The sequence below is a fragment of the Chelativorans multitrophicus genome (assembly GCF_011317445.1).
GTDB classification, from domain to species: domain Bacteria; phylum Pseudomonadota; class Alphaproteobacteria; order Rhizobiales; family Rhizobiaceae; genus Chelativorans; species Chelativorans multitrophicus.
In genome coordinates this window covers 1,928,015-1,985,017 of the sequence record NZ_JAAAPL010000001.1, presented here as the reverse complement: position 1 = coordinate 1,985,017, position 57,003 = coordinate 1,928,015, and the positions used below count along the sequence as shown (strand labels likewise).

Annotated in this window: 52 protein-coding genes, 1 pseudogene and 2 riboswitches (2 of these 55 only partly in view); of the genes and pseudogenes, 35 read left to right on the top strand and 18 right to left on the bottom strand. The window is 61.7% G+C overall.

Annotated elements, in window-relative coordinates:
- Positions 1–985: the 5' portion of a sigma-54-dependent transcriptional regulator gene (locus GNP00_RS09360; protein WP_011582049.1), read on the bottom strand. It extends 533 nt beyond the left edge of the window; only the first 985 of its 1,518 coding nucleotides appear in the window; the start codon lies at positions 983–985; its stop codon lies off the left edge, out of view.
- 144 nt (positions 986–1,129) lie between these two features.
- Between GNP00_RS09360 and GNP00_RS09355 the strand changes: the two genes are divergently transcribed.
- The 11 genes from GNP00_RS09355 to modC all read left to right on the top strand — a co-directional run bounded on the left by GNP00_RS09355 (position 1,130) and on the right by modC (position 13,684).
- Entirely contained in the window at positions 1,130–2,980 is a 1,851-nt protein-coding gene (locus tag GNP00_RS09355) for a M3 family oligoendopeptidase (RefSeq protein ID WP_011582048.1), read from the top strand.
- 15 nt (positions 2,981–2,995) lie between these two features.
- A complete protein-coding gene (locus GNP00_RS09350) occupies positions 2,996–4,153 on the top strand; it encodes an aminodeoxychorismate synthase component I (RefSeq protein ID WP_011582047.1) in 1,158 nt (385 codons plus the stop codon).
- A gap of 27 nt (positions 4,154–4,180) precedes the next feature.
- The gene (locus GNP00_RS09345) at positions 4,181–4,465 is read left to right on the top strand and encodes a YciI family protein (RefSeq protein WP_011582046.1); all 285 of its coding nucleotides are present in this window, start codon (positions 4,181–4,183) and stop codon (positions 4,463–4,465) included.
- A 110-nt stretch (positions 4,466–4,575) separates the two neighbouring features.
- Complete coding sequence (locus GNP00_RS09340; protein ID WP_011582045.1) at positions 4,576–6,021, top strand: homospermidine synthase; 1,446 nt, start codon at positions 4,576–4,578, stop codon at positions 6,019–6,021.
- Positions 6,022–6,100: 79 nt separating this feature from the next.
- Positions 6,101–6,457, top strand: coding sequence for an outer membrane lipoprotein Omp10 (gene omp10, locus GNP00_RS09335; RefSeq protein ID WP_011582044.1), 357 nt, complete (start codon positions 6,101–6,103; stop codon positions 6,455–6,457).
- Positions 6,458–6,696: 239 nt separating this feature from the next.
- Entirely contained in the window at positions 6,697–8,688 is a 1,992-nt protein-coding gene (locus tag GNP00_RS09330) for a 5'-nucleotidase C-terminal domain-containing protein (protein WP_011582043.1), read from the top strand.
- Between the two features lie 137 nt (positions 8,689–8,825).
- Positions 8,826–9,887: a ferrochelatase gene (hemH, locus tag GNP00_RS09325; protein ID WP_011582042.1), complete on the top strand. Its 1,062-nt coding sequence runs from the start codon at positions 8,826–8,828 to the stop codon at positions 9,885–9,887.
- A gap of 144 nt (positions 9,888–10,031) precedes the next feature.
- A complete protein-coding gene (locus GNP00_RS09320; protein WP_011582041.1) occupies positions 10,032–10,724 on the top strand; it encodes a tellurite resistance TerB family protein in 693 nt (230 codons plus the stop codon).
- A gap of 200 nt (positions 10,725–10,924) precedes the next feature.
- Positions 10,925–11,671: a molybdate ABC transporter substrate-binding protein gene (gene modA / locus GNP00_RS09315; protein ID WP_011582040.1), complete on the top strand. Its 747-nt coding sequence runs from the start codon at positions 10,925–10,927 to the stop codon at positions 11,669–11,671.
- Between the two features lie 208 nt (positions 11,672–11,879).
- Positions 11,880–12,611, top strand: a complete 732-nt coding sequence (gene modB / locus GNP00_RS09310) for a molybdate ABC transporter permease subunit (RefSeq protein WP_011582039.1) — start codon at positions 11,880–11,882, stop codon at positions 12,609–12,611.
- Positions 12,611–13,684 (top strand): molybdenum ABC transporter ATP-binding protein, encoded by a 1,074-nt coding sequence (gene modC, locus GNP00_RS09305; protein ID WP_166015948.1) that lies wholly within the window; start codon positions 12,611–12,613, stop codon positions 13,682–13,684. The genes modB and modC overlap by 1 nt, the downstream gene beginning before the upstream one ends.
- Positions 13,685–13,966: 282 nt before the next feature.
- Here the strand turns inward: modC and GNP00_RS09300 are convergent, their stop codons facing one another.
- Positions 13,967–15,145 carry a pyridoxal phosphate-dependent aminotransferase gene (locus tag GNP00_RS09300; RefSeq protein ID WP_011582037.1) on the bottom strand — a complete coding sequence of 393 codons (1,179 nt, stop codon included), beginning with the start codon at positions 15,143–15,145 and terminating at the stop codon, positions 13,967–13,969.
- Between the two features lie 81 nt (positions 15,146–15,226).
- On the opposite strand from GNP00_RS09300, the gene GNP00_RS09295 reads away from it, so the two are divergent.
- Both GNP00_RS09295 and GNP00_RS09290 read left to right on the top strand, forming a co-directional pair.
- Positions 15,227–15,919, top strand: a complete 693-nt coding sequence (locus tag GNP00_RS09295) for a GNAT family N-acetyltransferase (RefSeq protein ID WP_041544782.1) — start codon at positions 15,227–15,229, stop codon at positions 15,917–15,919.
- Between the two features lie 51 nt (positions 15,920–15,970).
- On the top strand, positions 15,971–16,174 hold the full coding sequence (locus GNP00_RS09290) for a hypothetical protein (protein ID WP_011582035.1): 204 nt from the start codon (positions 15,971–15,973) through the stop codon (positions 16,172–16,174).
- A 1-nt stretch (position 16,175) separates the two neighbouring features.
- Here the strand turns inward: GNP00_RS09290 and GNP00_RS09285 are convergent, their stop codons facing one another.
- A complete protein-coding gene (locus GNP00_RS09285) occupies positions 16,176–16,757 on the bottom strand; it encodes a GNAT family N-acetyltransferase (RefSeq protein ID WP_011582034.1) in 582 nt (193 codons plus the stop codon).
- 139 nt (positions 16,758–16,896) lie between these two features.
- Positions 16,897–18,030 carry an ornithine/lysine decarboxylase gene (gene odc2 / locus GNP00_RS09280; RefSeq protein WP_011582033.1) on the bottom strand — a complete coding sequence of 378 codons (1,134 nt, stop codon included), beginning with the start codon at positions 18,028–18,030 and terminating at the stop codon, positions 16,897–16,899.
- 533 nt (positions 18,031–18,563) lie between these two features.
- Here odc2 and GNP00_RS09275 point away from each other — a divergent pair.
- The 4 genes from GNP00_RS09275 to GNP00_RS09260 are packed head-to-tail and all read left to right on the top strand — an operon-like array spanning position 18,564 to position 22,464.
- Positions 18,564–19,751 carry an amidase gene (locus GNP00_RS09275; RefSeq protein WP_011582032.1) on the top strand — a complete coding sequence of 396 codons (1,188 nt, stop codon included), beginning with the start codon at positions 18,564–18,566 and terminating at the stop codon, positions 19,749–19,751.
- Positions 19,752–19,755: 4 nt separating this feature from the next.
- A complete protein-coding gene (locus GNP00_RS09270; protein WP_011582031.1) occupies positions 19,756–20,664 on the top strand; it encodes a LysR family transcriptional regulator in 909 nt (302 codons plus the stop codon).
- A 60-nt stretch (positions 20,665–20,724) separates the two neighbouring features.
- A complete protein-coding gene (locus tag GNP00_RS09265; RefSeq protein ID WP_011582030.1) occupies positions 20,725–21,384 on the top strand; it encodes a DUF1007 family protein in 660 nt (219 codons plus the stop codon).
- Complete coding sequence (locus GNP00_RS09260; protein ID WP_011582029.1) at positions 21,385–22,464, top strand: nickel/cobalt transporter; 1,080 nt, start codon at positions 21,385–21,387, stop codon at positions 22,462–22,464.
- A gap of 46 nt (positions 22,465–22,510) precedes the next feature.
- Here GNP00_RS09260 and GNP00_RS09255 read toward each other — a convergent pair whose 3' ends face one another.
- The 5 genes from GNP00_RS09255 to GNP00_RS09235 form a co-directional block, all read right to left on the bottom strand.
- Positions 22,511–23,512, bottom strand: a complete 1,002-nt coding sequence (locus GNP00_RS09255; RefSeq protein WP_011582028.1) for an ABC transporter ATP-binding protein — start codon at positions 23,510–23,512, stop codon at positions 22,511–22,513.
- A 7-nt stretch (positions 23,513–23,519) separates the two neighbouring features.
- Positions 23,520–24,578 (bottom strand): Gfo/Idh/MocA family protein, encoded by a 1,059-nt coding sequence (locus GNP00_RS09250; RefSeq protein ID WP_011582027.1) that lies wholly within the window; start codon positions 24,576–24,578, stop codon positions 23,520–23,522.
- Entirely contained in the window at positions 24,575–25,414 is an 840-nt protein-coding gene (locus tag GNP00_RS09245; protein ID WP_011582026.1) for a carbohydrate ABC transporter permease, read from the bottom strand. Before GNP00_RS09245 ends, GNP00_RS09250 begins: the two co-directional genes overlap by 4 nt.
- A 235-nt stretch (positions 25,415–25,649) precedes the next feature.
- The gene (locus tag GNP00_RS09240; protein ID WP_041545539.1) at positions 25,650–26,579 is read right to left on the bottom strand and encodes a carbohydrate ABC transporter permease; all 930 of its coding nucleotides are present in this window, start codon (positions 26,577–26,579) and stop codon (positions 25,650–25,652) included.
- Between the two features lie 100 nt (positions 26,580–26,679).
- Positions 26,680–27,948: an ABC transporter substrate-binding protein gene (locus tag GNP00_RS09235; RefSeq protein ID WP_011582024.1), complete on the bottom strand. Its 1,269-nt coding sequence runs from the start codon at positions 27,946–27,948 to the stop codon at positions 26,680–26,682.
- A gap of 252 nt (positions 27,949–28,200) precedes the next feature.
- Between GNP00_RS09235 and GNP00_RS09230 the strand changes: the two genes are divergently transcribed.
- The 6 genes from GNP00_RS09230 (at position 28,201) to GNP00_RS09205 (ending at position 39,154) form a co-directional block, all read left to right on the top strand.
- The gene (locus GNP00_RS09230) at positions 28,201–29,061 is read left to right on the top strand and encodes a glucosamine kinase nucleotide-binding domain-containing protein (RefSeq protein ID WP_011582023.1); all 861 of its coding nucleotides are present in this window, start codon (positions 28,201–28,203) and stop codon (positions 29,059–29,061) included.
- 97 nt (positions 29,062–29,158) lie between these two features.
- Positions 29,159–29,361: riboswitch (cobalamin riboswitch) on the top strand.
- Positions 29,362–29,465: 104 nt separating this feature from the next.
- Positions 29,466–32,330, top strand: a complete 2,865-nt coding sequence (locus tag GNP00_RS09225; protein ID WP_011582021.1) for a ribonucleoside-diphosphate reductase subunit alpha — start codon at positions 29,466–29,468, stop codon at positions 32,328–32,330.
- Positions 32,331–32,477: 147 nt separating this feature from the next.
- Entirely contained in the window at positions 32,478–33,587 is a 1,110-nt protein-coding gene (locus GNP00_RS09220; protein WP_011582020.1) for a ribonucleotide-diphosphate reductase subunit beta, read from the top strand.
- Between the two features lie 79 nt (positions 33,588–33,666).
- A riboswitch (cobalamin riboswitch) is annotated at positions 33,667–33,921 on the top strand.
- 92 nt (positions 33,922–34,013) lie between these two features.
- A complete protein-coding gene (metE, locus tag GNP00_RS09215) occupies positions 34,014–36,323 on the top strand; it encodes a 5-methyltetrahydropteroyltriglutamate--homocysteine S-methyltransferase (protein WP_011582019.1) in 2,310 nt (769 codons plus the stop codon).
- An 86-nt stretch (positions 36,324–36,409) separates the two neighbouring features.
- Positions 36,410–37,507 (top strand): ATP-dependent DNA ligase, encoded by a 1,098-nt coding sequence (locus GNP00_RS09210; RefSeq protein ID WP_011582018.1) that lies wholly within the window; start codon positions 36,410–36,412, stop codon positions 37,505–37,507.
- Positions 37,508–37,729: 222 nt separating this feature from the next.
- On the top strand, positions 37,730–39,154 hold the full coding sequence (locus GNP00_RS09205) for an alanine/glycine:cation symporter family protein (protein ID WP_011582017.1): 1,425 nt from the start codon (positions 37,730–37,732) through the stop codon (positions 39,152–39,154).
- Between the two features lie 162 nt (positions 39,155–39,316).
- On the opposite strand, the gene GNP00_RS09200 is transcribed toward GNP00_RS09205, so the two are convergent.
- Positions 39,317–40,438: a 5-methyltetrahydropteroyltriglutamate--homocysteine S-methyltransferase gene (locus GNP00_RS09200; protein ID WP_011582016.1), complete on the bottom strand. Its 1,122-nt coding sequence runs from the start codon at positions 40,436–40,438 to the stop codon at positions 39,317–39,319.
- Between the two features lie 232 nt (positions 40,439–40,670).
- On the opposite strand from GNP00_RS09200, the gene GNP00_RS09195 reads away from it, so the two are divergent.
- From GNP00_RS09195 to GNP00_RS09150, 11 genes and pseudogenes are all read left to right on the top strand, one after another.
- Positions 40,671–41,417, top strand: a complete 747-nt coding sequence (locus GNP00_RS09195) for a TIGR04290 family methyltransferase (RefSeq protein ID WP_011582015.1) — start codon at positions 40,671–40,673, stop codon at positions 41,415–41,417.
- 86 nt (positions 41,418–41,503) lie between these two features.
- Positions 41,504–42,439, top strand: a complete 936-nt coding sequence (locus GNP00_RS09190) for a GNAT family N-acetyltransferase (RefSeq protein WP_011582014.1) — start codon at positions 41,504–41,506, stop codon at positions 42,437–42,439.
- Positions 42,436–43,248, top strand: a complete 813-nt coding sequence (locus GNP00_RS09185; RefSeq protein ID WP_011582013.1) for a hypothetical protein — start codon at positions 42,436–42,438, stop codon at positions 43,246–43,248. The genes GNP00_RS09190 and GNP00_RS09185 overlap by 4 nt, the downstream gene beginning before the upstream one ends.
- Positions 43,248–43,646 (top strand): annotated as a pseudogene (locus GNP00_RS23575) (GNAT family N-acetyltransferase); the annotation flags it as partial. The gene GNP00_RS09185 and the pseudogene GNP00_RS23575, both read left to right, overlap by 1 nt.
- Before the next feature lie 216 nt (positions 43,647–43,862).
- On the top strand, positions 43,863–44,963 hold the full coding sequence (locus GNP00_RS23340; RefSeq protein WP_041545538.1) for an inositol-3-phosphate synthase: 1,101 nt from the start codon (positions 43,863–43,865) through the stop codon (positions 44,961–44,963).
- Positions 44,964–44,968: 5 nt separating this feature from the next.
- On the top strand, positions 44,969–45,580 hold the full coding sequence (locus GNP00_RS09175; RefSeq protein WP_049764795.1) for a histidine phosphatase family protein: 612 nt from the start codon (positions 44,969–44,971) through the stop codon (positions 45,578–45,580).
- Positions 45,577–46,665: a CgeB family protein gene (locus tag GNP00_RS09170; RefSeq protein WP_011582010.1), complete on the top strand. Its 1,089-nt coding sequence runs from the start codon at positions 45,577–45,579 to the stop codon at positions 46,663–46,665. The genes GNP00_RS09175 and GNP00_RS09170 overlap by 4 nt, the downstream gene beginning before the upstream one ends.
- 21 nt (positions 46,666–46,686) lie before the next feature.
- Complete coding sequence (locus GNP00_RS09165) at positions 46,687–47,526, top strand: nucleotidyltransferase family protein (RefSeq protein ID WP_011582009.1); 840 nt, start codon at positions 46,687–46,689, stop codon at positions 47,524–47,526.
- A gap of 3 nt (positions 47,527–47,529) precedes the next feature.
- The gene (locus GNP00_RS09160; protein ID WP_011582008.1) at positions 47,530–48,447 is read left to right on the top strand and encodes a glycoside hydrolase 5 family protein; all 918 of its coding nucleotides are present in this window, start codon (positions 47,530–47,532) and stop codon (positions 48,445–48,447) included.
- Entirely contained in the window at positions 48,444–49,301 is an 858-nt protein-coding gene (locus tag GNP00_RS09155; RefSeq protein ID WP_011582007.1) for a PIG-L deacetylase family protein, read from the top strand. Before GNP00_RS09160 ends, GNP00_RS09155 begins: the two co-directional genes overlap by 4 nt.
- Entirely contained in the window at positions 49,292–50,398 is a 1,107-nt protein-coding gene (locus tag GNP00_RS09150) for a glycosyltransferase family 4 protein (protein ID WP_011582006.1), read from the top strand. The genes GNP00_RS09155 and GNP00_RS09150 overlap by 10 nt, the downstream gene beginning before the upstream one ends.
- Here the strand turns inward: GNP00_RS09150 and ureG are convergent.
- Genes ureG through GNP00_RS09110 form a run of 8 tightly spaced genes read right to left on the bottom strand, consistent with a single transcriptional unit; the run spans position 50,361 to position 55,947 of the window.
- Entirely contained in the window at positions 50,361–50,984 is a 624-nt protein-coding gene (gene ureG / locus GNP00_RS09145) for an urease accessory protein UreG (RefSeq protein ID WP_011582005.1), read from the bottom strand. The genes GNP00_RS09150 and ureG overlap by 38 nt on opposite strands.
- Before the next feature lie 20 nt (positions 50,985–51,004).
- Positions 51,005–51,709, bottom strand: a complete 705-nt coding sequence (locus GNP00_RS09140) for an urease accessory protein UreF (protein ID WP_246263710.1) — start codon at positions 51,707–51,709, stop codon at positions 51,005–51,007.
- Positions 51,660–52,136 carry an urease accessory protein UreE gene (locus GNP00_RS09135; protein WP_011582003.1) on the bottom strand — a complete coding sequence of 159 codons (477 nt, stop codon included), beginning with the start codon at positions 52,134–52,136 and terminating at the stop codon, positions 51,660–51,662. Before GNP00_RS09135 ends, GNP00_RS09140 begins: the two co-directional genes overlap by 50 nt.
- An 11-nt stretch (positions 52,137–52,147) precedes the next feature.
- Positions 52,148–53,860 (bottom strand): urease subunit alpha, encoded by a 1,713-nt coding sequence (gene ureC, locus GNP00_RS09130; RefSeq protein ID WP_011582002.1) that lies wholly within the window; start codon positions 53,858–53,860, stop codon positions 52,148–52,150.
- A complete protein-coding gene (locus GNP00_RS09125) occupies positions 53,860–54,165 on the bottom strand; it encodes an urease subunit beta (protein ID WP_011582001.1) in 306 nt (101 codons plus the stop codon). The genes ureC and GNP00_RS09125 overlap by 1 nt, the downstream gene beginning before the upstream one ends.
- 20 nt (positions 54,166–54,185) lie before the next feature.
- Complete coding sequence (locus tag GNP00_RS09120; protein ID WP_011582000.1) at positions 54,186–54,770, bottom strand: HupE/UreJ family protein; 585 nt, start codon at positions 54,768–54,770, stop codon at positions 54,186–54,188.
- A 24-nt stretch (positions 54,771–54,794) separates the two neighbouring features.
- Positions 54,795–55,097, bottom strand: a complete 303-nt coding sequence (locus GNP00_RS09115; RefSeq protein WP_011581999.1) for an urease subunit gamma — start codon at positions 55,095–55,097, stop codon at positions 54,795–54,797.
- Positions 55,098–55,113: 16 nt separating this feature from the next.
- Positions 55,114–55,947 carry an urease accessory protein UreD gene (locus GNP00_RS09110; protein WP_049764943.1) on the bottom strand — a complete coding sequence of 278 codons (834 nt, stop codon included), beginning with the start codon at positions 55,945–55,947 and terminating at the stop codon, positions 55,114–55,116.
- A gap of 152 nt (positions 55,948–56,099) precedes the next feature.
- Between GNP00_RS09110 and GNP00_RS09105 the strand changes: the two genes are divergently transcribed.
- A protein-coding gene (locus tag GNP00_RS09105) for an alpha-1,4-glucan--maltose-1-phosphate maltosyltransferase (RefSeq protein WP_041544779.1) crosses the window boundary here: on the top strand, positions 56,100–57,003 show its start. Its footprint extends 1,091 nt past the window's final position; 904 of the gene's 1,995 nt are visible here — the first part of the coding sequence; it begins with the start codon at positions 56,100–56,102; its stop codon lies off the right edge, out of view.

Sequence of the window (57,003 nt, the reverse complement as noted above, 5' to 3'; positions counted from 1 at the left end):
GCACCAGGAGGGGAATATCGTCCCTGCGCTCACGCAGCGGCGGGACCGTTATCGGAAAAACGCCCAAGCGATAATAAAGGTCTTCGCGGAAGCGGCCTTCCCGCACGCGCTGCAGCAAATCGCGGTTCGTGGCCGAGATCAGGCGGATATCGACCTTCACCGTTCCCCGCCTGCCCACCGGGTCGACCTCGCCCTCCTGCACGGCGCGCAGCAGCTTCACCTGCACGTCCAACGGCAGTTCCCCGATCTCGTCGAGAAAGAGCGTTCCGCCGTTCGCCTCGACGAATTTGCCCGAGTGCTTCTCGGTGGCGCCGGTGAAGGCACCCTTCTCATGCCCGAAAAGGATGCTTTCCACGAGATTATCGGGAATCGCTCCGCAATTGACGGTGACGAAGGGCTTTCCTCGGCGGGCGCTTTCATTGCGGACGGCTCGGGCGATCAGTTCCTTGCCGACACCCGATTCACCCTCGATGAGAATCGGAATGTCGGAGGCAGCGGCTCTTTGTGCAAGACGCAGAACCTTTTCCATGGCAGGGCTGCGGGTGACGATATGGCGGAAGGAGAATTTGTCGGGCGCTTTCTCCCGCTTGCGCCGTTGCTGGCCTTCCAGCGCCTCCACCTTCAATGCGTTCTTCAGCGCGGCGGCAAGCCGCTCGGGCGAGACCGGCTTTACGACAAAATCGAAAGCGCCGGCGCGCATTGCCGCTACAGCGGTCTCCACGCCACCTGTCGCCGTCTGCACAATGACCGGCATGTCGATGCCGCGCTTGCGCATCGTCTCCATCACCTCGATGCCGTTCATGCCGGGCATCATCAGGTCGAGAATGACAGCGCGCAACTCTTCCGGTCGCACTTCCGCCAGGATACGCAACGCTGCTTCGCCGCCATCGGCCAGAACCGGCGCATAGCCGAGCCTGCGCACAGCCGCGTCGAGAAGGCGGAGCTGCACCGGGTCGTCGTCTACAATCAGCACCGTATCAGGCATGGATGCAACAACCGGAACACATTTTCGCACGCGTGACTGATGTCAGGCTAGAACTATATGACATTGGCTTCTAAACAGGCGCTCAAGAAACCCGGTGAACGAATCCTTGATCCGGCACACGCGTCATCCGAGAGGAACCATCCCATGGCTCACTATCCGAAAACGCCCGCGGGCCTGGCCCAAGCGACCGAAGCCGGAGCAAGGAAAGCCGATCTCGGCGCCTTACCCGAATGGAATCTGGCCGACCTCTACCCCTCTATGGACAGCACTGAGTTTTCTGAAGATCTAGCGCGCGCGGCGCGGGAGGCGACGGCCTTTGAGCAGAATTGGAAAGGCCGCCTCGCCGAGGAGGCTGGCAAGGGCACGAGCGGACGCCTGGGCGAGGCCGTGCGCGAATACGAAGCGCTGGATGAGCTCTTCGGGCGCATTGGTTCCTATGCCGGGCTTCTTTACACGGGTGACACTTCCGATCCGAAGCGCGCGAAATTCTATGGCGACGTGCAGGAGAAGCTGACGGATGCAAGCACGCATCTGCTTTTCTTCACGCTGGAGCTCAACAAGATCGACGACGCGTTGATCGAAGCCGCGATGAAGGACGACCCGATTTTCGGCCACTACAGGCCCTGGGTGCTCGACATCCGCAAATACCGGCCGCACCAGCTCGAGGATAGTATAGAGCGGCTTTTTCATGAAAGCGACGTGACAGGACGCGGCGCCTGGAACCGCCTCTTCGACGAGACTATGACCGGTCTGCGCTTCGATGTGGACGGCGAGGAGCTGACGCTGGAGCCGACGCTGAACCTGATGCAGGATCCCGACGGCGAGAAACGCCGCAAGGCTGCGGCGGCGCTGGCGGTCACGCTCAAGGACAATATGCGCCTTTTCACGCTGATCACCAACACGCTCGCCAAGGACAAGGAGATTTCCGACCGCTGGCGCAATTTCGCCGATGTGGCGGATTCCCGCCACCTTTCGAACCGCGTGGAACGCGAAGTGGTGGAAGCGTTGGCTGCCTCTGTTTGCGCAGCCTTCCCGCGCATTTCCCACCGCTACTATGCGATGAAGGCGAAGTGGCTGGGCATGGAAAAGCTCAACCATTGGGACCGCAACGCACCCCTTCCCGAAACGCCGCAATCCGTCATTGGTTGGGACGAGGCGAAGGAAACGGTGCTTTCCGCCTATGCCAGTTTCGCGCCCGAAATGGCGGACATCGCCAAACACTTTTTCGACCGCAACTGGATCGATGCGCCGGTGCGCCCGGGAAAATCGCCGGGCGCCTTCGCGCATCCGACTGTCCCTTCGGTGCACCCCTATGTGATGCTCAATTATATGGGCAAGCCCCGCGATGTGATGACGCTCGCCCATGAGCTCGGCCACGGCGTACACCAGGTGCTGGCGGCCGGTCAGGGCTCGCTCATGGCGGCGACCCCGCTCACTTTGGCCGAAACGGCCTCTGTCTTCGGCGAAATGCTTACCTTCCGCTCGCTGCTCGCCCGCACGACAGACAAGCGCGAGCGCAAGGCGATGCTCGCACAGAAGGCGGAGGACATGATCAACACGGTCGTGCGCCAGATCGCTTTCTACGAATTCGAACGCAAGGTGCATACGGAGCGCCGGCAGGGCGAGCTCACCGCCGACCGTATCGGCGAAATCTGGCTGGAGGTTCAGGCGGAGAGCCTCGGCCCGGCAATCGCCCTGCGCGAGGGATACGAAACCTTCTGGGCCTATATCCCGCACTTCATCCATTCGCCGTTCTATGTTTACGCCTACGCTTTCGGCGACTGTCTCGTGAATTCGCTCTTTGCCGTCTACCAGCAGGCGGAGAAGGGTTTTCAGGAAAAATATTTCGAGATGCTGAAAGCGGGCGGCACGAAACATCATTCCGAGCTTCTGGCGCCCTTCGGCCTGGATGCATCCGACCCCGCCTTCTGGACCAAGGGCCTCTCGGTCATCGAAAGCTTGATCGACGAACTGGAAGCGCTGGAGGAAGGCTGATCGCCTTTGAAGGAGATGTGCCAGCCCTCGCGCGCTACTACCCTAGCGCTCTTCCGCAACGACCTTACGGATGAGACCCTGTGCTTCTCCGTGCCGGAGGAAATTCTTCAGGCGGACGATCCGGAAGACCTTTTTCCCATGCTGGAAAAGGCAGAAGCACTCCGCCGCGCGGGCAAGTGGCTTGCAGGCTACATCTCCTATGAAGCTGGCTATCTGTTGGAACCCTCCCTCGTCCGGCACCTGCCGGAAGGTCGTCGCGCGCCTCTTTTATGCCTCGGCGTCTTCGGCGAGCCGTCAGGCGTTTTGCAAGACACTTCTTCTTCAGGCCAGCCGCCGCGCCTCTTCGACTTCAAGCTAGCCTGGACTTTTGAGGATTACCGGACCCGCTTCGAGCAGCTTCACCGCCATCTGCGGCTGGGCGATTGCTACCAGGGCAATCTCACCTTCCCCGTGCATGCTCGCTGGGAGGGCGATCCGCTCACGCTTTTCCAGGCGCTGACGGCGCGCCAGCCGGTGCGCTATGCGGCTTTCATTAATCTGGGCGGCCCGGTGGTGCTCTCACGCTCGCCCGAACTCTTTTTCGAGATCTCCGCCGATGGCTGGATCGAAACGCTTCCCATGAAGGGCACGATGCCGCGGGGCAAGACGCCTCGCGAAGACGAAGCGCTGAAGGAAGCCCTGCGCAACGACCCGAAGAACCAGGCGGAAAACCGCATGATCGTCGACCTCCTGCGCAACGACATCTCGCGCATTTCGCAGGTCGGCACGCTCGACGTGCCGGAGCTTTTTCACGTGGAGAGCTACCCCACTGTCCACCAGATGATCAGCCGCGTTCGGGCAAAGCTGTGCGACGGGCTGGCGCTGGCCGATATTCTCGCCGCACTCTTTCCCTGCGGCTCGGTCACCGGTGCTCCGAAGATTTCCGCCATGAAGATCCTGCGGGAACTTGAGGCAACCCCGCGGGATGTTTACTGCGGCGCCATCGGCTGGGCGGCACCCGACGGGCGCATGCGCTTCAGTGTGGCGATCCGCACCATTTCTCTCTATCCGGGCGGTGATGCAGTCTTTAATGTCGGCGGCGGTGTGGTCTTTGATTCCACCGCCCGCGATGAATATGACGAATGCCTGCTGAAGGCCCGATTCGCCACCAGCGAAATTTGCGCTGCGCCCTGAAAACCGACCACCGGAGCCTTACCTTTCATGTTCATCGTTTCGCTTGAATATGTCGTGCCCATCGAAGAGATCGAGCCACACGTTTCCGGCCACATGCAGTGGCTGCAGAAATGTTACGAGGAGGGCATCTTTCTCGCCTCGGGGCGCAAGGTGCCGCGCACCGGCGGCGTAATATTGGCGCGCGGCAGCCGCGCCGCCCTGCAGGAGTGCCTGATGCAGGACCCTTTCGCTATCCACGAGCTCGCCCGGTACGAAATCACCGAGTTCGTCGCATCCCAGACCGTGCCTGGCCTCGAAGGGCTTAAGGAATGACCTTTGTGCCGAGGCATGAAGGGCTCTTTGGTCATTCCCGCTTTATTGTGACGCCGTTCTGTGTTTTGAGCTGGCAGTCCTAAATCGACCAATGAGGAGAAACCACTGAAATGGCTGAGAAGAACTGGCCCATTCATGGAACGATCACCGGCCCTGTCGTGATGATCGGCTTCGGCTCGATCGGCCGCGGAATGCTGCCCCTCATTGAGCGCCATTTCCGTTTCGACAAATCCCGCATGGTGGTGATCGATCCCGTCGACACCGACCGCAAGCTTTTGGACGAGCGCAGCATCCGCTTCATCCAGACCCATGTCACGAGGGAGAATTACCGCGAACTCCTCACGCCCCTTTTGACCGAGGGCACCGGCCAGGGCTTTTGCGTCAACCTCTCGGTTGACACCTCCTCTCTCGACCTGATGAAGCTCTGCCGCGAGCTCGGCGTGCTCTACATCGATACCGTTGTAGAGCCGTGGCTCGGTTTTTATTTCGATACTTCCGTGAGCAACGAATCGCGCACGAACTATGCGCTGCGCGAGACGGTCCGCGAAGAAAAGCGAAGGAGCCCCGGCGGCACGACGGCGGTCTCCACCTGCGGGGCAAATCCAGGCATGGTCTCCTGGTTCGTCAAGCAGGCGCTCGTCCATCTCGCGCAGGATATGATGCTCGAATTTGAAGAGCCTGGCCCTTACGATCGCGAAGGCTGGGCGGCTCTCATGCGGAAGGTGGGCGTGAAAGGCATCCACATAGCCGAGCGCGACACCCAGCGCACCCGCAAGCCCAAGCCTATGAACGTCTTTTGGAACACCTGGTCGGTGGAGGGTTTCATTTCCGAGGGCCTGCAGCCGGCCGAGCTTGGCTGGGGCACGCACGAGAAATGGATGCCGTCGAACGCGCGTGGGCACGACAAGGGCTGCATGGCGGGGATCTACCTGGAGCAGCCGGGGGCCAACACCCGCGTACGCACCTGGTGCCCCACGCCCGGCGCGCAATACGGGTTCCTCGTCACGCACAACGAAGCGATCTCGATAGCCGACTTCTTCACCGTTCGGGACGAGAGCGGCGATGTAATCTATCGCCCGACTTGCAATTACGCTTATCACCCCTGCAACGACGCGGTGCTCTCGCTGCACGAGATGTTCGGGGCTGGCGGCAAGGCGCAGCCCGTCCAACATGTTCTGGACGAAAAGGAGCTCGTGGACGGGGTCGATGAGCTTGGTGTGCTCCTCTACGGCCATGACAAGAACGCCTACTGGTATGGCTCGCAGCTCTCCCTGGAAGAGGCGCGGGAGCTTGCGCCTTACCAGAATGCCACGGGCCTGCAGGTGACCTCCGCAGTGCTTGCCGGCATGGTCTGGGCGCTCGAAAACCCCGAGGCCGGCATTGTCGAGGCCGATGAGGTTGACTATCGCCGCTGCCTGGAAGTTCAGCTTCCCTATCTCGGCCCGGTTAAGGGCTATTATACCGACTGGACACCGCTTGAGGGGCGTCCTGGCCTTTTCTCCGAGGAGATCGACCAGTCCGACCCATGGCAATTTCGCAACATCCTCGTGCGGTAATGCTCCTCTGACCGCATGACGGGTTGCATTCGCGGCAAAAGTGCGGCGAATGGAAATGTCACTTACAGAGGAGGCGGGTATGATTTCCTTTCGCTCAGCGGCAAGCTTCGCGGGTCTGGCTGCCGCACTCATCATTTCCGGCTGCGTCGGCATGCCCCGCTCGGCGGAGTCCGCCCTTGAGGGTCAGTGGGTCGACGCACAGGGCGTCGGCGTTTCTACGTTCTCGGGCGGCCAGTTCGCCACGGTCGCCAGCGACACCGGCAATCGGCTGTCCCAGGGCACTTACCGGTTCCGCGATGGGCAAACGGTCGAAATCTCGATGACCTCGCTGATTCGCCAGACGCAGACGAACTTGACCTGCTCGCTCACAACGCCGAACCAGCTTAGCTGCACCAGCGCGCAAGGCCAGCGCTTCGTCCTGACCCGCCGCGCCTGACGAGCACCAATACGGCATGGGATCGCCCGGTTACGGCCGGGCACCCGGTATTGCCAATCTTCAATCGGAACAGCGTTGCGCCGGCTAATTGCAGGGGGCGCAGAGCGTTTTCCCATGCAAGTTTTACTTGCACCCTCCCCGAAGCCGGTGCCAACATGCCGGCAGGATATGCAGCTCGTTGCGAAACCGACACGATAGCGCGCTAGAGCGGGAACACGGCAGTCTCGGGGAGATCAGACATGAAAAACTTGGCAGTCCTTGCCCTCGGTGCTTCGGCTTTGGCGCTTTCTTCGGCACCTTCCTTCGCCGACTACACGCTTAACATCCTGCACATCAACGACTGGCACAGCCGCATCCAATCCATCAACGCGTTCGAGTCCACCTGTTCGGATGAGGACGAATCGGCGGGCAAATGCTTCGGCGGCGCAGGCCGGCTTGTGACTGCCGTGGAGGATGCGCGCAACGCGCTCCAGGGACAGAACGTGCTTTTCCTGAACGCCGGCGACAATTTCCAGGGTTCGCTTTTCTACATCACCTATAAGGGAACCGCTGAGGCCGAATTTCTGAACGTCATGAAGACCGACGCCATGGTGGTCGGCAATCACGAGTTCGATGACGGCGAGGATGGCCTTGCCGCCTTCCTCGAGAAGGTGGAGTTCCCCGTGCTCGGCTCCAATGTGAAGGCGCAGCAGGCGTCCAAGCTGGGCGACCGAGTGAAGGAATATGTGATCCTCGATGTGGGCGGCGAGAAGATCGGCATTGTCGGGGCCGTGGCCAACGACACGGCCGAGCTCTCCTCGCCCGGGGAAAACGTCTCCATCATCACTGATGTCGATGGCATCACCGCCGCGGTGAAGGCGGTGCAGGACGAGGGCGTGAACAAGATCATAGCGCTCACCCATGTGGGCTACCCGCGTGATCTTGAAGCCATAGCAAAAATTCCCGGCGTGGATGTGGTGGTGGGCGGCCACAGCCACACGTTGCTTTCCAACACCGCGGAGGGCGCCGAGGGCCCATATCCGACCATGGTGGAGAACCCCGAGGGCTATCAGGTGCCTGTCGTTCAGGCGGCTTCCTATTCGAAATATCTGGGCGACCTGAAAGTGGTGTTCGACGATTCAGGCGTGGTCAAGGAAGCTTCCGGCGAGCCGAAGCTGCTCGATGCCCAGGTCCAGCCGGACGAGGCGGTGCTGGCGCGCGTGAAAGAGCTCGCCGGTCCAATCGAGGAGCTGAAGGCCCAGGTGGTCTCCGAAACCTCCGCGTCAATTGACGGCAGCCGCGAAACCTGCCGCGCCCGCGAATGTCAGATGGGCAATCTGGTGACGGATGCCATGCTGGCCCGCACCAAGGACCAGGGTGTGCAATTCGCCATCACCAATGGCGGCGGCCTGCGCGCCTCGATCGATGCGGGCGAAGTCACGATGGGCGAGGTGCTGGAGGTGCTGCCCTTCCAGAACACGCTCGCGACCTTCCAACTCACCGGTTCGGATGTGATCGCTTCGCTCGAAAGCGGCGTCAGCCAGATCGAGGAAGGGGCCGGCCGTTTTCCCCAGGTGTCCGGCCTGCGCTACAGCTTCGACAAATCGGCGCCTGCCGGCCAGGGCCGTATCAGCAATGTAGAGGTGCAGACGGCAGATGGCGGCTGGGCGCCCATCGACCCGAACGCTACCTACACCATCGCCACCAACAATTTCATGCGCAATGGCGGCGATGGCTACAGCCTTTTTGGGGAAAAGGGCCAGAACGCTTATGATTACGGCCCCGGCCTTGAGCAGGTGCTGGCCGATTATCTCGCGGCCAACAATCCCTACAAGCCCTATACCGATGGCCGCATAACGGAGGTGGCCGCCGCCGCGCCTTCGGATTCTGCGGAGCCTCCATCTGCCGAAGCTCCCGCCACGCAGCCGTCGGGCGAGGCCTCGACCACAACCCAGCCTGTTCAGCCGGCGCCTGCGCCGGGCGAAACAGCCGAAGCCACGCCGCCGGCCGGTGAGGCCGAACCGGCGGAGTCCGGCACGGAGACGGCCGCGGCGGCCCCGGATGCTGGCGCGGCCGAAGCCAGGGAGGCTGTCACCACGCATGTTATCGTCAGCGGCGACACGTTGTGGAACCTTGCGGAGGAATTCTACGGCGATCCAATGCAGTGGCGAAAGCTTGCGGACGCAAATCCGCAATTGCGGCCCAACCGGCTAGTCGTGGGCGCAACCCTCAACATTCCGCCGGCGGAATAGCCGAGCTTCAGGGGATTGCCTGAACGCCGAAGCGTAAATGCCGCGCGCCGCAGCGGCATTTTCCCTCCTGCGGCTAGAAGTGGCATTGCTTTCGCGCCGAAATCATCTACCTGTCATGGTTATCCAAGGAGCGTAAGATGACACTCGAAAGGACCGGCCGGGACGAAGAGAAGGCTTTGACGCAGCCGCCCTCGGGGCATTCCTCCGTTCAGGCCGGCAAGGTCGGCGTTCTTCTTGTCAATCTTGGCACTCCCGACGGCACGGATTACTGGCCCATGCGGCGCTATCTTGGCGAGTTCCTGTCCGACCGCCGGGTGATCGAGTGGCCGCGGGCGGTCTGGTATCCGATCCTTTACGGAATCATCCTTGCCCGGAGGCCAAAGAAATCCGGCGCGCTCTACGCGAAGATCTGGAACAGGGAGCAAAATGAATCGCCTCTGCGCACTTTCACCCGCGCGCAGGGGCAGAAGCTCGCCACCGCTCTCGCAGACAAGGAGAACGTCATCGTCGATTGGGCGATGCGCTATGGCAGCCCTTCGATCGAAACGGTGACGAAGAGCCTCATCGAGCGCGGTTGCGACCGTATCGTGATGTTTCCGCTTTATCCGCAATATTCGGCAACGACCACGGCGACGGTGAACGACAAGTTCTTCGAAGCGCTGATTGAGATGCGTCACCAGCCGGCGGTCCGCACCGTGCCCGCCTATCCGGAAGAGCCGGTCTATATCGATGCGCTTGTCCGTTCCATCGAGCGGCATTTGGCGACCCTTGACTTCGAGCCGGAGGTGGTGGTCGCGTCCTATCATGGCATCCCGCAGAGCTACGCGCGGCGCGGCGATCCATATTATGAGCAGTGCCTGGCGACCACGGCGCGCGTGCGCGAGCGGCTCGGCTGGGACGAGAAGAAGCTCATCACCACCTTCCAATCCCGCTTCGGCCCGGAAGAATGGCTACAGCCCTACACGGACAAGACCGTGGAGCAGTTGGCGCGCGACGGTGTGAGGTCCATCGCCGTGATCAACCCTGGCTTTGTCTCCGACTGCCTGGAGACGCTGGAAGAAATCGCCGTCGAGGCCGACAGAACTTTCCGCGAGGCCGGTGGCAAAAACTTCACCCACATCCCCTGTCTGAACGACAGCGATGAAGGCATGGCTGTCATCGAGTCGCTTATCCGCCGCGAGATGTCAGGCTGGGCCTAATAGCCCGGCGCCTTCGCCTTCGCGCCGAGAATTTTAACCTGCCCCCCCAACGGGCGCCTTCCATCTTCACAGTATTCCAAACAGCCCCTTTCCATCGGGCGCGGCGCTGCCTAACTGTGGAGAGGATTTTTGCAGGAGAGCGCCATGATCGATCCGAAAAAGCTGCTTGAAGGATTTTTGGGTTCTCGCACATCGGGGTCTCCGCTCGGAGGCCAGGCCGACAAGCTGACCCGGTTTGCGAAGGACAACCCGATCGCCACCGGAGCGATCGTGGCTGCTTTGCTCGGGACGGGCACGGGGCGAAAACTTGCCAAAAACGCTCTGAAGGTCGGCGGCATGGCCGCGATCGCTGGGCTCGCCTACAAGGCCTATCAGGATTATCAGGCAGGCAAGAGGCCGGGCGAGGGGGTGAAGGAAGGCACTCTCCTGCCGCCGCCCCAGGACACCGGTTTCAATCCGGCGCTCGCGCCGCAGGGGGAGGATCAATTCGCCCTGACGCTGGTGCGCGCCATGATCGCGGCGGCGCGCGCCGACGGGCATATCGACGAGACGGAGCGGCGGAAAATCTCGGAGCGGCTCAAATCGAGCGGCATCGACGAGGAAGTTGAAAGCTTCCTCATAGAGGAACTGGGCCGGCCGGTGGATGTCGACGCGCTCATAGGGGCCGCCCAGACGGAGGAGCAGAGAGTTGAGCTCTACACGGCGTCCCGGCTTGCCATCGAGCCCAGGACGCGCGCGGAGCGCGGCTATCTCGACATGCTCGCCGGCCGTCTCAACCTGCCGGATGCACTCGTGGACCATATCGAGGCCACGGTGGCGGAAACGGTCTCGGTCTGACCCGGTTCTTGCCAAAATCCGTGCGCCGGGCATAAGGTGCACCCGTATCGCCTTTGGATGGCGGTGCGGGCGGCGGTGATCGGCCGCCTCTGTGCTAAGGATTGGGCCGCATCCGGGGCGCGGAATGCCGGCAGCCAGCCACCATCACGTCCTGTTTGGAAAGCCCGCGTCTTCTTGCGCGGCCGCTATTGGAGGATGTGTTGTCCAGAATCCTGGTTGGGCTTTTTCTCGTCCTTGTCGCCTTGCTGCCTGAAAAGGCGCTCGCGCAGGAGCGCATCACCGTCTTTGCCGCGGCAAGCCTGAAGGAGGTAATGGATCGCGCCAGCGCTGCCTTCAAGGAGGAGAGCGGCACAGAGGTTGTCGTTTCACTCGCGTCGAGTTCGGTGCTTGCCCGGCAAATCGAGGCCGGCGCACCGGCCGATATCTTTATCTCTGCCGACCAGCAGTGGATGGACTGGGCCGCACAGCGCAATCTGATCCGCAATGAGAGCCGCAGGGTTGTCGCGGGAAACGAGCTTGTCATCGTCGGCGCCGAGCCGGCGCCCGCTGACACCGGGCCGGACATAATCCTCTCCACGGGGCGCTTTGCCATGGGAGACCCGACGCATGTGCCGGCCGGGATATATGCAAAGGCGGCGCTGACAAACCTTGGCCTGTGGGACAAGGTGAGAGAGCGGGCCGTCTTTGGGGAAAATGTGCGCGTGGCGCTGGAGTTGGCCGAACGGGCCGAGGTGAGGGCGGCAATTGTCTACGGATCGGATCAGCTTGCCGCAAAGGAGCTTGCGCGTATCTACACTTTTCCGGCCGAGAGCCATCCGCCGATCATCTATCCGGCAGCAGCGACGGCAAAGGCCAAACCCGAGGCCGATGCCTTTCTGGACTTCCTTGCCGGAGAGAGTGGGCGGAAGATCTTTCGGGATCTGGGTTTCGCACCGCCGGCTTCATGATTTATTGGCTGTATCCACTAATGTTAAGCCTCTTCACACCCCCCTCTGGCCTGCCGGCCATCTCCCCCTCAAGGGGGGAGATCAGGTCTCACGAACGAGTATGCCAATCATCTGCGTCGCAGAATGAGCGCCGAGGCAAGCGGCCAGCGCAATCTCCTCCTTTGAGTGGCAGATGGCCGGCAGGCCAGAGGGGGGTGCAAGGAAGCGAATGCAAAACTTCCCTTTGCCATATGCTTCTGGTCCCTCTGGCGGAGGGGACGAAGTGAGCGAAGCGGAAATCGAAATCCTCTTGCTTTCGGCCAAAGTGGCGCTTGCCGCGATGCTGTTCTCCATCGTGCCAGCTTTTGCGGTGGCCTGGCTTCTCGCGCGGGGGCGTTTTGCCGGAAAGGCCCTGCTCCAGGCAGTGGTTACGCTGCCGCTCGTGTTGCCGCCGGTCGTGACCGGCTATGGGCTGCTCGTTCTCTTTGGTTCGCGCGGACCGCTCGGCCGCGTGTTTGAAAGCTTTTTTGACATCAGCTTCGCTTTCCGCTGGACGGGGGCGGCGCTCGCCGCCGGCGTGATGGCCTTTCCGTTGTTGGTGCGCCCGATCCGGCTATCGCTGGAAGCAGTCGACCGGGGGCTTGAAGAAGCCGCCTCCACGCTGGGCGCGTGGTCGCCTATTGTCTTTCTGACCGTCACATTGCCGCTTGCCCTTCCGGGGTTGTTGGCGGGCATTGTGCTCGGCTTTGCAAAGGCGCTGGGTGAATTCGGCGCCACGATCACCTTTGTTTCCAACGTTCCCGGAGAGACGCAGACGCTGTCCCTTGCAATTTACGCACTCATGCAGAGCCCCGAAGGAGATGCGGCGGCGCTGCGCCTGATCGGGCTTTCCATCATACTCGCCCTCGGCGCAGTCGTTGTTTCGGAATGGGTGGCAAGACGGCTGGAGAGGAGAGCCTAGTGGAAGTGCTCGCGGTCGATATTACAGGGAAAGCGGGCACCTTCGCCGTTTCAGCGCGGTTTACCGCCGAGCAGGGCGTGACTGCCCTTTTCGGCCGTTCCGGCGCGGGAAAGAGCACAATCCTCAAAATGATTGCCGGCACGGCACGGCCGGAAAGGGGGCGGATCACCGCTGGCCCTCGCGTGTTCTTCGACAGCGATGCGGGCATCAACCTGGCGCCGCGAAGGCGGGGCGTCGGCTTCGTTTTCCAGGATGGACGGTTGTTTCCGCACCTCTCCGTGCGCTGGAATCTCACCTATGCGCGCTGGGCCGGGCGGCGCGCGGGAACCCGCGCGCTGGACGAGGTGGTGGCACTCCTGGGGCTTGAAGCCCATCTGGAGCGCTATCCCGAGACGCTTTCAGGCGGGGAGTGCCAGCGGGTCGCCATCGGTCGCGCCCTATTGGCCGATCCGCAGATTTTGCTAATGGACGAGCCGCTCTCATCGCTCGACCAAGAACGGCGTGCCGAGATCCTTCCGTATCTTGAGGCCGTCGCCAACGAAACGCGCATACCCGTGCTCTATGTGAGCCATGACACGGACGAGGTTGCCCGGCTCGCCGACCGGGTGGTGGCGATCGAAGCGGGGCGTGTGCGCGCCATCGGTACCGCGGCTGAAGTCCTGGGGCATGGATCGGGGAAAGGGGGGGGCGCCGTTTCGATCCTGGAAGGACGGGTGATTGAAGTGGACGCCGACTATGGCACGGCGACAATTGCGGCGAGCGGTGGCTTCATCGAGCTTTCTGCGGAGAAACTGGTTGCGGGAAACAGTGTGCGCTTGAGGCTGAATGCGGCAGATATCGCGATTGCCACGGCACCACATGACGGCCTTTCGATCCGCAATCAGCTCCGCTGCGAGGTCAAAAAAATCGAGAGACAAGGCAACGCGGTGGAAGTGAGGCTCGCATTCGGCAGCGAATTTCTTTTGGCGCGAATCACTGCCAAATCCGCCGATATGCTAAGGCTCATTGAAGGGATGCAGGTGGTTGCCTTGGTCAAGGCAGTGTCCATTGAACGAGCGAGAAACCTACCTTAGGTTGTGTTAGCGGGAAACTCCGATGCCGTGCACTATCAGGGGTTGTTTCCGTTAACCTTTTGTTAAGAAAGTCGCGGCATTCTGTCCCATGTCGAATCGGCTTTCCTCCTCCCAAGCAGGTTCGAATCCGGGGCGGCCTAAGTGCCGCCCCGACCGCTTTTTCACTTCATAATTCCAGCTGCCTATAGTCGGCATTCCGCTTTGATGCCGAGGCGCGACATCAGGGCTTGTGCAGCCTCAACCAAAGTTCAGGTCAAGCATTTTTGCCAGCGTTGGCAGGTGCTATTGCCCGGTCCTAGCCAGGAAGTCGCCCATGCGACCGATCGCGCGCAGGATGTTTTCTTCCGAATTGGCATAGGACAGGCGGATATAGCCTTCTCCCAGAACGCCGAAATCCGGGCCGCCGACAAGCGCCACGCCGGCCTCATCCAGAAGGGCGGCGGCAAGCTTCTTGGCTTTCCAACCCGTCCCGCGGATGTTCGGGAAAGCATAGAAAGCGCCTTTGGGCGTGAGGCAGGTGACGCCGGGGAGCCCGTTCAGACCTTCAACCACCAGCTTCCGGCGCGAAGCGAAGGCGCGCATCATCTTCTCGACATCGTCCTGCGGGCCGTCGATGGCGGCGATGCCGGCATATTGCGCCGGCGCGTTGACGCAGGACCAGCAGTTGACCGCAAGCTTGCGCACGAGGCCGTATAGCCGGTCGGGCCAGATTGACCACCCGAGGCGCCAGCCGGTCATCGCCCAGGTCTTGGACCAGCCGTTGAGCACGATCAGGCGGTCGCGGATCTCGGGGAAGGTGAGGAGGGAGGTGGCCTTCTCGCCGTCATAGGTCATCACATCGTAGATTTCGTCGGAGAGGATCGCGACCTGAGGATGCGCCTCAAGCCCCTTCACCAATCTGGCAATTTCCTCGCGCGGGGCGACGCCGCCCGTGGGGTTTGCGGGCGAGTTGAGGATCAGGAGGCGCGTCTTCGGCGTGATCAGCGAAAGCGTTTCCTCGGCGGAGAAGGCAAAGCCGTTCTCCTCGCGAATCGGCACGGGCACCGGCTTTGCCCCGGTGAACTCGATCATCGAGCGATAAATCGGGAAGCCGGGATCGGGATAAAGGATCTCCGCACCCGGCTCGCCGAACATGAGGATGGCCGCGAACATGGTGGGCTTGCCGCCGGGGAGGATCATGATGTTCTCGGGCGACACTTCCACACCCGTGGTCGCGAGGGTGCGCCGCGCCACCGCCTCCCGCGCGGCGAGGATGCCGTTTGCAGGAGTGTATCCATGATGACCGTCGCGCAGCGCCTTTACCGCCGCTTCCACGATATGCTCGGGCGTGTGGAAATCAGGCTGGCCGATGCCGAGATTGATGATATCGCGGCCCTGATGGGCAAGTTCCGTGGCCCGCGCCAATACGGCAAAGGCATTTTCCTCGCCTATTCGATCGAAGGCGGCTACGGTCTGGAGCATCGGGCGTTTCCGTCTGGTTCTGTTGTTTTATGCGCGCTTTTGTGAAGCTTTGCGCCGAAAACGTCAATCGAGAGTCCGACCTTGAAGGAACTGATGAACTGGACCGCCCGGCCCGGGCCCGCCCGCGAGCCACTGACGGGCCGTTATGTCCGGCTGGAACCGCTCGATCCAGGCGCGCATGGCGATGGGCTTTTCGCCGTCTCATGCGTTGCGGATGCGGCGGAGCGCTTCCGCTGGCTCGGCGACTATCCGCCAAAGAGCCGCGAGGAATTCCAGCCCTGGCTCGATAAGGCTTCCGCGAGCGATGATCCCCTGTTCTTCGCTGTCGTCGATGCTGTGACAGGCAAGGTCGGCGGCCGGCAGGCGCTGATGCGCATCGACAGGGCAAACGGCGTGGCTGAGATCGGCAACATCTATTGGGGGCCGGGCATTGCGAGGACGAGGCTCGCGACCGAGGCGCTGTTTCTTTTCGCAGGGCATGTCTTCGACGATCTCGGCTATCGCCGCTTCGAATGGAAGTGCAATAACCTCAACGAGCCCTCAAAACGCGCAGCGCTTCGCTTCGGTTTCCGCTTTGAGGGGATTTTCCGCCAGCATATGGTTGTGAAGGGCGTGAACCGCGACACCGCATGGTTCGCGATGCTCGATCATGAATGGCCGGCGATACGCCGCACCATGGAATTGTGGCTTGCGCCGGAAAATTTCGATAGCAAGGGGCGGCAAGTGGAACGGCTCGAAACCTTCAGGGAAAAAGCGCGTGGAGATCAGCTTTAGTCAGGGCGGAGTACTCGGCGAGAGTGCGCTCAAGGCACGCGGCGGGCGGAGATGAACGAAAATCGTGGTTCCATTATCGCAGCCGCGCTCATCCTGATCGGTTTCGGCATCGTTGCCTTTCTGATGCCGCGGATCATGCTGTGGGTGGCTAATTTCTCCGCCGCCGCGGCAGGTGTGGTCGCGGCGGTCTTCGTGGCGGCGTTTTTCCTGGTGTTCTGGCTGAGGGCGCGCAGCCAAAGGCGAAAGGAAAAATAGCTCAAGCTGCCAGGGATATCTTCCGCCCCGCCGGCTCCAGCACCCCCTGCGCGCCATTAAGCGCACCGTCGACGAGCTCCAGTGCCAGAAAGCGCTCTTTTTCGTAAGGGCCGGGCATAGCGAGCCGGTCGGTCTTTTCCGCTGAAAAGCCGAAGCGGGCATAGTAGGGCGCATCGCCCACGAGCAGGATGGCGCCGTGGCCCAGACGCCCGGCCTCGGCGATCGCGTGCTGCATAAGGGCTTTGCCAACGCCCATGCTCTTCAGCGACGGCTCGACCGAGAGCGGCCCGAGCAGCAGGGCGGGCGATCCGCCATGGCCGAGCCGGACGTTCCAGAGGCGGACGGTGCCGATCAGCGAACCGTCGGCGGCGCGGGCCACAAAGGCAAGACCTTCGGCCGGCAGGCGGCCTCGGCGCAGCTTCTCAGAGGATTTGCGCCTGCGTTTCGGACCCATTGCACGGTCGAGCAGCGCCTCGCGCGCGGGAATATCGGCGGGCGTTTCGGGTGCAACGGAGAAAGCAGGCGTTTTGCCTACGGCCGGGAAATCATCGATCCCGAAGGTTTCGACAGCGTGTTGGGACATGGCCCCGATCCTTCATAAGCGGCTGTTCCACGAGAGCCGGCGCGGACGTGCTACCGCGCCAGCCGATCCGAAAGGCTTTTCGCCTCTCCTTTGCTGCATTTGTGCGGCGCTGGGTGATGCCACCCGGCTGCAAAATGCTCTAGATCACGTAGGATCGAAGCGGCTCGAAACCGTTGAACGCCACCGAGGCATAGGTCGTCGTATAGGCGCCCGTGCCCTCGATCAGCACCTCATCGCCGATCGTCAGCGAGACCGGCAGAGGATAAGGCGTCTTCTCGTAGAGCACGTCCGCCGAATCGCAGGTGGGGCCGGCGAGCACGCAGGGAGTTGTCTCGCTGCCATCATGCCGGGTGACCAGCGGATAGCGGATCGCCTCGTCCATCGTCTCGGCGAGGCCGCCGAACTTGCCGATGTCGAGATAGACCCAGCGCACATTGTCGTTGTCGGCCTTCTTCGAGATGAGCACGACTTCCGACTTGATGACGCCGGCATTGCCGACCATGCCGCGGCCCGGCTCGATGATCGTCTCCGGGATGCGGTTGCCGAAATGCTTTCGCAGCGACGAGAAAATCGCCTGGCCATAGGCCTGTGCTTCCGGCACGTCGCGGAGGTAGCGGGTCGGGAAACCGCCGCCCATATTCACCATCCGCAGGACGATGCCTTCGTCGGCCAAAGCGGCGAAGACCATGCGGGCATCGCTCAGCGCGCGATCCCACGCGGAAAGATCCGTCTGCTGAGAGCCGACATGGAAGGAGACGCCATAGGGCTCAAGGCCGAGCTGCTTCGCACGACGCAGGACATCGACGGCCATGGCGGGCACGCAGCCGAATTTGCGCGAAAGCGGCCATTCGGCGCCGGCTCCATCCGTCAACACACGGCAGAAAACCTTGCTGCCCGGTGCTGCGCGCGAGATCTTCTCCACTTCCTCGGTGCTGTCGACGGCAAAGAGCCGGATGCCCAGCGCGAAGGCGCGGGCTATGTCACGCTCCTTCTTGATCGTGTTGCCGTAGGAGATGCGGTCAGGCGTCGCGCCGGCGTCGAGCGCCATCTCGATCTCCGCCACGGAGGCCGTGTCGAAAGAGGAGCCGAGCGAGGTCAGCAGGCGCAGGATCTGCGGCGCAGGATTGGCCTTCACGGCATAGTAGATCCTGGAATCCGGCAGCGCCCGCTCGAAGGCGAGGTAGTTGTCGCGCACGACATCGAGATCGACCACGAGGCAGGGACCGTCGGGTCGTCGGGTGGCGAGAAAGTCAAGGATGCGCTGAGTAGCCATCATTTCCCTCCGTCGGCGGCCAAGGCCGCTCAAGAAAGCTCAAGCTCTGCGAGCCTTGCGGCCCGCGGTGGACAAAGGATGCGCCTTTGCGTTTCCGCGGCCGGAGGGTGGAGAGCACCGGACCGTTGACGCGTCTTGCGCATTGCGATGAGCTTCCGCCGCAAGGCGAAGGCTCGCTTTGTCTGCCTCAGCTTTGGATGGGATGTCCCTCCGCACTGCCGGCAATGAAGGTGTGCCTCTTCAGTAACCCCGGTCTTTGGACAACCGGCAGACACCAGAAAGGCCCGCACCGTCGTTGCTTCAAGATGTCCTCGATCTTCGGTTGGCCGTAAGATCGACTGGAGCGGTTAGGTCCAGGTACCGTACCGGTTTCCTCGCCATTTCGAGGCCCGGCGGACACCCACAGGCACGTGCGACTTTGGGCAAGGCGGGATATAGGCGCGTTCGATGTCACAATCAACGCCAAATTTTCGGGCGCTTGAAAAATTTGGCACATGCGCCGATTGTCTGCCGATCAGCCAAGGAGAATCGTCATGACGGGCACGCGGGACAGCCTGAACGCGTTTCTGGACTACCCGCAAACAGCGGTGCCCTCATCGCCCACCGGCCTGCTTCGTGGCCTCTCGTTCGGCGTGAAGGATATTTACGACGTTGCCGGCTATCCGACCGGATGCGGGAACCCGCAGAAGGAAGCCGAACGAGGCCCTGTATCCCACTCTTCGCCGGCGATCCAGGCCTTGCTCGACGCAGGCGCGGCCTTTGCGGGCAAGACACAGACCGACGAACTCGCCTTCTCGATGATGGGCATGAACGCGCATTTTCCCCCGCCGGTGAATCCGAGGGCGCCGGAGCGCGTCACGGGAGGCTCATCCTCCGGGTCGGCGGCGGCCGTGGCTGGCGGACTGGCAGACTTCGCCATCGGATCGGACACGAACGGATCGGTGCGGATTCCCGCTTCCTTCTGCGGCCTGATAGGCTTGCGCACCACGCACGGGCGAATCAGCATGGAAGGCGCCATGCCGCTCGCGCCGTCATTCGATACATTTGGCTGGTTTGCTCGCGATGCCCGCACATACGAGGCTGTCGGCGAGGTGCTCCTGGGAGAGGACTTTCATGGCGGGACACTGCGCTCGCCGGTTCGAATCAGTGAATTCGAGGCACGGCTTTTCGGCCAAGCGGAGAGCGCGGCCTATGGAGAGATGCTCGGCCGTGTGCTCGATCACTTCGGGAAATCTGCGGGATATGTCGCCCTTCCCGGCGAAATCGAGGATCTGTATGAGTGCTTCCGGCAGATCCAGGCCCATGAGGCTTGGCTTTCCCAGGCATATTTTCTGTCGCAGCAGGACCGGGAACTCGGCCCGGGAGTGAAAGAGCGCTTCGCCTACGGCCGGTCGATCAGTGATGAGACGGCAGAAAACGCAAGGCGAAGGCGGCGCGAATTCCAGGCCGATTTCAATGCACTGATGCGCCCTGATATGGTGGTGGTAATGCCAACACAGCCCTCGGCTGCGCCGCTCAAGATCGCCACTCTTGAGGAACAGGAAAGCTATCGCCACAGGGGCCTTGCGCTCACCTGCATCGCCGGGCTGCTCGGCTGGCCGCAGATCTCCATACCGCTCGGAGAGGTGCATGGCGCGCCCTTCGGCATTTCCCTCCTCGGGCCGGCAGGCAGCGACCGCCAGCTCATACGGCTCGCCTCCAAGATCCTCGCGGGTTCGTAGGATCATGGATACGTTGACGCGGATGCGCGCTTTCATCCAAGTCGCCGATGCGGAAGGATTTTCAGCGGCGGCGCGGAAATCGGGCCGCTCAAAGGCTTTGCTTTCCAAATATGTGCGGGAACTCGAGGATGAACTGGGGGCGTTGCTGCTGAACCGCACGACCCGGAAATTTTCGCTTACCGAAGCCGGCGGGCTTTATTACCAGCGTGCGCTCGAACTCGTACGGGAAATCGATGCGCTGTCGGAAACCGTTCGCGAATCGGCAAGCGGTATACGTGGCCGCATAAAGCTTTCCGCCCCCCGAACCTTTGCAGACGCTCCCATTGGCCAGTCGCTGATCGATTTTGCGACGGCCCATCCGGAAATCACGCTCGATATTCAGCTGGATGACCGCTTTGTAGACCTTGTGGAGGAGGGGTTCGATCTCGCGATCCGGATCACGAAGCTTGATGATTCCAGCATGATCGCGCGGCGGCTCAACCCTTTCCGAGTACTGCTTTGCGCCTCGCCCTCCTTGATCGAGAAATATGGAAAACCGACGCATCCTCGCGAGTTGCAGAACCTGCCATGCCTCATCGACACCAACAGCCGCTACCGGCACAACTGGCCATTTCAGGAGGGGGGCGTGCCGATAACCGTGCCGGTATCAGGGCCGATTGAGGCGAACAGTCCCCTCGCGGTGCGCGCTGCCGCGCTGGCGGGCCTGGGCTTTGCCTTTGTTCCAGATTTCATTGCCATGGCCGAGTTGAAGGCCGGACGGCTTGTTACCGTTCTGGACGAGTTCATTACAGACGGAGCGGGCATTTTTGCGGTTTATCCCCACCGGCGGTATCTGCCGGCCAAAGTGCGCGCGCTGGTCGATTTCCTCGCGCAATGGCTTAGGGAAAATTGTGGAGCCGAGACGAAGATTTAATCCTAATTTCGCCAGGTTCGTCTAGATAATACAATTCAAGAAATCGAGGGGATGTTCAGCATGAGCGGTAGCACGGGGAAAGCGGCGCCGGCCTGGATCACTGCTGGAATGCTGGCTTTCAGTTCACCGGCCTTGGCTCATCCGCACGTCTTTGCAGAAGCACGGCTCAACGTGGCAATCGGGCCGGAGCGCCAGGTGGAAGCCTTGCGCCATGTATGGCGGTTCGACGACCTTTTCTCAAGCACGGTCCTCGTTGAATTCGACAAGAACCAGGACCTGAAGCTCGATGAGGAGGAACTGAAGGAGGTGGCGGGCGTCGTCCACGATTCCCTTGCCGAGTTCAACTATTTCCAGATCGTCAGCGCCAACGGCCGTGATGTGGCCATGGAGGCTCCGGCCGAATTGATGGCGGATTTCACCGACAATCAGCTCATCATCCTCTTCGAATCCAAGCCCAAGGAGCCGCTCCAGCTCAAGGGCAAGGTAAATTTCGGCGTGTACGACCCGACATTTTACACGGCGATCGATTTCACCGAGGACGATTATCTGGAGGTTGAGAACCTGCCCCAGGATTGCAATCACACGGTTGTCCGGCCGGACCCGGATGATGCGATCGCGCAGAATCAGTCGACGTTGACGGAAGCATTTTTCAACGATCCGACAGGAACCGATTACAGCAAAATCTTTGCGACGAAACTCGAGCTCACCTGCAAGGGCTGAATGATGACCAAGCATGTCGGGCTTTCCGCGAAGCTCTTCCTGATCGCAGCCACGACGGCCATCCTTGCCTTTCATGCCCACGCGCAGAGCTCGCTAGGCATCGGAACCGCGGAGCCGTCCGTCGCGCCGGTCGGCCGCTTCGCCGGGCTTCTGCAGTGGGTAAACAACGAGCAGCAGAGCTTTTATCGCGCGCTGACTGGCGCGCTGAAGGCGATGCGCGAGGACGGATCGCAGCTCTGGGTCCTGGTCGGCCTTTCCTTCGCCTATGGGATTTTCCATGCGGCAGGGCCAGGCCATGGCAAGGCCGTGATCTCCTCCTACATGCTCGCCAATGAAGTGGCGCTGAAGCGCGGCATCACGCTCTCCTTCGCCTCGGCGATCCTGCAGGCTCTGACGGCGATCGTGGTCATGGGGTCGGTGTTCCTGATTTTGCGCGGCACCGCGATTTCCATGACCGATGCCACCTGGTTTCTGGAAATTCTGAGCTATGCGCTCATCGCCGCATTCGGCGCCTGGCTGTTATGGCGCAAGCTCGGCCCGCTCTTGCGGCGCGACGAGGGCCATGCGATGCACAGCCTTTCCGCAGCCCATACCGGCGAGCACCGTCATAATGGGCATGAGGGGCATCACGAACATCATGGGCACTGTCATCATCACCACCATGATGACGGCCATCATCACCATGTTCACGCGCCGGGCGAGGTCTGCCCAAGCTGCGGGCACTCCCACGCGCCGGACCCGGCAAAGCTTTCCGGTGACCGGCTCGATTGGCGCACAGCCTGGTCGGCGGTGGCTGCGGTAGGGATGCGGCCCTGTTCCGGGGCGCTGATCGTGCTCACATTCTCCTTTCTCAATGCGCTTTGGCTTGGCGGAATCGTCTCGGTCTTCGCTATGGCACTCGGCACGGCAATCACGGTCTCGGTGCTCGCAATTCTTGCCGTAACGGCCAAAAACTGGGCCGTTGCGCTCTCCGGCGGCGGCGCGTGGGGGACCCGAATCCATAACGGAATCGAGATCGCCGGTGCGCTTTTGGTGCTCATGCTGGGGCTGGTGCTATTGGCCGCAAGCCTTTCGGCCTAAAATTTCAGACTTGCGGGCGCGACAAGCGCCCGTTTGGGATTTCCGATCAGGCGATCACGTCACCATTCGCGTCGAAACGATAGATCCGCTCGTGCTGAGGTGTGGCGAATAGCTTGTCGTCGGGTGCGAACTGGTGCTCGCCGAAAAGACGGGCGGTGATGAGGCCGGCCTGCTCCGTGTCAAGATAAAGGATCGTGTCGGCGCCGAGATGCTCCACATGCAGGACGGTGCTTTTCCAGTCGCCGGAGTTCGGGTCGACCGTTACGTGCTCGGGACGCACGCCAAGCGTTTTCGCGCCGTTCTTTCCAAGCTTCTCGGCCTCGATCAGATTCATTTTGGGCGAGCCGATGAAGCCGGCCACGAAGAGGTTTGCCGGGCGGTTGTAGAGCTCCATTGGGGTACCGATCTGCTCGATCCGGCCGGCGTTCAGGATCACAATTCGGTCCGCCAGGGTCATTGCCTCCACCTGATCATGCGTCACATAGATCATGGTGGCCTTGAGCTCGCGATGAAGCTTGGCGATTTCAAGTCGCGTGTTCACGCGAAGCGCGGCGTCCAGATTTGAAAGCGGCTCGTCGAAGAGGAAGAGCTTGGGGTTACGCACAATGGCGCGCCCAATGGCGACACGCTGGCGCTGGCCGCCCGAAAGCTCCGCCGGGCGGCGCTCCAGATAATCATCAAGGCCGAGCATCTTGGATGCCGTGGCCACGCGTGCCTTTATCTCTTCCCTGGGGCGTCCTGCCTGCTTGAGGCCCAGCCCCATGTTGTCGCGCACGTTGAGGTGGGGATAAAGCGCATAGCTTTGGAAGACCATGGCGATGCCGCGCTTGGCGGGCGGCACGGTATCGACCGCCTGACCATCGATCAGCACCTTGCCGGAGGTGGCATCCTCCAGCCCGGCTATGATGCGGAGCAGTGTCGACTTCCCGCAACCGGACGGGCCGACGAAGATGACGAACTCGCCGTCGTTCACCGCAAGGTCGATGCCCTTCAACACTTCGGTGGCGCCGAAGGACTTCTCGATGTTTTCCAGCGTCAGCGAACCCAAGGCGACCTCACAATTTCACCGCGCGCCCGGTGCGCACGCTTTCGTCGGCGGCGAGACAGATCTTCAGCGACTGCACAGCATCCTCCATGTGGCGCGAGAGGTCCATGTCTTCCCGGATAGCCTTGAGGAGAAAGGCCTGCTCGCGCTCGCAAAGCTCCTGGTGGCCGGGTTCGCCCTCCATATTAAGGATCTCGTCGGGCTCGGCGAAGCGGCCTCCCGGCTCCCGCGCGGCGCGATGGACGCGGAGCTTGGCCGTTTTGGTGTGAGTGTCGATGTCGTCGGACTTGGCGCCCTCGTCCATGACGATGGAGACGCTGCCCCTAGGCGACATGACGTCCTTCACGAAGAAGGCGGTTTCGGAGATCATCGGACCCCATGCGGCCTCATACCAGCCGACGGAGCCGTCGTCGAACAGCACCTGGAGGTGGCCGTAATTGTACATGTCGGGGTTGATCTCGTCCGAGAGCCGCAGGCCCATGCCGCGCACCTCGACGGGCTTCGCGTCGGCGATCTGGCACATGACATCCACATAATGCACGCCGCAGTCGACAATGGGGGAGGTCGTCTGCATGAGCTGCTTGTGTGTTTCCCAGGTGGGCCCGCTCGACTGCTGGTTGAGGTTCATGCGGAAGACGTAGGGGCCGCCCAGCGTGCGGGCCTCTTGGATCAGCCTTTGCCAGGAGGGGTGATGACGCAGGATGTAGCCCACGACCAGCTTGCGGCCATTTGCCTTAGCCGCCGCCACGACGCGCTCCGCGTCCTTCACCGTCGTTGCAAGCGGCTTTTCGACAAACACATGGCAGCCGGCCTCAAGGGCCATCACCGCATAATCGGCGTGACTGTCGGAATAGGTGTTGACGGAGGCGACATCCGGCCGCTCGCGCTTCAATGCTTCCTCGAAGGAGCGCTCGACCGCATAGCCCGCAAGCTCTCCTTCCAGATGAACAGGGGAGCGGTTCACCAAGCTCGCGATCTCGAAGCCCGGATTGCGGTGATAGGCGAGCGCGTGGCTTCTGCCCATATTGCCGAGGCCGGCGACGACCACGCGCAGCGGCTTTTCGCTCATTTGACGGCTCCTGCAGTGATCCCGCGAATGAGCTGGCGGGAGAAGATGAGATAGAGGATGAGGACGGGGAGGATCGCCAGCGAAAGGGCGGACAGAACTGCGTTCCAGTTGGTCACGAATTGGCCGAGGAAGATCTGGGCACCGAGGGTGATGGTCTTCGTGGCTTCAGCCGGCGCAAGGATCAGCGGAAACCACAGGTCGTTCCAGATCGGGATCATGGTGAATACCCCGACGGTGGCCATGGCCGGACGCACGAGCGGCAGGACGAGGCGGAAGAAGATGCGGTATTCCGAAAGCCCGTCGATGCGGCCGGCATTCTTCAAGTCTTCGGAAACCTGTTTCATGAACTCCGAGAGAATGAAGACGGCGAGCGGCAGCCCTTGCGCCGTATAGACCAGAATCAGGGCCGTAAGCGTGTTGACGAGGCCGCTCGCCACCATGAGTTGAAGGATCGCCACCGTGCCGAGCCGAATGGGGATCATGATGCCGAGGGCGAGATAAAGGCCCATGAGCGGGTTGCCGCGAAAGCGGTATTCGGCAAGCGCGAAGGCCGCCATGGCCCCGAAAAGGAGCACGAAAAACAGCGATGCGACTGTTACGATGAGGCTGTTCTGGAAATAGAGGAAGAAGTCGCCCTGCGTCATCACCGTCTGATAGCCGACGAGGCTGAATGTTTCGGCGTCGGGTAGGGAAAGGGGAGAGCGGAAGATCGCCTGGCGCGTCTTGAACGAATTGATGACGATGACGATAACCGGGAACAGCGCGATCGCCGTATAGGTGATGAGCGCGGCATGTGCCGCAACGCTGCGCCAAGGGGAGGAGCGGGCGCGGCTCATGACGCGGAATCTCGCACGGGCTGGCGCCCCTTCGCGCCCCCCTCTGTCCTGCCGGACATCTCCCCCACAAGAGGGGAGATCGGCTGTCTCCGGGCCTTTCGCCAATGATCAGAGAATGAGTGCGGCAATCGCGGCCGGCCAATCTCCCCCCTTGAGGGGGAGATGCCCCGCAGGGCAGAGGGGGGTACCGCAAAGCGCTGCCCGAGCCTGATTGCCGCGTTTCTCATCTCCACCCTCAGAACTGATAGCGGCGAAGCCGCGTCTGGATGCCGAAGAGATAGAGGCACACGCCCGCCAGGATGATGAAGAACATCATGGAAGCGATTGTGGCGCCCATATTCGGGTCGCCGATCTGCAACTGGAAGCCGAAAAAGGTGCGGTAAAGGAACGTGCCCAGGATATCCGTTGAAAAATTCGGGCCGGCCATCGCGCCCTGGCTGGAATAAATCAGGTCGAAGGCATTGAAGTTGCCGACGAAGGTCAGCACCGAAATAATGCCGATCGAGGGCAGGATGAGCGGCAGCTTTATCTTCCAGAACTGCGCCATCCCGGTGATGCCGTCGTATTCGGCCGCTTCGAGGATTTCGTCGGGAATGGCCAGAAGGGCGGCATAGATCAGCATCATGGGAATGCCGACGAACTGCCAGACCGAAATGAGGCCCAGCGTGGTGAGCGCATATTCCTCCTTGCCGAGCCAGGGCGCGAAAAGGCTTTTCAGCCCCACCAGGTCGAGCAGGCTGGGCGCGACGCCCCAGATGGGGCTCAGGATCAGCTTCCACACGAAGCCGACGATGACGAAGGAGAGGATGGTCGGCACGAAAATCGCGGTGCGGTAGAAGCCACGCAGGCGCAGCCGCGGATTGGAAAGAAGCGCCGCAAGGAGGATGCCGATCGGGTTCTGCACAGCCATGTGGATGATGAAGAACCAGACATTATTCCACAGTGCATTCCAGAAGCTTGCCGACCAGCGCGGGTCGCCGAGAAGCGTTCGGAAGTTCTCAAGACCAACGAAGACCTGCGCCTCCGGTGTGCCGCGGAACAACGAAAGCTGCAGCGTCCCGAACAGCGGCAGGATCATCACCACCGTATAGACGAGCAGCGCCGGCGCCAGGAAAACGGCGATGTGCCAGCGGATCGGTTTCTTTGAGGCTGGTTGCACAGTCATCGCGGATTTCGATGCCATCCCCACCCGGCGCTAAGCGCCGACCTCCCCTCATGCGGGGAGGCCGCGAGCGTCAGCGAGCGGGTGGGGGGTGCTTTGTGCACTAGTTCCCCTGCTGCGGCTCGTACCAGCTCGTGAGGCCCTCCTGAAGCCGCTCCGCTGCTGCTTCGGGCGTCTCCGTGCCGTTGATCACGTTCGCGGAAGCCGTCCAGGTCTCGTTTTCCAGATTTGGAGTTCCGCGCGAAAGGATCTGGTAGGTCGAGCGGATGGTCGGCTCGCATTTTTCGCGCCAGGAGACGAATTCCCGTGCAAGCGGATCTTCCATCTCCACGGGCTGCGAGGAGAGGCTGAAGAAGCCGGGGAGCGCATTGGCGTAGATCTTCGCGAACTCGTCCGAGGCCACCCAGGTGAGGAATGTCCTGGCCGCTTCCGCATTGGGGCTCTTGGCGTTCAGGCCGATGCCAATGTCCGTGTGATCGGAGATGTAGCAGGTGTCGCCCGCAGCTTTCACCGGAGGCGGGAAAGCGCCCATCTCAAATTCCACCTGGGTATTGAACACGGAGATTTCCCAGGAGCCGGCGGGGTAAATGGCGGCACGGCCGAGCGTGAAGAGGTTCTGGCTATCCGGATAAGTCTGGGCCTCAAAGCCGTCGCCCAAATAGTCCTTCCAGCGGGCGAGCGTCGTAAATGGGTCCACCCATTGCGGATCGGTCAGCTTCTGCTCGCCCTTGATGAGGGCAAGACGGCCTTCCTCGCCCTTCCAGTAGTTCGGGCCGATGTTCTGGTAGCCCATGGTCGCCGCTTCCCAGAGGTCCTTCGTGCCCATCGCCAAGGGGATGTAATTGCCGTCCTCCTTGATCTTGTCGAGCACGGCGAAGAACTCGTCCTCCGTCTGCGGCACCTGCAGACCCAGCTCTTCAAAGGCATCCTTGTTGTAGATGAAGCCGTGAATGACCGAGGCCATAGGCACGCAGAAGGTGGCGGAGCCATCGTCCGTCTGCCATGCCGACTTGGCCACGTCGGAAAAGTTCTCCATGCCCGGCAGATCCGTGAGATCCGCCAGCTGGCTTTTGTTGTAGAGCTCCAATGATGCGTCGAACGGCCGGCAGGTGATCAGGTCGCCGGCGGAGCCGGCATCCAGCTTGGCGTTCAATGCTGCGTTGTATTCCGTCGGCGCGGAAGGAGAGAAGACCACCTTGATGCCGGGATTTTGCGCTTCAAAAGCTGGGATGAGCTGTTCCTGCCAGATTGCAAGATCGTCATTGCGCCAGCTCTCTATCGTCAGCGTCACATCCTGCGCCGCGGCGAGGCCTGCCGTCCCGGCGAGGATGCTCGTGGCCGCCAGAAGCATCAACGCTTTTCTGTATATCATAGGTTTCTCCTTATGGCTGAGCGCCTTTTCCCTTCCCTAGATCCCGGCGCGTACCAGGGGCGCTGAGGCGTGCTATGTAGCCGGCGATCATCCCAACGGGTGTTGATGATTGCAGCAAGTGCCTGCGTCTGCTTTAGAACCTCTGCCCTTTCCGCCGTCCATCGCCCCTCTTACTTCCGGTTGCAGACATGTTAAGAACATTCCGCTACGCTTTTCCAGCACCAAAATGTAAGGGACAGTAGGTAGGGCACGATGAGTCTCGTGGCTGTAGACGGGGGCGGGACGGGGTGCCGGGCGGTTATAGCCGATAGGAGTGGTATCGTGCTTGGCCGCGGCGAGAGCGGTCCTGCCAATGTGATGACCGACCTCAGCGGCTCGCTCAAGCACATCCTCGAGGCTGTCGAGCAGGCGGGCAAGCAAGCGGACTTCCCATCCAGTATCTCGGAGCATAAGGCGGTCCTGGCGCTCGCCGGCGCCAATGTGGGCCGGTTCGGCGAAGAACTGCTGCGAAGGCTGCCCTTTGCGGACAGCATCGTGGAATCGGACGCGACCGCTGCCGTGCGGGGCGCCCTTGGAACGCATGATGGCGCAGCCGCCATCATAGGCACCGGCTCCGTGTTCGGCGCGCAGTCCGGTGGAGAAATCCGGATCATCGGCGGCTGGGGCTTCCTGCTCGGCGACCAGGCCAGCGGTGCCAGGCTCGGCCGCGCGCTGCTGGAGGAAACCTTGCTGGCTCACGACCGAGTCATTCAAGGATCCTCCGTGACGCAGGCCGTGCTTGCCCGTTTTGGGGGCGATCCGCGCGAGATCGTGGTGTTCGGTCAGCGGGCCCGACCGGCCGATTTCGGTGCATTCGCGCCGGAGATCTTCGCTTGCGCGGAAGGAGGAGATGCGGTGGCGAGGAAAATCATCGCCGAAGCGGTCCGCTGGATCGAAGCTTCGCTGGACACGGTGATGCCGCCCAATTGCGACCGTGTCTGCCTTCTCGGCGGCCTGGGGAAACCATACACACCCTATCTTAGCGAACGGTACCGAGCCTTGCTCAAGCCAGCGCAGGGCAATGCGCTCGACGGCGCTCTGGCGCTGGCGGTGGAAAAATTCGGGAAAAGCTGATTATCCCCCGCCGGAACTCCAGGTTCTACCGCCGTCAAGGCTCTGCTGCAAAAAAATAGCGGGATACCATGCATTGACATCAGATGTGCCGGGGCTACTAAATATAGCCCATCACGGTGCTGTCGAGTCGTTCGGGTCGAGAGCTTAAGAGGGAAGCCGGTGTGAGGCCGGCGCTGCCCCCGCAACTGTAAGCAGCGAGCTTGTGTCGCGTATTGCCACTGGTGCTCCTAGAGCGCTGGGAAGGCCTGACAGAAGCGATGACCTGCAAGCCAGGAGACCTGCCGTGATGAGCATTGAACGTCCACGGGCGGGGTGTCCCGGCGGTGCGCTTGATCGCGGCGGTTCGTTTCCGCTGTCGTCCGGCATGCCTGCTCGACCCTCGTTCAGCAACCACGGGGGTTATCATGTCAGCGACTGCCACTCAGCTTTCCAATGGATCGGCCGCCGGACCGGTCTTTACACCCGCGCCGGTCGAGCGCGAGGCGGAGTCTGCCTATCGCGTCATACGCCGCAACGGCTCCGTCACGCCGTTCGATCCGAGCAAAATCGCCATTGCTCTCACAAAGGCGTTCCTTGCCGTGGAGGGATCGGTAGCGGCGGGTTCACGCCGCGTGCACGAGGTGGTCGAGGATCTGACGGAGCAGGTCGTGGGCGCGCTGACGCGCCGTAACGAAGCGGGCCGTACCTTCCATATCGAGGAAATTCAGGATCAGGTGGAACTTGCCCTGATGCGCGACGGGCATCACAAGGTTGCACGGGCCTATGTGCTCTATCGCGAGGAACGGGCACGTGAGCGGGCCGCCACGAAGACCGCCGAAAACGCCGCGCAGCCGATCCTACAAGTGATGCTGGAGGACGGCAGCAAAACGCCGCTGGATATTGCGCGGCTCACGGCGGTTGTCGAGGAAGCCTGCCAGGGGCTGGAGGCGGTCTCGGCTGAGGCGATCCTGTCGGAGGCACAGCGCAACCTCTATGACGGCATCACGCTGGACGAGCTTTCGCTGGCGCCGATCCTTGCCGCCCGTACGCTCGTGGAGACGGAGCCGAACTATAGCCAGGTCAGCGCACGGCTGCTTCTCGACAAGCTGCGCCGCGAAGCGCTGACTTTCGTCGAGGGACGGCCGACACAAGCGACACAGGCCGAGATGGTCGAGCGTTATCCGGCGTATTTCGAAGGGTTTATTGCGGCCGGTATCCAGGCGGAGATGATCGATCCGGAGCTTGGCCGCTTCGACCTCAAGAGGCTGGGTGCGGCGCTCAAGCCGGAGCGCGATCTTCGGTTCCAATATCTGGGTTTCCAGACGCTCTACGATCGCTACTTCCTGCACGAGGACGGGGTGCGCTACGAGCTTCCGCAAGCCTTCTTCATGCGTGTGGCGATGGGCCTTGCCCTGCGTGAGATCGATCGCGAGGCGCGGGCGATCGAATTTTACGATCTCATTTCCACCTTCGATTTCATGTGCTCGACGCCGACGCTTTTCAACGCCGGCACGCTGCGCCCGCAGCTTTCCTCCTGCTTTTTGACGACCGTTTCCGATGATCTCGACGGCATCTTCAAGGCCGTAAAGGACAATGCGCTCCTGGCAAAATATTCAGGCGGGCTCGGCAATGACTGGACCCCGGTGCGCGGACTCGGAGCGCGCATCAAGGGCACCAACGGCAAGAGCCAGGGCATCGTGCCCTTCCTGAAAGTGGCTAACGACACGGCGATTGCCGTCAACCAGGGCGGCAAGCGCAAGGGCGCGGTGTGCGCTTATCTCGAAACATGGCACGTCGACATAGAGGAGTTCCTGGACCTCAGGAAGAACACAGGCGACGACCGGCGCCGGACGCATGACATGAACACGGCCAACTGGGTGCCGGATCTCTTCATGGAGCGCGTGGAGGCGGATGGAGAATGGACGCTGTTCTCGCCCGACGAAACGCCCGACCTGCATGATCTTTATGGCCCCGCCTTCAAGGCGGCCTATGAAGAATACGAGGCGAGGGCAGCGCGTGGCGAGATCCGCGTCTTCAGACAAGTGCGTGCGGTGGATCTGTGGCGGCGCATGCTCACCATGCTGTTCGAGACGGGACATCCGTGGATCACCTTCAAGGACCCATGCAACCTGCGCTCGCCGCAGCGGCATGCGGGCGTGGTGCACTCTTCGAATCTCTGCACGGAAATCACGCTCAACACCTCGAAGGACGAGGTGGCCGTCTGCAATCTCGGCTCAATCAATCTCGCCGCGCATGTGAGCGAGAAGGGGCTGGACATGGAGAAGCTCGCGCGAACGGTCGCGACCGCGATGCGCATGCTCGACAATGTCATCGACATCAATTTCTACACCATTCCCGAGGCGCGGCGCTCGAACCTGCGCCACCGGCCGGTGGGGCTCGGCCTCATGGGATTCCAGGATGCGCTGCAAACACTGAGATTGCCCTATGCTTCGGAAGGGGCGGTGGAGTTTGCCGACCGCTCGATGGAGGCGATCGCTTACCACGCGATTTCCGCGTCCGTGGAGCTTGCCAAGGAGCGTGGCGCCTATGCGAGCTTTGAGGGTTCGTTGTGGTCGAAGGGCGTGCTGCCCATCGATTCCCTTAGCTTCGTGGCCGAATCCCGCGGTGTCGACGGCATGGATCGCGGCACGACGCTGGACTGGGAAAGCCTGCGCGCCCGCGTGGTGGAGCACGGCATGCGCAACTCCAACACGATGGCGATCGCGCCGACGGCGACCATTTCCAATATCTGCGGTGTCAGCCAGTCGATCGAGCCTGCGTATCAGAACCTGTTCGTGAAATCGAACATGTCGGGCGATTTCACGGTGGTGAATGCCGCGCTCGTGCATGATCTCAAAGCGCGTGGGTTGTGGGACGAGGTGATGGTCTCGGACCTTAAATACTATGACGGTTTGCTCGGCCAGATCGACCGCGTTCCGGACGATTTGAAGGCGCTCTACGCCACGGCCTTCGAGATCGACCCAGCCTGGCTGATCGAGGCCGCCTCGCGCCGGCAGAAATGGATCGACCAGGCGCAGTCGCTCAACCTCTACATCGCCAACCCTTCCGGCAAGAAGCTTGACGAGCTCTATCGGCTGGCATGGAGGAAGGGGCTGAAGACCACCTATTATCTGCGCTCCAGGTCCGCCACACATGTGGAGAAGTCCACGCTGAAGCGCGCCGACGGAAAGCTCAATGCCGTGGCGGTGATGCCGCAGCCGGCGGCCTTCGAATTGGAAGGCGTAAAGGCGTGCGCCATCGACGATCCCGATTGCGAGGCGTGCCAGTAAGGCTTCCTCGGCGCAGAACGCGCCGGGGTGGGGGCGTTTCATCCTTCCAACCCCGCCCTCGCTGACTTCGTTCGCGACCACCCATCTCACAAGGGGGAGGGTGGGCCGCCGGCTCACAAAGAGCCACAAGAATCTCCGGAGAACCAAATGCTGACTTGGAACGAATATACCGATCCTTCCCAATCGCCCTCCGCCGGCGAGACAGACGCCACCGGCCTCGGCACAATCGAACGGGGGGCGGGGCGCGTGTCGGTGGACGACAAGCGCATGATCAATGCGCGGGCGGACGTAAACCAGCTGCTACCGCTGAAATACCGCTGGGCATGGGAAAAATATCTGTCGGGGTGCAACAATCATTGGATGCCGACTGAGGTTTCCATGCAGGCCGACATCGCGCTGTGGAAGTCGCGCGACGGGCTGACGGAGGACGAGAGGCGCATGGTCAAGCGCAATCTCGGCTTCTTCGCGGCTTCCGAATCGCTGGTGGCCAACAACATCGTGCTTGCGATCTACCGCCACCTGACCAATCCCGAATGCCGGCAGTATCTCCTGCGCCAGGCTTTCGAGGAGGCGGTGCACACGCACACATTCCAATACATTGTGGAAAGCCTGGGCCTGGACGAGGGCGAGCTGTTCAACATGTATCGCGAGGTGCCGTCCATCACCGACAAGGCGGCCTGGGCGCTGGAATACACACGCCATCTGGACGACCCGAATTTCCGCACCGGCACACCCGAAGCCGACCAGGCCTTCCTGCGCGATCTCGTGGCCTTCTACGTGATTTTCGAGGGGATGTGGTTCTATACTGGGTTCGCGCAGATCCTCTCGCTCGGCCGGCGCAACAAAATGGTGGGGATTGCCGAGCAGTACCAGTATATCCTGCGCGACGAGTCGATCCATTTGAATTTCGGCATCGATGTCATCAACCAGATCAAGCACGAGAACCCGCATCTGTGGACGCCTGAATTTCAGGAGGAGTTGCGCCGCATGTTGAAGGACGCCGCCGAGCTGGAGGCGGCCTATGGGCGCGATACCATGCCGCGTGGCTTTCTCGGCCTCAATGCCGGGCAGTGCGAGCAGTATATGCATTTCATCGCCAACCGGCGTTGCGCCCAGCTTGGGCTCCCGCCGGTGTTCCCAGAGACGGAAAACCCGTTCCCATGGATGTCGGAAGCGATGGACCTCAAGAAAGAGAAGAACTTCTTCGAGACGCGGGTGATCGAATACCAGAACGGAGGGGCGCTCAGTTGGGATTGAGCATCGGCCCAAGCGTCAGCTAGGACTTAAAGACATAAACATTTCTTTATATCATTCTTGACTCTCAACCTCGTTTGAGCAAATCTGCACACGTCGTGGTCCCCGGCGTCTTTCAGCGCCGGGGCTAAGAGGGAATTCGGTGCGCCCGTCAGCGCTATTGCGCTTTCCGAAAGCTGGTTTTGGTTTTCGGGGTTGATGTATCGGGTAATGCCGAAGCTGCCCCCGCAACTGTGAGCGGCGAGCTCTTCTCCAACATGCCACTGGAGACACCCGGGAAGGCGGAGAGAGGCTGTGACCCGCGAGCCAGGAGACCTGCCATGACGAGAACGTCCACGGGCGGGGTGTCCCGGTGGCCGCAGCGAGGCGGCGCGTGCCGCTTTCGCGGGCGTCCGCGTGCCCATGCCCCCTAATGAAAGGGGTGAAACCATGTCACAAATACCCGTTGCCACGCTCGGCGTGCCACGTATAGGCCGCCGCCGTGAACTCAAATTCGCGCTGGAAGCATATTGGGGGGGCGAAAGCTCGGAGGGCGAGCTTCTTGCCGCTGCCGCGAAGATCCGCGCTGAAAACTGGTCTCTGCAGAAGGCGGCAGGCGCCAGCATCATCCCGTCCAACGATTTCACGCTTTACGACCACGTGCTGGATATGGCCGTGACGCTGGGCGCCATTCCTGAAATCTACGGCTGGGCCGGCGGCGCTGTGCCGCTCGACACCTATTTCGCCATGGCGCGCGGCAGCCAGGAAAGAGAGGCTTGCGGCCATTCGCATCATGACGGCACCGGTGTGCCGGCGCTGGAGATGACGAAGTGGTTCGATACGAACTATCACTATATGGTGCCGGAATTCGATGCCGATCAGACGTTCCGGCTCGCCTCGCTGAAGCCGGTCGAGGAGTTCGACGAGGCAAAGCGGCAGGGAATCCACACGCGGCCGGTGCTGCTGGGGCCGGTCTCTTTTCTCAAGCTCGGCAAGCGCAGGGACGGTGGCGACCCGCTGGAGCTCCTGCCGCGGCTGGTGCCGGTCTACGCGGAATTGCTGGGCAAGCTGCTGCGGGCGGGCGCGGACTGGGTTCAGATCGATGAACCCTGCCTCGTGCTCGACCTTACGGAAAGGGAGCGGCGAGCTTTCACCATCGCCTATGACGCGCTGGCGGCGACCGGAGGTCCCAAGCTGATGCTCGCCACCTATTTCGGCGGGCTGGGCGACAATCTGCCAACGGCAGCCGCCCTGCCGGTCGCCGGGCTGCACCTCGACCTCGTGCGCGCGCCGGATCAGCTTCAAGATGTGCTTTCGGCGGCGCCGGAGGAGCGCGTGATCTCGTTGGGTGTCGTGGATGGCCGCAACATCTGGCGCACGGACATTGCTGCACTTCTCGACAGGCTGGGTCCGATCGTGAAGGGCAATCCCGGTCGATTCCAGTTAGCGCCGTCCTGTTCCCTCCTTCATGTGCCCCTGGATCTCTCGATCGAAACCGGGGTCGATCCGGAGCTCAGGAGCTGGCTTGCCTTCGCCGTGCAGAAGGTGGAAGAACTCTCCATTCTCTCCCACGCGCTGTCGGCCGACCGCTCGCTGGTTCAGTCCCTCATCGACATGGCTTCACGGGCGCTTGCCGTGCGGGCTTCTTCGACCCGCGTGAATGATCCGCATGTCGCTGGCCGGCTCTCCGCCGTCACGCCCGAGATGGCGAAGCGTTCCGAGCCGTTTTCCGAGCGGCGCAAGCTGCAGCAGGAGCGGCTGAACCTGCCGGCATTCCCGACCACGACCATCGGCTCCTTCCCGCAGACGGCGGAGGTGCGCCAGGCGCGCGCCGCCTGTGCGAAGGGGGAGCTCAGCGAAGCCGGTTATGATGGCTTCCTCAAGGGGGAGACGGAGAAGGCGATCCGGTGGCAAGAGGAGATCGGCATCGATGTGCTCGTGCATGGCGAGTTCGAGCGCAACGATATGGTGCAGTATTTCAGCGAGCAGCTTTCGGGCTATGCCTTCACCAAGCAGGGCTGGGTCCAGAGCTATGGTTCGCGCTGCGTCCGCCCGCCCATCATCTTCGGTGACGTTTCCCGGCCGCAGCCGATGACGGTCGATTGGGCCACCTATGCCCAGTCGCTCACCGACAAGCCGGTGAAGGGTATGCTCACGGGACCCGTCACGATGCTGCAATGGTCGTTCGTGCGTGACGACCTGCCGCGCGAGACGGTGTGCCGCCAGATCGCATTTGCGTTGCGAGACGAAGTGAGCGACCTCGAAGCAGCGGGGATCGGGGTTATCCAGATCGACGAGCCGGCGCTGCGTGAAGGCCTGCCGCTGCGGGAAGCCGAGCGGCCGGCCTATCTCGACTGGGCAGTGGAGTGCTTCCGTCTGGCCTCCTCCGGCGTGAAGCCCGAGACCCAGATACACACCCACATGTGCTACGCGGAGTTCAACGACATCATCGATGCGATCGCGGCGATGGATGCGGATGTGATTTCCATCGAAACCTCGCGATCCAAGATGGAGCTTCTGCGAGCGTTTCGCGCGTTCCGCTATCCCAACGATATCGGACCCGGCGTCTTCGACATCCATTCGCCGCGGGTGCCGCCCGCCGACGAGATGGCCGACCTCCTGCGGAAGGCGGAGGACGGGCTGGATCCGCGCCAGATCTGGGTCAATCCCGATTGCGGGCTGAAGACCCGCAAATGGGAGGAAGTCCGCTTCGCGCTTGCCAATATGGTGGAGGCAGCGCGGCAGATGCGGGCGGGCTGATGAAAATCGGCGTTCCCGCACCAACTCCCTTCCGGCGCGGGAACGCCGCCACAACGCCGGCGTTTCTGCCCCGAAAGGGTGCAGCCATGGCCGGACGGCACGGACGCAATTCACCGGAGACAATAAACGCCGCGGCGGCGCTCGAAATGCCGATACCGCCTATGGAGGCGAAGACGGTGGAGACCCTGCCCGAGGAGCCGGGCTGGGACTTTGAGCCGAAATGGGATGGCTTCCGCTGCCTTGCCCATCGCGATGGCGATAAGATCGAGCTTTACGCCAAATCCGGCAAGCCGCTCGGCCGTTACTTTCCCGAGGTCGTGGAAATTGTGCGCGCCCTGCCTGGCCGAAAATTCATTCTGGATGGCGAACTGGTCATCGCCCAGGGCGAGGCGCTTTCCTTCGATGCCCTGCAACTGCGGTTGCACCCGGCGGAAAGCCGGATACGCAAGCTCGCGCGCGAGACACCGGCGATGCTGATCCTCTTCGACATGCTGATGAAGCCTGACGGCGAAAGCCTCATGACGGCGCCCCTGACGGCGCGGCGCAGCGCATTGGAAAGCTTTCTGGCGCAGGCGGTGGTTTCCGGTATTCGGCTTTCGCCCCATACGCGCGACCGAAGAGAAGCCGAAGCCTGGCTGGAGGGCGCGGGCGGAGCGCTCGATGGAGTCATCGCGAAGAAGTTCGACGGTGCATATGAAAGTGGCGAGCGCGCCATGCTGAAGGTCAAGCGCATCCGCTCTGCCGATTGCGTCGTGGGCGGCTTCCGCTACGGGAAAGACAGCACTCTCGTCGGCTCGCTCCTGCTCGGGCTCTTCAACGGTGAGGGGAAGCTCGACCATGTCGGTTTCACCTCCATGATCAGCAATGAGGAGCGGCCGGCTTTGACGCGCCGGCTGGAAAAGCTCAAGGGACCGCCTGGCTTTACCGGGAAGGCGCCGGGCGGGCCTAGCCGCTGGTCGACCGAGCGCAGCAGTGAATGGGAGCCGCTCCGGCACGAGCTCGTGGTGGAAGTCGCCTACGACCAGGTGACGGGAGATCGCTTCCGCCACGGCACCAGGCTTTTGCGCTGGCGCCCGGACAAAGCCCCGCATCAATGCACATTCGAACAGCTTGAGCATGAGGCCCGCCCAGGCAAGTTGATCGAGGAGGTGATCCGCAGGCGCCGGGACGCGCGCCGTGAATGACCTCTGCCGCAATGAAACAAGGCAGTACGGGTCATAAGATCAGAACCTCCCCCGCACGGTCGGCCTAAGGACAATCCGGCACCAGAGGAAGCGCAATCGTATAGGAGGGTTCTTATGCGGCTATCGCAATAACCTGATTATACAGTATACCGTTACTGCACGGGTGCGGTTTGGCACCCATACGTGCCTAATATACGAGTTTTTTATAAGGGAGATACGCACTTGGAATTCGTTATCAAGTTCTTCGAGCTGATCGAAGAGTTGACCTGGGGCTGGGCGCTTGTTCCCATTCTGGTGGTGTTTGGCCTGTTCATTACGGGTGCAAGCGGCTTCGTCCAATTCCAGTTTTTCGGTCGGATGTTCCGGGTCCTGTCCTCGAAGAACCAAAGCGCAGATCCAAATGCCATCAGTGCACGCGCCGCATTGCTGATGTCGGTCGGCGGGCGTGTCGGCGGCGGCAATATAGCGGGGGTAGCGGTTGCCATAACGCTGGGCGGACCTGGCGCCGTATTTTGGATGTGGGCAATTGCTTTGGTAGGAATGGGCACCAGCCTTGTCGAATCTTCGCTAGCGCAGCTTTTCAAGCGTTCCGTGGGGGATGGAACATATCGTGGCGGACCCGCCGGATACATCATGTACGGGCTCGGGAAGGAGTATCGCTGGCTGGCCATACTTTACGCAGTCTGCCTGATCGCTGCCTTCGGCTTTGGCTTCAACGCGTTTCAGGGCAACACATTCGCTGGCGCTGTGGAGGACAGCCTCGGGATCGAGCGGTTCTGGACGGCGCTGCTGCTCGCGGCGATTACAGGTTTCATCGTTTATGGCGGCATCCGGCGTATCGCAAAAGCCGCTGATTTGGTCGTTCCAATCATGGCGCTCGGCTATATCGCCATGGCGCTTGTGATCATCGCGCTCAACATCACCGAATTGCCTCATGTTTTGTGGACGATCGTCACCAACGCCTTCGGGGCGGAGCAGGCCGTGAGCGGCGGCATGGGGGCGGCGGTGGCGCAAGGGCTAAGGCGCGGCCTTTTTTCAAACGAGGCGGGTCTTGGCTCAGCGCCTAACGTGGCGGCGACCGCGGATGTGCGCCATCCGATCAGTCAGGGGATCACGCAGTCGTTTTCGGTCTTCATCGATACGATTGTCGTATGCTCGTGCACTGCCTTCATCGTTCTGCTTAGCGATGTCTATGTGCCGGGGGCCGCGAATATCGACGGCATCGTGCTGACGCAGCAGTCGCTTGTATCCGAGGTGGGAGAATGGTCCAAATATTTCCTGACCTTCTCGATCCTGCTCTTCTCCTTCAGTTCCATCATGTACAACTACTATCTCGGCGAGAGCGCTATGGGGGTTATGACAACTCATCCCATGGTGATACATGCCCTCAGGATCGCGGTTATGGGAGTCGTTTTCCTGGGCGCGACTGCACCCGGTGCAACGACGGTCTTCTTCTTCTCCGATCCGCTGATGGGCGTTCTGGCACTAGTAAACCTTCTGGCGATCATGATGCTTTTCCCTGTTGCACTGCGCATCTTGCGAGATTTTCGCGAGCAGCTGAAAGCTGGTGTGGATCGCCCGGTGCTGATGCCGGAGAAGTTCAAGGACCTTGACCTTGATCCCACCGCATGGCGGTACGGCCGCTGAGCGCTGAGACCGCGGCAAACCTGCCGTAAGGCGGGCGTCGGTTTGCAGTAGCCGGTACGTTTAATTTGCAGAAAGGCCGGGTAGCGAGCTGCCCGGCCTTCTTTCAGGTGAGGTAAATGCAGAAAGGCATAAGCGCCGTGCTGCGCCCCGTGGGTTCGTTTCTTAAACTTCTCCCCAGATCGCCTCGGCAGTCTTGATTACCAGCTCAAGTTTGCGCTTCTGGTCATCCTCGGTGATCTTGTTGCCTTCCTCGGTTGAGGCGAAGCCGCACTGCGGCGCAATGCCAAGCTGATCCAGATCGGCATATTTGCTTGCCGCGTCGAATTTGCGCTTCAGATCGTCCAGAGGTTCCAGATCCGGCACCTTCGTGCTGATGAAGCCCGGCAGCACGCGCTTCTTGCCCTTGGGCAGAAGACGCAAGGGCTCCAACCCGCCGGCGCGCGCGGTATCGTATTCCATGAAATAGATATCGACGCCGGTCTTGTTGAAGATTGCGTCAGCCGCAGGGTCATAGGCGTCTTCGGCCACCCAAGTGGATTGGAAGTTGCCCCGGCACATATGCATGCCGATCAGCATGTCTGCCGGCCGATCCTTGATCGCGTCGTGCATCATCTGCGCATATCGATCGATCAGCCAGTCGGGATCGAGACCTTCCGTTCTCTTCTCCTCGCGGATCTTCGGATCGCAGAGATAGGCGAAATAGATGTCGTCCATCTGCAGGTAACGGCAGCCCGCCTCATAGAATTTCTGTACCGCCTTGGCGTAGGTGCGGGTCAGATCGGCGAAGAGCACTTCCAGGTCCCGGTATTCCCGCGGCTGAATATCTGCTTTCGCCACTCGGAAGTGGCAGCAGCTCGGACCGGGGATGGATATCTTCGGAGTGACCTTGGTCACCGAGGCAAGATATTTGAAATGATCGAGCATCGGGTGGTCGTCGGGAAAATCAACCCGGCCGGTGATGGTCGGGAAGATCGGGCGAAGATTGGCCCCATGGAATTGCAGGCCTTGATTTTCTTCGCGCTCCACCATCGCGAAGCCGTCGAGCGCGCCTATGAAGTCGTAGTGCCAGAAGGTGCGTCGCAACTCTCCATCCGTCACTGCCTGGAAACCGAAATTCTGCTGCATCTTCACGATGTCCGTGACGGCGGCGTCTTCCACATTTTTGAGCTCTTCCGCCGAAATGGAGTTGGCCTCGTAAAACTTCCGGCGCGCTTCCTTCACAGCCACCGGGCGCAGGAGGGACCCAACATGTTCGGCGCGATAGGGAGGGGGCTTTGTCGTCATCATATCCTCTATTCGGCTGATGGGCGGGTTTCAGGCGCCCGCGGTGTGTCTTCCTTTTTAAACTTATGGCCTGAAGCTGCAATCGTCCTTGGGAGACTGGTTGGGCCATTGGCAGCCAGGCCCTGTGGCGGCGGAACAATCCATACTCTCGAAAGTTTCCGCCAGAGCAGCAAAGACTTAGCTTCCTGCGGACGAGGGGACAGTCTGCCCAGGTTGAGGAAATCAGCACACGATGAACACAGCATTTCAAGATGATATTGCGCGCCGCATTGCAGAACTCGGTCCCTGGTTCCAGAATATGACGATCGGCGGTATCGAAACCGCGCCGGACCATTTCCTCGGAGACTATCCCAACATCAAATGGCGCAACTTCGCGCACATCATACCTGATGATCTGCAAGGCCGGTCGGTGTTGGACATCGGCTGCAATGCAGGGTTCTATGCAATCGAAATGAAGCGGCGAAATGCCGGCCGCGTTTTGGGCATCGACAGCGATCCCCATTACCTCCGTCAGGCGGAATTCGCCGCGGAGCAGCTCGGCGCGGATGTCGAGTTCCGCCAGATGTCCGTCTATGAGCTCGGCCGTTTGAAAGAGAAGTTCGACCTCGTCATCTTCATGGGCGTTCTTTACCACCTGCGGCATCCGCTGCTCGCGCTCGATCTCATCTACGAGCATGTCGCAAAGGACCAGATGCTCTTCCAGTGCCTGCAAAGGGGCTCCGAAGACGTCCCGGAGCTGGAGGAGGATTATCCCTTTTCGGAGTGGGACGTGTTCGACCGGCCGGATTTCCCAAAGCTTCATTTTGTGGAGCACCGCTATACGGGCGACCCGACCAACTGGTTCTTTCCGAACCGGGCGGCGGTGGAGGCGCTTCTGCGCAACAGCGGCTTCGAAATCGTCGAGCATCCGGAGCGCGAGGTCTATCTGTGCCGCAGGGGCGAGCGGGGCTTTGCGGTCGACCCGCCGCCGGTCGGCTGATTTCGGCTGATCTCCAGAACAATCCGCTTTCGTATCGGTTGGGCGGTGAGCCGGGCGGGGTTCCGGCAACCAACGGCAGTTCCGATATGCAGACAGAGATCTTGACCGAAGCCTGGTCCCTGACCGACGAATGGTGGCAGTTGTGGTGGCGCGATCCGGACGCGACGCCGTTTCAAAGTCCCGCGTGGCTGCTGCCCTGGCGCCGGCACTTCGACAGGGGCGAAAGCCTCGTCTTGACACTGCGCAGGGACGGCGAACTTGTCGGCCTCCTTCCCATGATGCGTCTTGACGGGCGGCTGATCCTCTGGGGCGCCGGAACCTCCGATTGGCTTGGTGGGCTGTTCGACCCGTCCTTGGAGCGGCAGGCGATTGCGTCCGCAGTCGCCAGGATCGAAGAACCACTTGATCTTTTCCAGTTGCCCGAAACCTCTCCGCTTCGGCGCTTGCCTGCGCCGGAAGGCTGGGAGGACAGGCAGGGACTTTCGGAAAGCTGCGCCGTGCTTTCATTGCCACCCCAGCTCAGTCCCAATATGCGCCAGAACCTTCGCTACTATGCGCGGCGCGCAGCACGCGAAGGCGTGCGCAGGCCGGAACGGGTCGGACCCGAGCATATGAGGAGCCTTGCCGATCTGCATACGCGCCGCTGGCAAAACCGGCAGGAACCAGGCGTGTTTGCTGATCCGCGCGTCCTCTCCTGGCTCGAGGAGGCGGCGATATCCTTGGATAAAGCCGGTCTGCTGCGGCTCTACGCGATGCGCATGGGCGGGCAGGTCGTAGCCGCGCTCTGCGTGCTGCAAGCGAAATCCAGGGCGTTTTATTATATCGGTGGCTTCGACCCGGAGCATGCAAAGCTCGGGCTTGGTACCGTGCTCGTCGGCCATGCCATCGGCGAGGCGGAGCGCGAGGAATCAAAGTCTTTCGACTTTCTGCGTGGGCAAGAAGATTACAAATATCGCTGGGGCGCCGAGAACCGGCCCACTTATTCCCGCAGCCTCGCTCCATCAATGAGGAGGGCGGCATGACGGAAAAGCTCGGCATTCGTTGGACGGTTGGCGCTGTCTCGCCGCGCGGTTTCGAGGCGTTGCGGCTTTCTCTCTGGGGCGCGCGTCTCGCTTTCGGCGAAGAAGTCCGTATGGCCGTGGTCGTCAATTCCCTCGCTGTCGAGGAGGCGAAAAGCCGGACTGGCGAGGCGCCGCAGCAGGTAGAATGGATGCCCGCCGGCCCGCCGCCGGAAGTGCTTTCCGGCTTTCTCGACGATGATATGGCGGAAGGCGTGGCCTGGAAGCTCGCGCCTCTCCGGGTTTTTCCGGAGATCTATGAACTTTCTCTCGACAATGACTGCATCCTCTGGAGCGTTCCGCCGGCTCTCTTCGCCTGGCTGGAGGAAGAGGACCCGCGCTGCCTCATCGCCGCGGATGCGAAGCTGGCGCTCGGCGCATTTTCCGAATTCACGCGGCCTGTGCCGCGCAATACGGGGATCAGGGGATTGCCGCCGCATCACGATCTTGCGGGCGCGCTGGGGCGGGTGCTGCGGGAGCACCCGGTGAAGCTGCGCTCGGAACTCGACGAGCAGGGCCTGCAGGCAGCCGCTTTCGACCTCGATCGGCCAGCGCATGTAATCTCAACGGACGACGTTTCGATCTGCTCCCCCTTCTGGCCGCATCGGCCGCATCTGGGCCGGCATGGAGCGCATTTCGTCGGCCTCAATGCGCGGCATTTGCCATGGGACTACTATGACCGGCCAGCGAGCGAATGGATCGCGGAAAACTGGGAACGGCACCGGCGTGAGCTTTATCGCCGCGTTGGCTTGAAAGTGCCGGAACAGGCCTGATGCTCCGGAACGAGGCGAACACCATAGAGGCCACCATCAAAGCTGCTATCCGCCCGTGTAGGGCCTCCGACCTGCCGTCCCTCGAATGGATGGGGCTGTTCGCGCCGCACCGGCACATCATCCAGCAGACTTTCGAGGCCCAGGAACGTGGGGAGGCTCTCATGCTGCTTGCGGTCGCCTCCGGTTTCCCGATCGCGCAGGTCTGGATTGATTTCACTCGCGATGAGGATGCCGGCTATTTCTGGGCGATACGCACTTTCCACCCCTTGCAGGGCACAGGTATCGGCTCTCGCATCATCCGAGCCGCCGAACGGGAAGCATGGAGCCGCGGCCGAAGACGCGCCGAACTCGAGACGGACGTGCATCTCATGCCTTTCTATGAGCGCCTGGGCTGGCGGGAGGCCGGGAAGGGCGATGAGGGGCGCCGCCTGATGACCAAGGACATAAGTCCTGCCGGGCCTTCCGCGACCGGCATTCTTAGCCGGGCAAGTAATCCTACTCTGGAACAAAATCGTCCTGTTTCTGTTTCCCTTCGGCCGGAGGGAGCACGATCCGCGACTGGGCCAGCATTAGGTTATCGATCGCTTCCTTCCCGAAAACACGGAGACGAGACTATGCATGGTGCTCAAGTGCGCGTGGGTATTGTCGGCGTCGGCAACTGCGCATCCTCCTTCGTGCAGGGGCTTACCTATTACCGGGGCATGCGCTCCAACAATCCCATTCCCGGCATCATGAATCCCGAAATCGGCGGCTATTACATTGATGACATCATCGTCAGCTCCGCTTTCGACGTGAATGCCTCGAAAGTGGGCAAGGACGTTTCCGATGCGATTTTTGCGCATCCCAACAACACGATCCGCTTTACCGATGTTGGGCCCACGGGCGTCACCGTCTCGCGCGGGCGGACGCTCGACGGCATCGGTAAATATCTGCGCGACGAGCTTCAGGAATCGGATGAGCCGGAAGCGGATGTCGCCGAGGTGTTGACGGAGAGCAAGACGGAGGTGCTCGTCTCCTATCTTCCCGTGGGTTCGGAACTAGCCGCGCGCTTTTATGCCGAGGAGGCATTGAAGGCCGGCTGTGCATTCGTGAACTGCATGCCGGTTTTCATTGCATCGCGGCCGGAGTGGCGGAAGAAGTTCGAGGATCGGGGGCTGCCCATCATCGGGGACGACATCAAGAGCCAGGTCGGGGCCACCATCGTGCATCGGGTGCTCACCAACCTGTTCCGCGAGCGCGGGATCAGGCTCGACCGAACCTATCAGCTCAATTTCGGCGGCAATACCGATTTCCAGAACATGCTCGAGCGCGAGCGGCTGGAATCGAAAAAGATCTCCAAGACCCAGGCGGTCACGAGCCAGCTAGGCGTTCCGATGGAGCCGGAGAACATCCATGTCGGACCCAGTGACCACGTGCCGTGGCTCAGCGACAGGAAGTGGGCCTATATCCGGATGGAGGGCACCACCTTCGGAGGCGTGCCCATTAATTGCGAGCTGAAGCTTGAGGTCTGGGATTCGCCCAACAGCGCCGGGGTGGTCATCGATGCCGTGCGATGCGCCAAGCTGGCTATGGACCGCGGGGAAGCAGGCGCTCTGGTGGGCCCCTCCAGCTATTTCATGAAGTCACCGCCAGAGCAGTTCACCGATGCCGAAGCCAGGCTCCGCACGCTGCAGTTCATTGGCGGCGACCAAATAGCGACTGGGTTCAAGCAGTGAGGACAGTGTTCCATCTTCTGCGCCATGCCTCTCACGGTCATGTCGGCGCGGTGCTGACAGGGCGTCTTCCCGCTGCGCCGTTGCTGCCCGCCGGCCGTCAACAGGCATTGGCCCTTGGCAAGCACTTCGTAGGCCAGAAGCTCGATGCGATCTACACCAGCCCGCGGCTGCGGGCGCAGCAGACGGCGGAAATCATCAGCCGCCAGACAGGTGTGGAGAGCGAGGTTGCCGCGGAGCTTGACGAGATCGATTTCGGGAACTGGTCCGGCCGGAGCTTCGAGGAGCTTGCCGCCGACCCGGAATGGCGGCGCTGGAACGAGGAACGCGGCGCGGCCGCAACGCCGGCCGGTGATACCATGGAAGCCGTGGGCGCGCGCATCACCGGCTTCATCGATCGCCTGCGGAACGATTTTCCCGGCCATGCCTTCGCGCTTGTCAGTCACAGCGATGTCATCAAGGCCGCGCTCTGCCGCACGTTTGGAGCTTCCTTTCAGAACGTACACGATTTCGAGATCGCGCCAGCTTCGATCACCACCGTTTCGTTCGACAAGCATGGGCCAAGGCTTGTCTCGTGCAATTCAAAGCCCGCGCGGTCCAGGCTGGGGGCGCTCGTATGAAGCTCGTCATTTTCGGCCTCAGCATCAGCTCGTCCTGGGGCAACGGCCATGCCACGCTATGGCGGGGCCTCGTAAGGGCTCTGGCGCGGCGCGGGTGGACGGTGATCTTCTTTGAGCGCGACCTGCCATATTATGCCGGCGCGCGCGATCTATACGACATCGAGGACGGCGAACTGGTCCTTTACAGCGACTGGGATGAGGCGTTGCCTGCGGCTCGCAGGCACCTTGCCGATGCGGATGTGGCGCTGGTCTCCTCCTACTGCCCTGACGGAATTGCCGCCTCCGATCTGGTGCTTTCTTCGCCACGGCCGCTCCACCTCTTCTACGATCTCGATACGCCGGTGACGCTGTCGGCTTTGGAGCGTGGAGAGGCCACCTCCTATATTGGGCCGCGCGGGTTGAGCGATTTCGATCTCGTGCTGAGCTATACGGGCGGCGAGGCTCTGGATGCCTTGAAGGCACGCCTCGGCGCGCGCATGGTGGCACCGCTCTATGGCCATGTGGATCCTTGTGTGCACCGGCCGACCATGCCAGCGGCGCGGTATTCAGCCGATCTTTCCTATATCGGCACTTATGCGGAGGACAGGCAGGCGGGCGTCGAGGCCTTCATGCTCGAGCCGGCGCGACAGCGACCCAATCTCCGCTTCGTGATCGCCGGCGCCCAATACCCGGAGAACTTCCCTTGGGTGGAAAACCTCTATTTCGTACGGCACCTGCCGCCAGAGGAACATCCCGCCTTCTACTCCTCCTCGCGCCTGACGCTGAACGTCACGCGCCGGGCCATGGCCAAGATGGGCTGGTGCCCCTCGGGACGACTGTTTGAGGCGGCCTCATGCGGCGTGCCCATCATCTCAGACTCGTGGGAGGGGCTTGACACTTTCTTCGAGCCCGGACGCGAAGTGCTCGTGGCGGTCGACACGGAAGACGTTACCGCTGCGCTTGATCTAGGCGATGCGGAACTGCGCCGGATCGCGCAGGCGGCGCGCGAGCGCGTGCTTTCCTGCCATACCTCGGAACATCGCGCCGCTGAGTTCGAAACTATCGCCAACGACCTCAAATCAGTCGCCGCCGGTGAGGCGGCATAGAGCTGGCAAGGAGATATTCCCATGTGGGGAATCATTCCGGCTGCAGGATGTGGAAGCCGCATTCAGCCACTCGCGTTCTCCAAGGAACTTCTGCCGGTAGGTAGCCGATTGACTGGCGGGTCGGAGCGCCCCTGCGCGGTAAGCGAATATCTTTGTGAACGCATGATCGCGGGCGGCGCGGACAAGCTCTGCTTCGTCATCGCGCCGGGCAAATCCGATATCCTCGAATACTACGGCGGCAGCTACGGAGACGCTTCCATAGCTTATGTGGTGCAGCCGGAGGCGAGCGGGCTTTGCGACGCCATCTTCCGCGTTGCGCCACTGGTCGCTCCCGGTGAACATGTGCTCGTCGGTCTGCCGGATACGATCTGGATGCCTGCGGACGGCTATCGGGCACTTCCCGACGGGCTGCTCTCCTTCCTGCTTTTTCCCGTCGGCAATCCCTCGGTCTTCGATGCGGTGGAAACCGACGAGGACGGAAATGTCCGCGAAATCCAGGTCAAACGGCAGGACGCATCGACGAACTGGATCTGGGGCGCGTTCAAGATGCCGGGCGCCATTTTCCACGAGCTCCTGGCCCTGTGGATCGAGCGTGGCCGCTCCGATGAATATATGGGCACGCTGGTCAACGCCTATCTCGCGAAGGGCGGGAGAGCTCAAGGCATCCGCGCCGGCGAGGCCTATGTGGATGTAGGCACGCTCGAAGGCTACCGCGCCGCCAACGACCTGTTGCGGCAGGCCGCTGTTGAGCAGGGGGCGCCCGGCACCCATGTCACCGCGGGTGCTCCGGCCGGGCGCCAGCTTCTCGCGCATCGCCGCGAACTCGTGATGTCCTTCAAGCAAGTGGAACGAGGGGTTTGACTGATGATCGAAGCCGCGATGATCTGGAACGAGCCGAACAACAAGTCTCATTGGGATCCCGAAATCGATCCCGACTGGTCGCGGTTCGCGGAAATGGCAATTCTGGCGGCTGATGCCATCGGCAGCGCAAATCGCGACGTGGTGCGGGTTCTGGGTGGCATCTCTCCCATAGACCCGCTTTTTATCCAAAACTTGCAGGGCAAGGGAGTGCTTGATCATCTGGATGCCATCGCCGTTCATGGCTTTCCGCTCGACTGGAATTTGTGGCAGATCCAGGAATGGCCCCAAAGGCTTGCCGAGATACAGGCGCTTGCCGATCTGCCGGTCTGGGTGAGTGAAGTTGGCGTCTCCAGCTTTGGCGCTGAAGAAGTGCAGGCGTGGGGCCTGGGTCGCACGTTCGAGCTGCTCAAGGGGCTTTCACCGCGTATTCAATGGTACAGCCTGTTCGATCTCCCGCAGGCCTGGGGCGCTACCACGCGCCATAGGGAGGCGGAAGGGTCGTCCTATTATCGACATTTCTACATGGGGCTTATCCGCGAGGATGGCACGCCAAAGCCGGCACTGGAAAAATTCGCCGAATGCACACCGGAATTCGGCCTCTGCCAGTGGTTCCATTTCGAAGATCCAAGGCTTGACGAGGCGGTGAGCTGGATGAGGCGGCTCGGAGTCAAATATCTGCGCACCGGCCTTTCCTGGGCCGATAGTTTCCGCCCCGGCGCGCTCGACTGGTTCGACCGGCAGATGGAGGCTCTTGCGGATTTCGACGTGACGGTGACCTTCTGCTTCACACCCGAGCATCGCGGGATCGCGCCGCATCATACCAGCGCTCCGCAGGTGCCTCAGGAGTTCGCCGATTTCTGCGCCACAATGATCGAGCGCTATGCGGGGAAGGCGCGAAGCCGCATCCGAGGCGCCGCATGAGCATGTCGGCGCAATGGGAGGAGGATCTGTTCGCGCCAGCCGAAGCGCTGCTGGAATTGATCTGCTCCCCCGAGGGAAGCCCCCTCGACTGCCATGATGTGGCCGTCGTGGTGGCCCACCCGGATGACGAGACGATCGCGATCGGCGGCCAGCTTGCTCGTATGAGGGGTGTCAAGATCGTGCATGTGACCGATGGCGCGCCGGCCGATATGAAGGATGCCGAGGCGAACGGCTTTTCGCGGCGGGAGGACTATGCAGCCGCCCGGCGGCGGGAGCTCGAAGCTGCGGTCGCGATTGCCGGCATAGGTCCGGAGGCCTGCCATCTGATCGGCGTTGCCGACCAGTCCTCGGCCTATCATCTTGCGGAAATCGCTTCCCGGCTGGCGGATCTTTTCGAGAAGCAGGGGATAGCGACCGTCTTTACCCATGCCTTGGAGGGCGGTCATCCCGATCACGACTCGACGGCCTTTGCCGTACGGGCCGCGAGCCACCTGACCGCCCGGCGCAATCTGCCACCGCCAGTCATTTATGAATTTCCGCTCTATCGCCTGAAGCAGGGCCAGAGCGTTTTTCAGGAGTTCATCCCCGCGGGCGATGTCGAATATGCGGTAGCGCTCGATGACGAGGCCGCCGAGATGAAGCGGCGAATGCTTGCCGCTCATCTCACGCAGCAGCGGATCATCGGCCCTTTCTCGATGAAGACGGAGCGGTTTCGGCCCGCATCGCCCGCCGATTTTCGCGAGCTGCCGAACGAAGTGCTTTACGCTCAACGTGACTGGGGGCTGAGACCCTCCGACTGGCCGAATTTGGTCGAACAGGCAAGCAGGGAACTCGATCTTCCCCGATGGCTCTGACGATTCTCAGCGTTGCCTATCCATTCGCGGCGATCGGGCCGGACGCGGTGGGCGGCGCTGAGCAGGTGCTTTCCGCGCTCGATCGCGCGATGGTGCGAAACGGTCATCGCTCCATCGTGATCGCTTGCGAAGGATCAAAAACGGCGGGGGAACTGGTGCCCCTGGCTGCGCAGGGAGGCAGGATCGACGATTCCGTTCGGCACAGGGTTTGGGGGGAGGTGCGCCAGCTAATCGGCGAGGTTCTGATGCGGGAGCGGGTGGATCTGGTGCACCTACATGGGCTCGATTTCCACGCTTACCTCCCGGAAAGTGCGCTCACAGTGGCAACGCTGCACCTGCCGCTGGACTGGTATCCCGGCTGGATCTTCGAAAGCCGCGCCAATCTCTTTCTCCACTGCGTTTCGGAAATTCAGCACCGCACCGCGCCGGTAGGCGCCCCGCTGCTGCCGCCGATCCCGAATGGGGTTCCGCTTGAGCTTTTCCTCACGCGACAGCGCAAGCGCGATCACGCAATCGTCCTCAGCCGGATTTGCCCGGAAAAGGGAATCCACATGGCAATCCAAGCCTGCCGGCTTGCCGATGCAGCTCTTCTGATAGGCGGTCAGGTGTTTCCTTACGAGGCGCATGAGCGCTATTTCAAAGAGGAGCTTGCGCCTTTTCTGGATTCGCGGCGGCGGTTCCTTGGACCACTCGTTTTCAACCGAAAGCGACGGCTCCTTGCGTCTGCCCGATGCGCGCTTGTGCCCAGCCTGGTGGCGGAAACAAGCTCGCTCACGGCAATGGAAGCGCTCGCCTGCGGCACGCCTGTAATCGCCTTTGAGAACGGCGCGTTGCCAGGCGTGGTCGAGAATGGACGCACCGGTTTTCTCGTCAAGAATGTTTCAGAGATGGCAGAGGCGATCATGGCTGCATCATCCCTCGATCCCCAGGTCTGCCGGGACGCGGCTTGGCAGCTCTTTTCACCGCAGCGGATGGAGCAGCGCTATCTCGATCTCTATCAGGGGCTTGCAGGCATGGCGCGACCAAGGCAGTCCAGCGCGGAATTCGCCGCCGGTACGATCAAGCAGCAAGCGCAAGCCCACCCATCTTTTCGATGAACGCGACGACCTCTTCCGCACCTTGACGGCGGGACAGATCGGTCATGACATAGGGCCGGCCCTCACGCACTTTCTCCGTATCGCTCCTCATCACGTCGAGGTTCGCGCCTACATAGGGCGCGAGATCGGTCTTGTTGATGATGAGAAGATCCGACCGGGTGATCGCTGGCCCACCCTTGCGCGGAATTTTCTCACCCTGGGCGACGGAGATCACATAGAGCGTCAGGTCGGCAAGATCGGGCGAAAAGGTGGCCGCCAGATTATCGCCGCCACTTTCAATCAGGATGATGTCGAGGTCTGGGAAACGGCGATTGAGATGGGCGATGGCTGCAAGGTTGAGCGAGGCGTCCTCTCGAATCGCGGTGTGCGGGCAGCCGCCGGTCTCAACGCCGACAATGCGGTCCTCGGAGATCGCCTGCAGTCGAGCGAGGATCAGCGCGTCCTCCTTGGTGTAAATGTCGTTTGTGACGACGGCCATGGAATAGCGGTCGCGCATGGATTTGAGCAGGACTTCGCATAGCGTCGTCTTGCCGGAACCGACCGGGCCGCCGATGCCAATCCTCAAGGGTCCATTCGACGATTTCATAGGCGCCTCCAGGCTGCGCGTCAGGAGCGGAAAATCCGCGTGCTAAGGGTTTCGTGAGCCATGGCTGCAATATCGGCTGCATAGGCCACTGAGCCCAAATCGTCCAGCGTGGCGCGGGACAGCTCCTTCGCCTTTTCCGCGACCAGCGGTTCGAGCGCGGCGAGGATTGTAAGCCCTTGCGTCTGGCCAACAGGCACGAGCCTTATCGCAACGGAAATCTGTGCCTGCACATAGGCGGTGAGGTAAGCGAGGAGCATCGCTTCGGGGCTGATGCCGCACGCGCCGGCAAGCGCGCCGAAGGCCACCGGATATGGGCAGGGGGAGGGCAGCCGGCCACATGTTTGCGCAGCCCATGCCCGAGCGGCCAGAACGAAAGCCTCGCCGGTCGCCGCGAGTTCTTGATGGCGTTCCAAGGCTGGCGTCAGAGCCAGACAGAGGTCGGTGAGCTGCTGCAGCCGCTGCTCGTCAAGGTACGCACGGCAGGCCTCTGCCATCAGAATGGCGTCGTTGCGGGCCGCACCTGCGAGAAGATTTCCTTCGATCCAATCGCGCGCGGTTGCCGCGTCTTTCACACGGCGGTCAGCAATGGCGGTTTCAAGCCCCGCCGAGTATGCGAAGCTGCCGACCGGAAAGGCCGGCGACGCCCAAGTGAGCAGCCTTTGCAGCGACTGAAGCTCAGTCGTGGTGGTCATGAGTATGGCCCTGATGATGACTGTGGCCGTCATGGGAATGGGCCTGATAGGCACCGCCTTCGGGCGAGAAGGGAGCCGTGATATCGGTGACCATCGCGCCCAGTCCCTCCAGCATGTCACGAATTACGTGGTCGCGCCGGATGAGGATACGGTCCTCGGCTATTTCCGCCGGGAGGTGCCGGTTGCCTATCTGCCACGCCAGCGCAAGGAGATGGCGGGAATCACGGCCGCGCACTTCGTAAAGAGGTTCGGGCAGGGCGCGTACCTCGATCACGCGGCCATCCTCCAGCAGGAGGCCGTCGCCGTGATTGAGCAGCCTTGCCTCCGGCAGATCAAGCAGGAACTCGATTCCATTGTCCGAGCGCATCATCATGCGGCGGCGGTGACGCGCCGTCTCGTCAAGCGTGATCGTGTCGAAGGCTCTGTCGAATTTTGCGGTGACGGATGTCGCGCGGATCATCTCAAGCTGTCCTAAAAGAGGAAATAGCGCTGCGCCATGGGCAAGACCGTGGCTGGCTCGCAGGTGAGCAGTTCGCCGTCTGCGCGCACTTCATAGGTTTCGGGATCAACCTCGATATGCGGTGTGGCATCGTTGAAGACCATCGCTTTCTTGCCGATCCCGCTACGGGTGTTCTCCACCGCAAGCATGCCTTTCTCGACCCCCAGCTTCTGCTGAAGCCCGTCGCTCAAGGCGGCTTCAGAGACGAAGGTGACTGAGGAGGCGGCAATCGCCTTGCCATAGGCGCCGAACATGGGGCGGTAGTGCATGGGCTGCGGAGTGGGGATGGAGGCGTTGGGGTCTCCCATGGGAGCAGCGGCGATCGTGCCGCCGAGCAGGATCATCTCCGGCTTTACGCCGAAAAAGGCAGGGTTCCAAAGAACCAGATCGGCGCGCTTGCCCACTTCGATTGAGCCGATGTGCTTTGACACGCCATGGGCGATGGCCGGATTGATCGTATATTTGGCGATGTAGCGCTTAACGCGGAAATTGTCGTTGTCGCCCGTCTCCTCAGGCAGCTTTCCGCGCTGGCGTTTCATCTTGTCGGCGGTCTGCCAGGTGCGGATGATCACCTCGCCGACGCGGCCCATGGCCTGGCTGTCGGACGAGATGATGGAGAAGGCGCCGAGGTCGTGGAGGATGTCCTCCGCCGCGATCGTCTCCTTGCGGATACGGCTTTCGGCGAAGGCCACATCTTCCGGGATTGACGGCGAGAGATGATGGCAGACCATCAGCATGTCGAGATGCTCGGCGATGGTGTTCACCGTATATGGGCGTGTGGGATTGGTGGAGGAGGGGATGACGTTCGGCAGCCCCGCCACCTTAATGATATCGGGTGCGTGGCCGCCGCCGGCACCTTCCGTGTGGAAGGCATGAATGGTGCGGCCCTTGAAAGCGGCAATGGTGTTTTCCACAAAACCGCTTTCGTTGAGCGTGTCCGTATGGATCATCACCTGCACGTCATGATCGTCCGCCACGGCAAGGCAGTTATCGATTGCGGCAGGCGTCGTGCCCCAGTCCTCGTGCAGCTTCATCGCGCACGCGCCGGCCTTAATCATTTCGATCAGCGGCGCAGGGAGCGAGGCGTTGCCTTTGCCCGCGAGGCCGATATTCATCGGGAAAGCGTCGAAGGACTGGATCATACGGCCGATGTGGAAGCTGCCAGGCGTGCAGGTGGTGGCGAGCGTGCCATGCGCGGGGCCGGTGCCGCCGCCCAGCATGGTCGTGAGGCCCGACATCAGCGCCTCCTCGATCTGCTGCGGGCAGATAAAATGGATATGCGCGTCGAAGCCGCCGGCGGTAAGGATCTTGCCCTCGCCAGCAATCGCCTCGGTGCCTGGGCCGACGATGATGTTGACGCCGGGCTGCGTGTCCGGATTACCAGCCTTTCCGATTGCCGCAATCCTGCCGTCGCGCAGGCCGATATCGGCCTTGTAGATGCCGGTGACATCGATGACGAGTGCATTGGTGATGACCGTATCCACGGCGCCGTCGGCGCGGGAGACCTGGCTTTGGCCCATGCCGTCGCGGATCACCTTGCCGCCGCCGAACTTCACCTCCTCGCCGTAGGTGGTGAAATCCTTCTCCACTTCGATGAAGAGTTCGGTATCCGCCAGCCTCACCTTGTCTCCGGTGGTGGGGCCGTACATATCCGCATAGGCGGCGCGGGAAATCTTTGCGGGCATCAGAGATCTCCCATGATTTTCTGCTGAAAGCCGAAGACCTTGCGTGCGCCGGAGAGCGGAACAAGGCGCACCTCGCGCGCCTGGCCCGGCTCGAAGCGCACCGCCGTTCCGGCCGCAATGTCGAGGCGCATACCGCGGGCCTTCTCGCGGTCGAAGGAGAGTGCGCCGTTCGTCTCGTAGAAGTGATAATGGGAGCCGACCTGAATGGGACGGTCGCCGGTATTGCTGACCTCAAGCACCACTTGAGGAGCGCCGGCATTCAGCTCGATTTCACCTGCTTTTGGAATGACTTCGCCCGGGATCATGAGAAGCTGTTCCTCTTCTGTCAGCCGGCAAAGGCGAGCCACAGGCCGGCAACCGACGTAACGGCGCCGGCCAGGCGGGTAAGCGTGCAGTTCTTCTTCTGCCAGCGGCTGAGACCTATCCCCAGTGCGATGCCGGCTGCGTGAAGGAGCGCGGTGGCGATGGCGAAGCCCATGGCAAATTGAGCAGCGCCGGCGGTGCCCAATTCACCGCCATGGGCATGGCCATGGAAAAAGGCGAAGAAGGCCACGGCGGCCATCATACCCGCCACGGGCATAGAAACGGCGAGCGCCACCATAAGGCCGATGAAGACGATCGACGCAAGGATCACCGGCTCCACAAAGGGGATGGGCGCGCCGAGAAGGGCAGCGGCAAAGCCCCAGATCATCGTGCCGACGAATGCAGCGGGTACCCACGCAAGCGCACGCCCGCCGATCGTCGCAGCCCACAGGCCGACCGCCACCATCACCAGAACATGGTCGATCCCGAAGAGCGGATGCGAGAAGCCGGCCATCAACGAGCCGTGCGCAACCGGATCAAGATGCGCAAAGGCGGGCATGGTGGCGGCAAAAAGTGCGGCGGTGGCGATTGCGAGACGGTTGAACATGCGTGTCCCCACTGGCGTTTTGTTCTAGCGGATCGGTTCGTGGACGGTGACGAGCTTCGTGCCGTCCGGGAAAGTGGCTTCCACCTGGATATCGTGGATCATCTCGGCCACGCCCTCCATCACCTGGTCACGGGTGATGACGTGGGCTCCCGCCTCCATGAGCTCGGCGACGGGACGGCCGTCGCGCGCGCCCTCCACCACGAAATCGGTAATGAGCGCGACCGCCTCCGGGTGATTGAGCTTGACGCCGCGTTCAAGCCTTCGGCGGGCCACAATCGCGGCCATGGCAATCAGCAGCTTGTCCTTTTCGCGAGGCGTCAGATTCATGCGTGTCGTGTCCCCTTCAGATGGACCAGAGACGGGGCAGCGCCCCGGCGCCGGACAGAAGCGCTATTGCTGGTATTATTGTGCGCCGCAACATAAGACCTGATGGCGCGACAACGCGCAAGACCAGACGTTCGCCGATTGCACTTGCGGCAGCATGCACGGACGGACCCAGGATGCTCCGCAGCGCTGTGAGCTTCTCCTCGGCATCCGGCCCAATCGCGAGTATGGTCGCAAAGGCATTGTTGCCTGCGAGCAGGGAGATACCCTCGCGCTCGAACTCCTCGCCGGCAAGGCGTGTCTCTTCGGCATGGACCAGCTTGCCGTCGCGATAGATGCGCCAGCGATCCCTCAGATGGGCCTTCCGCGCCGTCTCGCCCATGGCCTCACGGCCCAGAAGCACCGCTTCGACTGCGGTGAAGGTGGCATTGTCCTCCAGATCGACTCGCAGGCTGCGATGAAGACGGCTTCCCTCGAAGAGTATCGTTTCCTGCGGCAGCCAGTCGACATGTGCGCCGGGGCCGACGCGCAAGGCGGTGGAAACGCGAGCATCATCCCCCGTCGAGCGGTAAATGCGCTCGCAGGCTTGCGTTGTCACCACCAGTTTCGAGCCGGCGAGGGCATCGGCCTTCCAATCGATGCGGTCTCCTCCGGTAAGCCCGCCCGAGGTGTTGATAAGCACCGCCTCCATGGCCCCGCCATGGCTCCTAGGCAGACGGATCTTGCAGCAGCCTTCCTGGTAGAGGCGCTCAAGCCGGGTGCGACCTTCCCGAAGCTTCGCCTCAATCCTGCCGGTGCCGTGGGCGCGTTGCATTGGCGCGGGCGAAGCGTCTTCCTGGGCGGTTTGTCTCATTAAGGACATGCTGCGCTCGGTTTCCTCTGATGCCGTCTTCGAGCACCGTCGGCGTGCAAAATATTCCGGTTCCATCCTCTTCCGCAACGGAACCAGCACGCATTCTCAACGTTGGCCTTGGCAGGGGGAATTTGGATGAGAGATTTTTAGGAATGGACCGTCCCGGTCAGGCGCTCCTTCAGAAGCTTGCTGCCAGCCGAATTGCAATCGAGGCTGTCGAACCCGCCATCGACGGAGGGCGTTTCGCCGCCAAGACGATCGTGGGGCATCCATTACGCGTGGAAGCAGATATTTTCTGCGACGGCCACGAGATAATCGCTGCCGCACTCCTCTACCGCCAGCGAGGTGAAAGGAGCTGGAGAGAGACGCCCATGCGCCACCTCGTGAACGATCGCTGGCGAGCAACGGTCGTCTTCGAGGAAGTCGGCCATCACGAATTCAGGATCGCCTCCTGGCGCGACCTTTTTGCCACCTGGCGGATGGATACCGCCAAGAAGCACGAGGCGGGGCAGAAGATCTCCCTCGAATTGCAGGAAGGCCGGCTGCTCGTTGAAAAAGCGCTCGGCATTCGCACCGGAGGAACACCGAACGACCGTTCGGCGCTCAAGGCGCTTCTGGCGGAGGTGACATCCTCCTCATCGGAGGGCGATGCGCTTGCTGTGCTGATGAGCGATGACATGGCCGTGCTCATGCGCCGGCTGGGCGTACGCATGAATCTAACGGAGTCCGATAAAGTTTTTCCGGTTTTTGTCGACCGCGAAAAGGCGGGCTTTTCCGCTTGGTATGAGCTCATGCCGCGGTCGCAATCCGTCAGCCCGGATCGCCACGGCACCTTCGACGATGTGATCGCCAGGCTTCCCTATGTTCGCGATCTCGGCTTCGACGTGCTTTATTTCCCGCCGATACACCCGATCGGCCGCACAAACCGCAAGGGCCGCAACAACAGCCTTACGCCAGAGCCGGGCGATCCGGGAAGTCCCTACGCCATCGGCGCGGAAGAGGGTGGGCACGATGCGCTCCATCCCGAGCTCGGCTCGTTCGAAGATTTCGCACGGC

Bases quoted from the DNA above. Each gene is read 5' to 3' on its own strand.
- GNP00_RS09270 (WP_011582031.1), top strand. From the start codon at position 19,756: ATGGATACGTTGACGCGGATGCGCGCTTTCATCCAAGTCGCCGATGCG.
- GNP00_RS09340 (WP_011582045.1), top strand. From the start codon at position 4,576: ATGGCTGAGAAGAACTGGCCCATTCATGGAACGATCACCGGCCCTGTC.
- GNP00_RS09245 (WP_011582026.1), bottom strand. From the start codon at position 25,414: ATGAGCCGCGCCCGCTCCTCCCCTTGGCGCAGCGTTGCGGCACATGCC.
- GNP00_RS09350 (WP_011582047.1), top strand. From the start codon at position 2,996: ATGTGCCAGCCCTCGCGCGCTACTACCCTAGCGCTCTTCCGCAACGAC.
- GNP00_RS09320 (WP_011582041.1), top strand. From the start codon at position 10,032: ATGATCGATCCGAAAAAGCTGCTTGAAGGATTTTTGGGTTCTCGCACA.
- GNP00_RS09200 (WP_011582016.1), bottom strand. From the start codon at position 40,438: ATGACGACAAAGCCCCCTCCCTATCGCGCCGAACATGTTGGGTCCCTC.
- GNP00_RS09250 (WP_011582027.1), bottom strand. From the start codon at position 24,578: ATGAGCGAAAAGCCGCTGCGCGTGGTCGTCGCCGGCCTCGGCAATATG.
- GNP00_RS09240 (WP_041545539.1), bottom strand. From the start codon at position 26,579: ATGACTGTGCAACCAGCCTCAAAGAAACCGATCCGCTGGCACATCGCC.
- GNP00_RS09285 (WP_011582034.1), bottom strand. From the start codon at position 16,757: ATGTCCCAACACGCTGTCGAAACCTTCGGGATCGATGATTTCCCGGCC.
- GNP00_RS09185 (WP_011582013.1), top strand. From the start codon at position 42,436: ATGACGGAAAAGCTCGGCATTCGTTGGACGGTTGGCGCTGTCTCGCCG.
- ureC (WP_011582002.1), bottom strand. From the start codon at position 53,860: ATGCCCGCAAAGATTTCCCGCGCCGCCTATGCGGATATGTACGGCCCC.
- GNP00_RS09110 (WP_049764943.1), bottom strand. From the start codon at position 55,947: ATGAGACAAACCGCCCAGGAAGACGCTTCGCCCGCGCCAATGCAACGC.
- GNP00_RS09120 (WP_011582000.1), bottom strand. From the start codon at position 54,770: ATGTTCAACCGTCTCGCAATCGCCACCGCCGCACTTTTTGCCGCCACC.
- GNP00_RS09260 (WP_011582029.1), top strand. From the start codon at position 21,385: ATGATGACCAAGCATGTCGGGCTTTCCGCGAAGCTCTTCCTGATCGCA.
- metE (WP_011582019.1), top strand. From the start codon at position 34,014: ATGTCACAAATACCCGTTGCCACGCTCGGCGTGCCACGTATAGGCCGC.
- GNP00_RS09195 (WP_011582015.1), top strand. From the start codon at position 40,671: ATGAACACAGCATTTCAAGATGATATTGCGCGCCGCATTGCAGAACTC.
- ureG (WP_011582005.1), bottom strand. From the start codon at position 50,984: ATGAAATCGTCGAATGGACCCTTGAGGATTGGCATCGGCGGCCCGGTC.
- GNP00_RS09140 (WP_246263710.1), bottom strand. From the start codon at position 51,709: ATGACGGCCACAGTCATCATCAGGGCCATACTCATGACCACCACGACT.
- GNP00_RS09210 (WP_011582018.1), top strand. From the start codon at position 36,410: ATGGCCGGACGGCACGGACGCAATTCACCGGAGACAATAAACGCCGCG.
- GNP00_RS09330 (WP_011582043.1), top strand. From the start codon at position 6,697: ATGAAAAACTTGGCAGTCCTTGCCCTCGGTGCTTCGGCTTTGGCGCTT.
- GNP00_RS09345 (WP_011582046.1), top strand. From the start codon at position 4,181: ATGTTCATCGTTTCGCTTGAATATGTCGTGCCCATCGAAGAGATCGAG.
- GNP00_RS09355 (WP_011582048.1), top strand. From the start codon at position 1,130: ATGGCTCACTATCCGAAAACGCCCGCGGGCCTGGCCCAAGCGACCGAA.
- GNP00_RS09300 (WP_011582037.1), bottom strand. From the start codon at position 15,145: ATGCTCCAGACCGTAGCCGCCTTCGATCGAATAGGCGAGGAAAATGCC.
- odc2 (WP_011582033.1), bottom strand. From the start codon at position 18,030: ATGGCTACTCAGCGCATCCTTGACTTTCTCGCCACCCGACGACCCGAC.
- hemH (WP_011582042.1), top strand. From the start codon at position 8,826: ATGACACTCGAAAGGACCGGCCGGGACGAAGAGAAGGCTTTGACGCAG.
- GNP00_RS09265 (WP_011582030.1), top strand. From the start codon at position 20,725: ATGAGCGGTAGCACGGGGAAAGCGGCGCCGGCCTGGATCACTGCTGGA.
- GNP00_RS09135 (WP_011582003.1), bottom strand. From the start codon at position 52,136: ATGATCCGCGCGACATCCGTCACCGCAAAATTCGACAGAGCCTTCGAC.
- GNP00_RS09235 (WP_011582024.1), bottom strand. From the start codon at position 27,948: ATGATATACAGAAAAGCGTTGATGCTTCTGGCGGCCACGAGCATCCTC.
- GNP00_RS09165 (WP_011582009.1), top strand. From the start codon at position 46,687: ATGTGGGGAATCATTCCGGCTGCAGGATGTGGAAGCCGCATTCAGCCA.
- modB (WP_011582039.1), top strand. From the start codon at position 11,880: ATGCAAAACTTCCCTTTGCCATATGCTTCTGGTCCCTCTGGCGGAGGG.
- GNP00_RS09290 (WP_011582035.1), top strand. From the start codon at position 15,971: ATGAACGAAAATCGTGGTTCCATTATCGCAGCCGCGCTCATCCTGATC.
- GNP00_RS09230 (WP_011582023.1), top strand. From the start codon at position 28,201: ATGAGTCTCGTGGCTGTAGACGGGGGCGGGACGGGGTGCCGGGCGGTT.
- GNP00_RS09125 (WP_011582001.1), bottom strand. From the start codon at position 54,165: ATGATCCCGGGCGAAGTCATTCCAAAAGCAGGTGAAATCGAGCTGAAT.
- GNP00_RS09190 (WP_011582014.1), top strand. From the start codon at position 41,504: ATGCAGACAGAGATCTTGACCGAAGCCTGGTCCCTGACCGACGAATGG.
- GNP00_RS09220 (WP_011582020.1), top strand. From the start codon at position 32,478: ATGCTGACTTGGAACGAATATACCGATCCTTCCCAATCGCCCTCCGCC.
- GNP00_RS09225 (WP_011582021.1), top strand. From the start codon at position 29,466: ATGTCAGCGACTGCCACTCAGCTTTCCAATGGATCGGCCGCCGGACCG.
- GNP00_RS09170 (WP_011582010.1), top strand. From the start codon at position 45,577: ATGAAGCTCGTCATTTTCGGCCTCAGCATCAGCTCGTCCTGGGGCAAC.
- GNP00_RS23340 (WP_041545538.1), top strand. From the start codon at position 43,863: ATGCATGGTGCTCAAGTGCGCGTGGGTATTGTCGGCGTCGGCAACTGC.
- GNP00_RS09160 (WP_011582008.1), top strand. From the start codon at position 47,530: ATGATCGAAGCCGCGATGATCTGGAACGAGCCGAACAACAAGTCTCAT.
- omp10 (WP_011582044.1), top strand. From the start codon at position 6,101: ATGATTTCCTTTCGCTCAGCGGCAAGCTTCGCGGGTCTGGCTGCCGCA.
- GNP00_RS09155 (WP_011582007.1), top strand. From the start codon at position 48,444: ATGAGCATGTCGGCGCAATGGGAGGAGGATCTGTTCGCGCCAGCCGAA.
- GNP00_RS09150 (WP_011582006.1), top strand. From the start codon at position 49,292: ATGGCTCTGACGATTCTCAGCGTTGCCTATCCATTCGCGGCGATCGGG.
- GNP00_RS09275 (WP_011582032.1), top strand. From the start codon at position 18,564: ATGACGGGCACGCGGGACAGCCTGAACGCGTTTCTGGACTACCCGCAA.
- GNP00_RS09115 (WP_011581999.1), bottom strand. From the start codon at position 55,097: ATGAATCTGACGCCTCGCGAAAAGGACAAGCTGCTGATTGCCATGGCC.